Consider the following 49,679-nt stretch of genomic DNA (forward strand, 5'->3'; position numbering starts at 1 on the left):
ATTTGCCCCACCAACCGCGTGAACCCGGGCAGCTCGAGCAGATTCGCCGCGGTGGCTACGTATTGCGCGACGCCGGGCCTGAGCCGCAGGCAATCATCATCGCTACCGGGTCTGAGGTGGCGCTTGCCGTAGACGCCCAGGAACGCCTGGCCGCCGAGGGGTATCGTGTGCGAGTGGTTTCCATGCCCTCAGTGGATACGTTCCTTGCCCAAAATGTCGCTTATCGGGAGTCGGTCTTGCCGAGCGCCATCACAGCTCGGCTGGCTATAGAGGCCGCTGTGCCCGATTCCTGGTTGCGTTTCGTCGGCCCGCAAGGCCGTATCCTTGGATTATCTGCTTTCGGTGAATCGGCGCCGGGGCCGGATGTTTATCAACAGTTCGGTTTGACCGTCGATCAAGCGATCGAGACGGTCAGGAATTTGCTCTGAGCCCTGACGTATACCCAATCATTCTAGTCAGCTTGGGAGGTGACCATGGCCATAAAGGTTGGTATCAACGGTTACGGCCGTATCGGCCGCAATATTCTACGCGCTCTCTATGAGGCGGGTCGCACGGACGAGATTCAAGTCGCGGCAATCAACGATCTTGGCGATGCCGAGACGAACGCGCACTTGACACGCTATGATTCGGCACATGGCAAGTTTCCGGGCACCATCGAGGTCAGCGATGGCAATCTGGTGGTCAACGGTGATCCCATTCGTGTCCTCTCCGAGCGTGATCCCGGTAAACTTCCCTGGGGTGATCTTGGCGTGGATGCTGTGCTCGAGTGCACTGGTTTGTTCACTACCGGAGAGAAGGCGGCGGCGCATTTGGAGGGAGGCGCCAAAAAAGTCGTGATCTCGGCTCCGGCCAAAGGTGTGGATGCCACGGTGGTGTATGGCGTCAACGAGGACACGCTCGCCTCCAGTCACACCGTGATTTCCTGCGCCTCTTGCACGACGAATTGTTTGGCCCCGCTCGTCAAGGTTCTGCACAATGCCGTTGGGGTGGAGCATGGTCTGATGACCACGATCCACGCCTTTACCAACGATCAGGTCCTAAACGATGTGTACCACCAGGATCTGCGTCGGGCCCGTAGTGCCGTGATGTCGCAGATTCCGACCAAGACCGGAGCCGCGGCGGCCGTCGGCTTGGTGCTGCCGGAGCTCAACGGCAAGTTGGACGGCTTTGCCGTGCGCGTTCCGACCATCAATGTTTCGCTGGTCGATCTGACCTTTAGGGCGAGCCGTGACACCTCGGTCGAGGAGGTCAATGGCGTGCTCAAGCAAGCTGCGCAAGGTCCGCTGCGGGGCGTGTTGGCGTACAATGACGCGCCGTTGGTATCGATCGATTTCAACCATGACCCGCATTCGTCGATTTTCGAAGCGACCTTGACCAAGGTCACTGGCGATCGTCTGGTCAAAGTCTGTTCCTGGTACGACAATGAATGGGGATTCTCTAACCGCATGCTGGATGTCGCAATCGCCTTGATGAAAGCGAAGTAGGCTGGCATGCAGTGACGAGTATACGCATCGGATGCGTGCCGAAGGTGCGCGTCCGGTCGCGTTTTGGTATCGGATCGGGTACGGAGAGATTAAGGCTTATGGGCGTGCTGCGCATGACCGATTTGGATTTGGCCGGCAAGCGGGTTCTGATTCGGGAAGACCTCAATGTTCCGGTGAAAAATGGGGTGGTTACCGACGATACACGGATTCGGGCCTGCCTGCCCACCATTCGTGCTGCGCTCGCAGCATCGGCGAAGGTCATGCTCATGAGCCATTTTGGACGACCCGAGGAAGGCCGCTTCGACGAGCGCTACTCGCTCGCGCCGGTTGCCGAGCGCCTCTCCGAGTTGCTCGAGCGGCCGGTGCGGTTGGCTCGGGAATGGCTCGAGGGCGTGCTGCCCGCCGCCGGCGAGGTCGTTCTTTGCGAAAACGTGCGCTTCAATAAAGGCGAGCAGGCGGATGATGCCGCTCTGGCGCAGCAAATGGCCGCGTTGTGCGACATTTACGTTATGGATGCTTTCGGCACCGCCCATCGCGCCCAGGCTTCTACTCATGGAGTTGCCCGGTTCGCCCCGCAGGCCTGCGCGGGGCCGCTGCTGATTGCGGAGTTGGATGCGCTGAGCAACGCCTTTGAGCAGCCGGCCCGGCCCATGGTCGCTGTCGTGGGCGGCTCGAAGGTCTCTACTAAACTGACCGTGCTCGAGTCGTTGATCGATGTGGTCGATTCACTCATCGTTGGAGGCGGTATTGCCAACACCTTCATCGCGGCCGCCGGTCACCCGGTCGGCCGATCGTTGTATGAGCCGGATCTGGTGGATACCGCCAAGCGACTTACGGCGAGTGCCACGGCGAAAGGAGGCGCAATTCCGCTTCCTGTGGATGTTGCCTGTGCCAAGGCGTTCGACGAAAAGGCCACGGCGCTTATCAAGACCCTCGATCAAGTGGCAGAGGATGATCTCATTCTGGACATAGGGCCACGTACGGCCGAGCAGTATGCGCAAGTTCTCAAGGGAGCCGGCACGATCGTCTGGAATGGGCCGGTTGGTGTATTCGAGTTTGACCACTTCGGTGATGGCACCCGGGTACTGGCGGATGCCATCGCCGCTAGCGCCGCGTTTTCCCTTGCCGGTGGGGGTGATACGCTGGCGGCGATCTCCAAATACGGTGTCGGTGACAAAATCTCCTATATTTCTACGGGAGGCGGTGCGTTTCTGGAGTTTCTCGAGGGTAAGAAGCTGCCTGCTGTCGCGGCCCTCGAGGCGCGGGCCGGCTGATTTTCCCATTCGGCACGGGGTAGGCATTAGATGTGTTACTTGAAACCGGGCAGTGCCTTCGGTCAGCACCCTTTAAGTAAGGCTACGCGACGGCTGCGTGCTCGGCGTTGGAGTGCTGAATGCGTTGGAATATTGATTCGCAGCTCTCGCCCCTGGGTGGCGCACCGCTGCGATCCTCGAGAAATTCGATGAATTCCATTTCTTTTAAGGGAGGGCGTCGGCGCTGATTCTCTCACAGAGGAAAAGGTAGGCTATATGGTCCGTCAGACCAAGATTGTCGCAACTCTGGGGCCTGCAACCGATCGTGAGCCCGCTTTGAACAGCGTGCTGCGGGCGGGCGTCGATGTGGTCCGCTTGAATCTCTCCCATGGCAATCACGATGAGCATCGACAGCGTGCAGCTAAGCTTCGGCGCGCAGCTCAACACCACAACCGGGTGGTCGGATTGCTGTGTGATCTCCAAGGGCCCAAGATTCGTATCGAAAACTTTCGTGACGGCATGGTGGAGCTGGTCGAGGGGCAGCGATTTTTCCTTGATCCTTCGCTAGCGGAAAATGCCGGCACCCAAAGCGGTGTCGGTGTAGGCTACGCCGATCTGCCACAGGATGTCGTTGCCGGGGACGTGCTGCTACTCAACGATGGGCTCATTCGCCTGAGCGTCGATCGAGTGGAGGACTGCCGGATTTTTACCACCATAGAGATTGGCGGTACCTTGTCGGGCCACAAGGGCATCAATCGGCTCGGTGGTGGGCTCTCGGTTGGTGCCCTGACCGATAAAGATCGTCTGGACATCAAACTCGCAGCGGAGCTGCAAGCCGATTACCTGGCGGTTTCCTTCCCCAAGGGGGGCGACGACATCGAGGAGGCGCGCGAGTTACTGCGCGCCGCCGGTGGCGATGCCGCCATCGTTGCTAAAATTGAGCGCCGCGAAGCAGTAGATAACTTGGCCGAGGTCATAAAGGCGGCTGATGCGGTGATGATCGCGCGCGGCGATCTAGCCGTGGAAATCGGCGACGCCGAACTGCCGGGTGTGCAAAAGCGCATCATGCGGTTGTCCCGAGAACGTGATTGCGTTGTGATCACCGCAACTCAGATGATGCAATCCATGGTGGATCATCCGATGCCCACGCGTGCCGAGGTGTTGGATGTGGCCAATGCCGTTTTGGATGGAACGGATGCGGTGATGCTGTCAGAGGAATCCGCAGTAGGGCGTTACCCGGCCAAAGCCGTTGCAGCCATGGCGCGCGTGTGCGTTGGCGCAGAGCGCTATGCTGAGGAGGCACACCCCCCACTTTCGGGTCCGGAACCCCACTACACGCGTATTGACGAGACCATTGCCAAAACGGCAATCGCGGCGGCCAACCAGCTTAGCGTGCGGGCCATCGCTGCCATGACGGAATCCGGTGCTACTGCGCGGTGGATGTCGCGTATCAGCACGGACATCCCGATCTACGCACTCTCCGAGCAACCACGCACTCGCACCAAAGTGACGCTCTATCGGGGAGTGCACCCGATCAATTTCGATCCAGCTGGGCGCGATCACGTCGCGGCCAATCGCGGTGCAGTCGATGAACTTCTCAAAGCGGGCGCCATTCGCGAGGGTGATCTGGTACTGATTACCAAGGGGGATTTGGCTGGTGTTCAGGGCGGCACCAATACCATGAAAATCGTGCGGGTGGGCGATCCCATTCCAAGTGACTCAATGTAACGTTCCGGGGGCCGAGACCAGTAGCAGTTTCTTTTGTTAGCGTGCCTTTGCCGGCAGTAAACTGGCGTTCAGGGTTTCATCAGTCCGCCTCGACCAGTCGCCGCTGTGCCTCCCGGTATTTCTCTGCGGTCTGCGCAATGATCTTCGCCGGCAGACGTGGACCGGGAGTCGTCTGATCCCAGGCCAGTGACGCGAGGTAGTCGCGCACGAACTGCTTGTCGAAGCTTGGCGGCGAGCTTCCCGACCGATACTGATCCGCGGGCCAGAAGCGCGAGGAGTCCGGAGTCAAGATCTCGTCGATGAGCAGCAGTTGACCATCGTGATCGCGGGCGAATTCGAACTTGGTGTCCGCGATGATGATGCCGCATCGGCGTGCGTAGCTGGTGGCCTCATTGTAGATTTTCAGTGTCATGCGGCGCACCTGCTCAGCGGTATCGTGACCGAGTATCTGCACAGTTTGAGCGAAATCGATGTTTTGGTCGTGACTGCCCGCAGTGGCCTTCGTGGCGGGCGTGAAAATCGGTTCGGGAAGCTGATCGGCCTGTTGTAGGCCCGGAGGTAAGGGTATGCCGCAGACTTGGCCGCTGCGCCGATACTCGTTCCAGGCCGAACCGACGAGATAGCCGCGCGCTACGGCCTCGATCGGTAGGGGTTGCAGTCGTCTTACTACCATTGCCCGGGATTGCACCTGGCGAACTTCGCTGGCCCGGGTCAGTACTGACTCGAGGGGATCTGCCAGGAGATGGTTGCCGATGATAGGGCGCGTTCGCTCGAACCAGAAGCGGGACAAAGCCGTGAGTATGATGCCCTTTCCGGGTATCGGATCCGGTAGGATGACATCAAACGCCGAAAGACGATCGGTGGTGACGATGAGCAGACGCGCATCGTCAATCTCGTAGATATCCCGCACCTTGCCCCGTTGGACGAGCCGCAAGTCGGTAAGTTGGGATTTGAATAAGGTCTCGGGAACGGTTGCCATGAACGGTATCGCTGTGGGCCAATCTTTTAGTTGGTTAATGTATGCGAGCTTATTATATTCCGGGTGGCTGCGGCCGGAAATGACTCGCGGTGCTTAAATGCGGTGCTGTTTGCTTTTCTAATATAATGTGTTGTGGCCTAAAGGGTGCGTTCGGGCGAGGGGAGATGATGGTGCATAGAAGTGGAGCGGCTTTCCGCGCGCTGCGCATCGCGGTGCTCACGATATCCGATACCCGTGGGCTCGCCGAGGACCGCTCTGGTGATGCGCTTTGCCAGGGGATCGCCGAATCCGGCCATGAGCTTGTGCAACGCGAGCTCGTGCCTGACGATGTCTATCGAATTCGCGCCGCCGTGTCGGCTTGGATCGCCGATCCGCAGGTGCAAGTCGTACTTTGCACGGGCGGTACCGGCTTCGCAGCGCGAGACCGCACGCCCGAAGCCTTGATCGTATTATTTGATCAAGAGGTTCGGGGTTTTGGCGAGCTGTTTCGTCAACTCTCCTTCGAGGAGATTGGCAGCTCGACCCTTCAATCGAGAGCTTTGGCCGGGTTTGCCAATCGAACCCTCATCGCCTGCCTCCCGGGCTCGACGGGGGCTTGTCGAACCGCGTGGAATCGTATCCTGCGCGAACAGCTGGATGTGCGTCATCGTCCTTGCAATCTAGCCGAGCTGGTGCTACTGGAAGAACGAGATGAATTAGGGAAGCTTAATTGATCCGTTTGCCCAGAGCCCTTCGGCCAGCGCAGGAGAGCCCTGCCGAGGAGTATTACTTAAGATATTTGCTCTATAAAATTCTGTTCGTGCTTCGACAAACCTATTCTGAGCTTAGTCGAAGGGTTTAGCATCACAGGGATTTTCTCCAAGTTTTCTTAGCATGTGATGAGTTCGTCAGTTTGCAGCGTTTAGTGGGCTCGGAAGTGCGTGTCTTGAGTAGCAAAGCGGCGTTGTAGCCGCAGACAGCCGAGCCGAGCGTGGCTTATCGGAGGCGGTGGACAAAAGCGGCGCAATAAGTTTATCGTTTCCAGCCCGGCTAAGGTTTTAAATAAAAATTATTATTTGCTACGGTTGGCATTCTAGGGGGTGGTATGGGAAGCCGTACCCAAATCGACGGGTTTATCGATATGAGCCTGCATGCTGACGGAGTCGAGGGGGTCCAGCGACTCTGTGCGGCGCTCGGCGAGGCCTACGGTTTCGATCATTTTATCTATGGTGCCAGTTTCCCCACCTCTTTGATCAAGCCCGCCGTGCTGGTTATCAGTGGCCACCCCGAGGCTTGGCGAGACCATTATCAGGCGTGTGGCTACCTTGCGGTGGATCCAGCCGTCCAGCATTGCACACGCAGTATTCGACCGTTGATTTGGCAGGATCTAATGTTGGATCCGAAGATAGATGAAAAACCCTTTACGGTTATGCAAGAAGCACGCGAATTTGGTCTGGTCAGCGGTGTAAGTCTTTCCATTCGTGGTAGTCGTGGCGAACTCGGCGTGCTGAGTTTTTCCAGCGAGCGTACGGCACAGCAAACGCGCTCGGAGATCGATAGTGCAATTCCGGATTTATACCTGCTCTCCGCCTATGTTCATGAGGCGGTCGGTCGGTTGGTTACTCAGGGCTCGTTACCTTTCAACCGGCCAGAGCTCACCGCTCGTGAACATGAGTGCTTGCTTTGGGCTGCCGAAGGTAAGACGTCTTGGGAGATCGCTCGCATCTTGGGAATCAGTGAGCGTACTGCGATTTTCCATCTGCAGAATGCGGCTCGGCGGCTGAATGCTTCTAGCCGCCAACAGGCGGTGGCGCGTGCAGTTTCACAAGGTTTGATTAGTCTGCAGCTTGGTTAGTTTAAGGTTCTCTATGGAAACTCTTATCAAGCACGTTCTTGTCATTCCGGTGAAAGTTGCAACTCAATCAAATTACTAGCTATCTGGCTATTATAAAATCAATATGTTGCGAACTGGCTAGGCTAACCTCCGACAGACTGCCAACGTCACGGCTGCGCAGCGATTTCCGGCCAATCTTTCGATAATTTGTTGAAACATATGTATTTCGTGCTTCTAGCTTTGTAAAAAGCTCCAGAAAAATATGCTTCTAAATCAGTTTGTTAAGCGTTGACTGGGAATTGCTGACGGCTGTGTGTTGAAAAAGTTTTGCACTCGCGAGCGCGAATCAACTCGCTTTCCCAAGATATTTTTGCTCAGGGCGGGTTTTGGCAAGTAATTTGCTACTCCTAGTGAAGAAAAAATGCTGCGCAACTGTAATATCTTACAGTTATGGGCTTGTTGCTGTTCCCGTTTACTGGAGCTTAGCGGCAAAAAGCAATAGGCGCAAAACGGGGATGTAGATGCATAAAACATGTATTGGAAGAGCATCCGATAGTATCTTCTCCCATGAGTCACTGCGGCAGTTGTATCGGTTTCGCCATCAGATCTTCAAGGAACGACTGGGTTGGCAGATTCCGAGCCGAGGCTCTCTGGAATGGGATAGCTATGATGAGCTCGATCCCGTGTATGGCGCGTACTATCGTCGAGGGGCGATCATCGGTGCGTTTCGTCTGTTGCCGACCACCGGCCCCTATATGTTGCGGGATATTTTTGCCGAGCTGTTACGAGGGGAACCCCCACCTTGCGCCGCTGATGTATGGGAACTGTCGCGGTTTGCTGTGACGCCGGTGTGCGGCGACTCCAGGGCGCAATTGACCTGCTCGGAAGACATGTTCGAGGTGTTGCGCGCTTGCTACGATTTCTCTTGCTCCAACGGTATCCGGCAACTCGTATTGGTTACCAGTGTAGCCGTTGAGCGGATGTTGCGTGGCGTTCGTGTTCCGCTCGTGCGGTTGGGTGATGGTAGGCCGACGCAGCTTGATAAGGTGCTCTCCGTTGCGTGTCGGGTCGCGATTACCGATGAGTTGTACGAAGTGCTGCATCCGTTGTGTTATGAGAGCGCGCTCGAGGGAGCAGCATGAAGTACGGTGAGGTATTGGCTCAGCTGGGGGCTTACCATTGAAGGAAGGCGGGCCCTAGGCTCTCGATACGCTCTCCCCGGCGCATGAAGGCCTATGCGCAGGCCTCGAAGCACCGGCCAGTCGATTTGCGATGACGGTGCCTGCAGGCAGAGGGTGCCCTCACCGGTTGGCCGGCGCCGCATGGTAGCGTCGCGCCATCATGTCAATAGGGTGTATCTGGCTTGTTATGAGAACAGCAAGGTTTCTGACGGGCATGGGCAAGGGTGACGATCAATGGCTGTTCGAGTGCCACGCACCGGATCGCGAGCGTTTCGTTCACTGACACGATCTAGCGTCTCGGGAAATGTCCCACGGCGAGGTGGGGACCGTACCCCTTGTAGGCCCAGCGCTTTTATCGAATCGGATGGGCGGCTGACGCAGAGCAATACGGCGCTCGCGCAGTTGCTCGGCTATGGCACCGAAGAGATCGAGGGGCGGTCTGTAACCGAGCTGGTACAACCTGATTTTCTGGGGCGATTGCGGTATGCGCGCGAGCGCTTGTTGCAGCCCGATTATAAGTGCTGTGGTGAAACCCTGTTGCTGGACTGGTTCAATCGCCAAGGCCAGGTAGTATCTACCCAGGCGAGCTTGGAGCGGGTCAGTGGCGAGCATCGATTAATACGGTTGCAGCTTGAATCCGGGGCCAGTCCGGGCAAGTGCCAGGCCGATGCTTCCGCGGCGCCGGGATGGTTTCGAGGGATGGTAGAAGCGGCCACAGATGCCATGCTGTTGGTCGACAATTGGGGGGTCGTTCGGTTCATCAACAGCAGCGGCGAGCGGCTTTTTCGGCAGCCGCGCAGTAGCGCACTCGGCAATAGTGTGGAGCAACTCCTCAGTATGCCAATACCCGATATGAGCACGGCCGCACGCACTGTGACCGGGTTGATCACCGATACCCTTCGGTTGCGTTGCCAGGAGCAGTTGGCCCTCTGGGGGGTAGGTGGGGATGGCAGTGAGTTCTCGGCCGTGGTGAGCGTGATTCCGCTTGAAGGTCTCTCCGAGCCAATGGCGCTGCTGCAGGTGCATGATATTACCGAAGAGCAGCAGCGCGAAGCCCGATTGCGGCATCTGACCAATTTCGATCCGGTGACGGGATTGCCCAACCGAGCGCTTTTCACCGACCGGCTTAGAGTTGCTGCAACACGCTGTACCCGCGGAGAGAACAGTCTTGTATTGGGCTACATCGATATCGATCGGTTTAAGGATTTCAATGAGACGCTGGGCCATCGTACCGGCGATGATGTGCTACGCGAGATCGCGCGGCGCCTCAAACGGCATGTGTGTGATGAAAACACGCTGGCTCGTCTCAATGGGGACGAGTTTGCACTGTTGATCGAGGGAAGCTATACCGCCAACGAAATTAAAATCTTGGCACGAGGCATGTTGGATTCCCTCGCGCAGCCTTTTTTTATTGCCGGTCATGAGTTATTTGTCACGGCCAGCGCCGGTTTCGCCGTCTACGATTGTGTCGGTGACGAAGCCGGAGATTTGCTGCGTAAGGCCGAGATCGCGATGTATCGCGCGAAGTCGCAGGGTCGTAATAACTTTTGTTTCTACAGCGCCGCTTTGGAAGGTGGTGTCTCCGAGCGCCTGCGGTTGGAAGTTGAACTGCGTCATGCTTTGGAGCGTCAGGAGTTCATCCTCTATTACCAGCCTTTGGTCGAGGTGAGGGGCCATAGAGTCATCGGGCTCGAGGCACTGTTGCGCTGGCAGCATCCACAACGTGGGCTGATCGGGCCGAGCGAGTTCATTCCGGTGCTGGAGGAGACCAAGCTGATCGTGCCCGTTGGCGAATGGATAATGCATGAGGCTTGCCGATTTCTAGTCGCCTTGTCCAAGGATTTCGGGCGTTCGTTGCGTTTGGCCGTGAATGTTTCCGCCGAGCAGATCCGCCATCCTGGGTTTGCGCGGTCGGTTGAACGAGCACTGCTCGCTAGTGGTTTGCCAGCCTCGGTATTGGAACTCGAACTCACCGAAACCTTGCTCATGGACCACACTGCGACGGTGCATGAAAGCCTGGCGGCCCTAAAGCAACTCGGCGTTGCCATTTCTGTGGATGATTTCGGTACCGGTTACTCATCTTTGGCTTATTTGAAGCGCTTCCCGGTATCCGCGCTCAAGATCGACCGTAGCTTCATAACGGATGTCGCAGGTGGTAGCGATGATAGGGCCATCGCGGGTGCGATCATCGCTATGGCGCGCAGCCTTGGTTTGGGCGTGGTGGCGGAAGGGGTCGAGAGTGAGAGTCAAGCGCGTTTTTTGCGCCGGTGGCCGGAACTCATCGTACAAGGCTATTTTTTCGCACCCCCGTTGCCGCCCGCCGAGGCGCGTATTCGCTGGGCGGGCTTGTGGACCTACCGAAAATGAGCGATTTGCTCTGGGCTTGATCTGCGTGTCGCGCTAAGCTCCGGTTTGATCAGGGAAGGAGATCGGCTCTGCGGACGCTATCGGCCGGCGGTCACGGCTGAAAATTAGCTGCGATTAAGGTAGAGTACCCTACCCTTAATTAGAGCAGCGAGTTCGGGGTGAATACGTTATGCGGGATTTCAAGGTGGCACCATCTATCCTCTCCGCCAACTTCGCCCGCTTAGGCGATGAGGTCCGGCGGGTGCTGGACGCGGGTGCGGATATGGTGCACTTCGATGTAATGGACAATCATTACGTCCCTAACCTCACCATCGGTCCAGTCGTCTGCAAGGCCTTGCGGGATGAGGGCATCACCGCGGACATCGATGTTCACCTCATGGTGAAGCCAGTGGATAATATCGTGCCGGCCTTTGCTAAGGCCGGTGCCAGCTGGATTACCTTCCACCCCGAGGCGAGCGAGCATGTCGACCGTACGCTACAGCTCATTCGTGACAACGGTTGCCGCGCCGGTTTGGTATTCAATCCCGCAACACCCTTGGACTATTTACGCTACGTCCTGGACAAGGTGGATATGGTATTGATCATGTCGGTGAATCCGGGTTTTGGGGGGCAAGCGTTTATTCCCTCGGCTCTGGATAAGCTGCGTGAGGCCCGCTCGCTCATCGACGCTAGTCAGCGTCCGATACGGCTGGAAATTGACGGCGGCATCAAAACCGATAATATCCGCGCCGCGGCCGAGGCGGGTGCGGACACTTTCGTGGCCGGTTCGGCGATCTTTGGTGTGGAGGATTATCAACAGGTGATCAGCGAGATGCGCGCCGAGCTGGCAAAGGCGGCAGCTTGAGTAAGACTACTTTGAATAGAACAATGTTCTCAGACGTTCGTGTCGTATTGTTCGATCTCGACGGTACGCTAGTGGATACCGCCCCTGACTTGGCGGCGGCCACGGATCATATGCTCGAGAGCCTCAGCCTCCCGCCGGTCGGCGAGGCGAGGGTACGTACTTGGATCGGCCACGGCGTGAACCACCTCATCAAGCGCGCACTCGCCGCGACCAGCGGCAGCGAGCAGGAGGAGCTGTTCGAGTCGGGTTCACGGCTATTCCTGGATTATTACGCCGGCCATCTTGCCGATCGCACCTCGCCCTACCCAGGTGTGGTCGAGGCTCTCGATGAGTTGGTTGGGCGCGGCTTACACCTGGGAGTGGTGACCAATAAACCCGCGCGGTTCACGGAACCGCTTTTGGAATCACTCGGTCTGCGCGATGCGTTCCAGGCCGTGGTAACGGGGGATGCTGTCACCGAGCAGAAGCCTGCCCCAGAGCCGATGCTAAAGGCTGTCCGTTTGTGCGGGGGGATCCCCCAACAAGCGATCATGGTAGGTGATTCGATGACCGATGTCGAAGCCGCGCGACGGGCGGGGTTGGGCGTAATCGGTGTGCCGTACGGATATAATCATGGTGATAAGCTTTTTTGGACGGCGCCTGATTTGATGATTCAATCGCTGGCCGAGCTTCCGGCCTTACTCGAAAGTAACAAAGCAGACGAATGCGGCTGACGGTCACCACGTATGATAACAACGCACAACAGGCGCTGCACGAGCGATGGCGTCCTTGTAGGGTAAGGTCGCTACGCTTTTCGCAAAACCAGCCCTGTTGGTGGTGGCAATGGAGCAGAGACAATTCGATCGCCTGAAAGAGGCTGGATACAACCGCATCCCGCTTGTTCGCGAAATTCTGGCCGACTTCGATACTCCTCTGTCAACCTATTTGAAGCTTGCCGAAGGGGCCTATAGCTTCTTGCTGGAATCGGTTCAGGGTGGCGAGAAATGGGGACGTTACTCGATCATCGGCGGACCCTGTCGCACTTTTCTCCGCGTGTTCGGACAACGGGCGGAAATCGTTCGAGACGGTCAGGTCGTCGAGAGTCATACCGTCACCGACCCGTTGGCGTGGATTGAGCGTTTCCAGCATGGGGTCAAGGCGGCGCCGTCCCCGGATTTCCCCCACATGCCGCGTTTTTTGGGTGGGTTGGTCGGTTATTTTGGTTACGATACGGTCCGTTACATTGAACCTCGTCTTGGTCACTGCCCGAACCCCGATCCTTTGGGTGTTCCGGACATTCTGCTCATGGTTTCAGAGGAGGTTCTGGTATTCGACAACTTGGCCGGCAAGCTCTACCTCGTGGTCCATGTCGACCCCGCGCAGGGCGATGCTTTCAGCCGCGGGCAATCGAGGCTTGCCGAGCTGGCCGAGCGTCTGCGTGGCGGGGTAAACCGTTACCGCCTCGGCGAGTCGCGGCACCAGGTCGCCGAAGAAGATTTCGCCTCGAATTTCACCCAGCGGCAGTACGAATCGGTCGTGCAACGCATCAAGCGTTACATTGTCAACGGCGATTGCATGCAAGTCGTGCCCTCGCAGCGTATGACCGCGGCCTATCGCGGCCACCCGCTCGATCTTTACCGGGCGCTGCGCAGCACCAATCCTTCGCCTTATATGTTCTTTCTCGATCTTGAGACCTTCCAGATTGCCGGCTCTTCCCCGGAGATACTCTGCCGCCTCGAGGAGGGCGAGGTCACGGTGCGACCGATCGCCGGTACCCGGCGGCGGGGGAGCACGGAGTTGGAAGACCTGGCGCTGGAGCAGGAGCTGCTGGCCGATCCGAAAGAGCTCGCCGAGCATTTGATGTTGATCGATCTCGGGCGCAACGATGTGGGCCGGGTCAGTGCGATCGGCAGCGTACGGGTTACCGACCGGATGGCCATCGAGCGCTACTCCCATGTCATGCACATCGTCTCGCATGTGACCGGACAGTTGCGTGAGGCCCTGGGACCCATGGATGTGCTGCGGGCGACATTTCCTGCGGGGACCCTATCCGGGGCGCCTAAAATCCGGGCAATGGAAATCATCGATGAGGTCGAGACCGTCAAGCGCGGCGTCTACGCCGGCGCCGTGGGTTATCTGTCCTGGTCCGGCAATATGGATGTGGCGATCGCCATTCGTACCGCGGTGGTGAAAGACGGCCGTGTCCATATCCAGGCCGGTGGTGGCGTGGTGCACGACTCGGTGCCGCGTTTGGAATGGGAGGAAACCCTGAGCAAAGGGCGCGCGCTGTTCCGTGCCGTTACCATGGCAGAAGCCGGACTGGATAGTTGAAGGTGGCACCATGCTGCTGATGATCGATAATTACGATTCCTTTACCTACAACCTTGTGCAGTATTTGGGCGAGCTCGGCGCCGATGTGGGGGTCTACCGTAACGATGCAATCACGCTCGACGAGATCGAGCGGCTAGCGCCCCAGCGTATTGTCATCTCGCCCGGACCATGCACCCCCAACGAAGCAGGTATCTCGTTGGAGGTTGTTCGTTACTTCTCAGGGCGTATTCCTTTGCTCGGCGTTTGCTTGGGTCACCAAGCCATTGGCCAGGCCTGCGGCGCTCGAGTGGTGCACGCTACTCATGTGCTGCATGGCAAGGTCTCGGATGTCTACCATAATGGGCGCGGCGTGTTCAGCGGGTTGCCGAATCCATTGCAGGCGACCCGCTATCACTCGTTGGTGCTGGACCGCGATACTCTGCCGGATTGTCTGGAGGTGACGGCCTGGACGCAGGATGCCGATGGCACGCTGGAGGAGATTATGGGGATTCGGCATCGATCGTTGGAGGTGGAGGGGGTACAGTTTCACCCCGAATCGATCCTGACTCTGGCAGGGCACGATCTGCTACGCAATTTCCTTGCGCGGCCTCGTGAGGCGGCTTGATGCCATTGGGAGCCGTGTCCTGGCGAGGGGAGCGAGGTTGCTGAATAATGGATATTCAGACAGCGATCCGCACTGTAATGGGCCACCAGCACCTCAGCCGCCGCGAGATGGGGGCGGTGATGCGCACGATTATGATCGGGGAAGCCACGCCGGCGCAGATCGGTGGGTTCCTGGTCGGGTTGCACATGAAGGGCGAGACGGTGGAGGAGATTGCCGCGGCGGCAGAGGTCATGCGTGAGCTTGCTGCCCGTGTCGTGGCCGATCCAACTCACCTGGTCGATACTTGTGGTACCGGCGGGGACGCCAAGGGGACGTTCAATGTATCCACGGCCAGCGCCTTCGTGGTGGCCGCCGCCGGAGGCAAGGTGGCTAAACACGGCAACCGCTCGGTCTCCAGCGCTTGCGGAAGCGCGGACGTGCTCGAGGCGGCTGGGGCCAGCCTGAATCTCGATCCCAAGCAGGTCGCCGATTGCATCGACCGTATCGGGGTCGGCTTCCTGTTCGCGCCTAGGCACCATTCGGCCATGCGACACGCCATCGGCCCGCGGCGGGAAATGGGTGTGCGCACGTTGTTCAATCTGCTCGGACCCTTGACCAATCCGGCGGGGGCACCGCACCAGTTGCTCGGTGTATTCAGCGAACATTGGGTGCGCCCAATCGCCGAGGCGTTGCGTGCATTGGGTAGCCGGCGAGTCATGGTCGTACATGCGGCTGATGGCCTCGACGAAATCAGTATCAGTGCTACCACGCACGTTGCGGAGCTCGACGGCGGTGAGGTGCGGGAATATACCCTCGAGCCGGAGCAGTATGGCATCGGGCGAGCGCCTCTCGATGCCATCCGGATCGGCACCGCCGCGGAGAGCTTGGCCATCATTCGTCGGGTTTATGAGGGACACCCCGGGCCTGCGGCCGATATCCTTACCCTCAACGCCGGGGCGGCGATCTATGTGGCTCGGTTGACGCAGAGCCTTGCAAGCGGGGTCGAGCGAGCCCGAGAGATCCTGGCGAGCGGAGCCGCCTGGGATAAGCTGGGTGAGTTCGTCGAGTATACTAATCAGCTTGAAGAATCAGCACGCGGCTGACCAAACCCGCTGACCAGTTGAGTGCTTGCAGGTTATCGCCGCATATTGCCGCATCGGAATGGGTCATCGGCCCAGGGCGATGTGCAATATAGGCTGCGGCGCCACGACTGGAGCGTGGGGAGAGGACCGGTTATATGGGAATTCCGAGCGATACCCCGGATGTGCTCAGAAAAATTTTGCGGCGCAAAGCCGAGATCATAGCCGAGCGCAGTGAGCAACTCGGCCTCAAAGCGTTCAGCGAACGGGTGGAGCATGCGCCTGCGCCACGGGGTTTTCTAACCGCCTTACGCCGTGAGGTCGATGCTGGGCGCCCGGGCATAATAGCCGAGCTTAAAAAGGCATCACCCAGTAAAGGCGTGTTGCGTGCGCAGTTCGATGTGACAAGTATTGCCCGCAGTTATCACCGGGCCGGCGCAACCTGCTTGTCGGTGCTTACCGATGAGGATTTCTTCCAGGGTTGCGATGCTGACCTGCAGATCGCCCGCTCCGCTTCCACACTGCCTACGCTGCGCAAAGATTTTATTATCGACGCCTACCAGGTCTACGAATCGCGCGCCCTGGGTGCGGATTGCATCCTGCTGATCGTGGCGGCGCTGGGGGATGCGACTCTGCTGGAGCTCTATATTCTGGCTCGGGAATTGGGAATGGATGTGCTGGTTGAGGTTCATTCGGAGCAGGAGTTGGAACGGGCGCTTGCGCTCCATCCTCGGATGATCGGGATCAACAACCGGGACTTGCACAGCTTTGAGACGGATATCGAGACTACGCTCAGGCTGCGCGAGAAAGTGCCATCGGATGTGCTGCTCGTTACCGAGAGCGGCATTCTCACGGCCGAGGAAGTTGCACATATGCGCGCGCACGGTGTGCATTGCTTTCTCATCGGCGAGGCCTGTATGCGGATGCCCGACCCGGGGGAAAAACTGCAGGCGCTTTTTGGTACCGGATGATCTTGGCCGCATAGCAGTGGATGAAAAAACGTGCATTGCAAATGCCGGGTTAGGATTAAATGGATAATCAAGACGATAAAACTAAGGGGGGGCTCGTGAGCTTGCCGAAGACCGTGACTGATCGGTCAGTACCCATATACCTAGAAGCTGTGCCTCCGCTGCTTCGGGAAGGTGCGGCTGGCATCGATGCAGTCCTAGAGAAGATCGATGCGATCCACGGGGCTGTGGAGCTCGATGGGGTGAATATCCCCGAGATTCGACAGGAGAGTTCCAAGAGCAAGAAAGGCGAGCGGCTCAAGCCCTTTGAGTCGCGCCTCGAGCCGCGCGAACTCGCGAAACGTATTCAGGAGGATTTTGGCCTCGACTGTATTATCAACCGTGTCGTTGTCCATTTGGCGCGAGAGCGCCAAGCTGAATGGTTCCGGCAGGCGTGGGAAGAATACGGCATACGCCGATTCGTGCTGGTCGGTGGCGAGAAGTCGGGTGAATGTTATCCCGGCCCGTCGGTTCCCGAGAGCAATGAGCTGGTGCACCGTGTGATCGACGATTGTGAGCTGCGGGTTGGAAATATCTGTATTCCCACCCGTGCGCAAGAAGCCCAGCGTATGGCGCGGAAGCTGGCTACGGGTGCGGATTTCTTCACCACGCAAATCGTTTACCATGCCCGGGAGTTCACGCGTTTGCTCGACGATCTCCAAGCCTCCGCTCTGCCAAGTAGGGCGCCTCCCACTTTGCTGCTCACCTTGTGTCCAGTGCAGTCGCAGCGGAATATCCGCTTTCTCCATTGGTTGGGCGTGAGTCTCTCCGCGGAGCTGGAGGCGTGGCTGGCGCGTGATCCAGAGCGGGTCGCGGAGCGCTCATTGCAGCACCTCGAGCGGATGTGGATCGAAATCCATCGGCACTGGCGCGCTCACCATGACCGCTTCCCGATAGGTATCAGTCTCGCGCCGATCGGGCGGATTCCACCCATGACAACTGTGCAACTCGCACGCAACTTGATATCGATGACTGATCGGGCAATGATTCGTAGGGCGGGCACGGAGCGTACGCTTTAAGCGTTTCCGTTGGGGGTTTTTCCCCATGCGCACCCTTTAAATCAGGGGCTTACCTGGCGGCTGTTGTTCGCCTTTGCAGATGAGCATTCCGGAGTCATCGCGGGCGGTGGCATAGACGAGTCCATTGCCCAAGCTCGCCTTTTTCAAAATTACTGCTCCTTACTAAAAATGCCGCCTGTCGTGATGCGCTGGAGGCGCACTACGTTAATGGCGCTCATAGGCTTATGTGCCTGGCAACCAGGGCAGGGTATCGAGTCAGCGTGGCCTGGGCCGATGAGTCACATAAGTGGTTCATGTATTAAGGGGGATGGCATGACCAATCGCGGTTTGGCGGTGCTGGGTATAAGGCTGTTTGCACTTTTTATCGCCCTACAAGCGCTGCTCTCGTCGCTGCAACCCTACTCCAGATGGCGGCACGCACCGGCTTCAGAGCCGATAACCGGCACGAGCGCCCTGCTGGGGTTGTTGTTGTGTCTTATGGTGGCGGGTTTACTATGGGTTTGTGTGGGGCGTATTGCCGATTGGGTGCTGCCGGCGCGGCGCGGCCATTTGCTCGCACACGGTGATACCGTTACGGTGAGTGACGCGCAGATAATCGCCTATTCGGCCGTGGGCTTGTATCTGGTGGCGGATTCGTTGCCGGATATTCTTCTTACTTTTTGGCCGTTACTGTCGAGCTATGCGCAGATGGGTGGTTCGCCCGAGCAACTGAGCTTGGTGGCTGCCGGCATTCGTTTCGCGTTGGGCATTACGCTCTTTTTCGGTGGCCGCGGGCTGGCGGGCCTCGTACGACAACTGCGTCGTGCGCCGATGCGCTGATGAACGGCTGGACCGATTATTGGCGCGCGGTTTGGGTGTGTGATCGCCCAAGTACGTGCCAATTGCCAGGTGTTTTTATTCACGGGGAGGGATGATGACTCCGGGGTTGAGAATACCCGTGGGATCCAAAGCCGCTTTTAGCCGACGCATCAGATCGATCTCGACAACCGATTTATAGCGTGCGACCTCAGGCGGTTTGAGGCGGCCTACACCATGCTCGGCGGCAAACGAACCGCCCATATCGACGACGATGTCGTGCACAATGCGATTGAACTCATCCCAGTGGGCGAGAAATACCTCCGGGTCCATGGCAAGGGGTTGTGAAAGGTTGAAGTGAATGTTGCCATCACCGATATGGCCAAACGGACAGGGCCGAGTGCCGGGAAGGCGCTTGATGAGCACCGCGCTCGCGCGCTCGATGAACTCCGCGATTCGGGAGAGGGGTACTGATATATCGTGCTTGATGCTCCCTCCTTCGTATTTTTGCGCGGCTGGGATACTTTTGCGAATTCGCCACAATGCCTCGGCTTCCGAGTGGTCTTCGGCCACTCGCCACTCCGCGACGAGGCGGTTTTCGGCAGCCTGCTGCAACGTCTCGCGCAGTAGACCAGGGAGCTCATCTGTCCAGCGCGAACTGGTGAGTTCAAGCAGCAGATACCAAGGGTAAGGCGTCGCAAAGGGTTCTCGGCAGCCCTGTATGTGCCGCAGCGCGAATTCTACCGGGACGCGGCCCATAATTTCACAGGCGACCAAGGTTTCCCCGGCCGCCGTTTGCAGCCTATCGAGCAGTGCGATCGCGTGCTCAATCTCGAGAAGCCCGATTATGGCTGAGCTACGCTGTCGAGGCCGGGGATAAAGCTTTAGCACAGCGGCCGTAATAATACCGAGCGTGCCCTCGGACCCGATGAACAGATCCTTGAGGTCATAGCCGCTGTTATCCTTGCGCAATGGGGTCAGCCCATTCCATATGTGACCGTCAGATAGCACGACCTCGACACCCAGTACGAGTTCGCGGGTGTTGCCGTAGCGCAGCACGTTCATACCACCGGCGTTAGTGGCTAGGTTGCCGCCGATATGACAACGGTCCTCTGCCGCGTAGCTCAGCGGGAATAGCCGGTGCGCAGCCGCTGCAGCGGCCTGCACGTCAGCCAATACGCAGCCCGCCTCCGCCGTTAGCGTGAAGTTGCTGCGATCGACTTCACGTATGCGGTTCATGCGTTCCAGATTGAGCAGAATTTGTCGATCGGCATCCTGCGGGGCTGCGCCACCGCATAAGCCGGTATTGCCGGCCTGTGGGACGATTGTCGCACCGGCTTCAGCGCAGGCTCGTACTACGGCTGCCACTTCTGTGGTTTGTGCCGGCAGGACCACGGCTGCTGCGTGTGGTTTGAAGCGTCCGCGGCGCTCTTCCAGGTAGGGTGCCATGCGAGCCGAACCGCAGACGACTCCTTCCGGGCCTACGGTTTGCTGCAACCTCTGGAGCAGTCGTTCATGCGTTTGATGCTGAGGGTTCATAGTGGCGTCGCTGGTATGCTAGGCAAACGGGTATGGGAAGTTGGATCATGCCTCGTGTATTGCAGGTTTTGCTGACACATTGTAAATCCTATTCTAAGGATTTTGCGGGTAAGGTGTGCGAGACGGTTACGGGTGCGCGTAATGAACCGAGAATTTTGGTTACAGCGGTGGGCACAGGGTGAAATCGGCTTCCATCAACCCGAAGTGAATTTTTACTTGCAGCGCTATTGGCACGTACTCGGGGTGCCGGCCGGCGCGAGCGTATTGGTCACACTCTGCGGTAAGAGCCGGGATATGATGTGGCTGCGCGCTCAAGGCCATCCCGTGTTCGGCATAGAGATCAGTCGCTACGCCGCCGAGCAGTTCTTCGAGGAAAACGCTCTACAAGCCCACTGTGAGCATCGACCACCGTTCCTGCACTACTCTGCTGCGGGTGTGAGCCTGCTTGTAGGGGATATCTTCGATCTGCAACCAAGCGCTATAGGTGTTGTCGATGCCGTCTATGATCGGGCCTCTTTGGTTGCCTTGCCGCCGGCCATGCGGCTTTGTTATGCAGAGCGTTTAACTGCTTTGTTGCGCCCTGGCGGGTCGATGCTATTAATTACGTTCGAATATGACCAGCAGCAGATGCCGGGGCCTCCTTTTGCTGTGCCTGAATCCGAAGTAAACGCGCTTTACCGGGGGGCCTTTCAGCTCGAAATCTTGTGCACAGCCGATGTGCTAACTCTCTACCCGTGCCTTCATGCGCGAGGCTTAACTGGTCTCCAGGAGAGGGTCTATCGCCTGGTTCGGCGTGGCTAGACCCTCTCCGCTGTATGCTCGGCTTAGGAACTCGTTATGGAAAGTTCGGTATGTTGGGTTCGACGCCCTCGATATCGACGTCGTCGTGATGGTTGCGGATCAACTGCTCGATTTCATCGACGCGTCGTTTGGCTACGTCCACCATCATCAGGACTTCGCCTGCATCGACAGCCTTCTGGAACTTCTCCAGGCGGGAGTTGGCCATGCCGATGCCGATCATGCCGGATACCCAGGCACCGAAACCCGCTCCGGCGACCGTTAAGGCCAAGACCGCGCCACCGCCGATCACCAAGCCCGCAGGCGGGACCGTCACCGCCACCAACCCGGCCAACGCGCCGGTGAGCCCGCCAGCCGTCAAGCCTTTCTCCGCTGCGGGAATGAGGTCGGATTTCTGCCACTCAGTCGCCTTTGGCAGATCCTCTAGCGGTACCCCCTCGCGGGCTACAACATGTATATGTCGCTCCTCCACATGATTGAGCAAGAGTTCGTGGACAACGCTTCGGGTCGTTTCCACGTTAGGGAGCAAGAAATATAGCCTACGCATAACTTGACTTGCCTCCAAAATGCCCAGCGGTTAGCTGCTATGCAGCTGACTTTTTAAACCCTCAATCCTTACTGTTCACACTACAGAGAGTAGGAGGCGGTGGCAGGGCTTTCAAGCGCACCTCATAGCAATATTTCCCACTGCCTGCAGATACGGCATTTTAGGGAGCCGTGTGCGTTATCCTGGCTTGCTAACTAAACCGCAGGCGCTGAGTCGACTTTAAGCCATAATGCCGGCGCTGGGCCTTGTTCCAAGGCGGCTGGTTCGCTCCAGAATTAGTCTCTGCTTGGTTGGCTGACACCCGATTCGCTCTTACGCCAGGCAGTGCAGTAATCGGCGCTAAAGCTTGCTCGCCATTTAAAGCAAAGCAGGCCCGAGTAAAAAAGGAGTGATTAAATGTGGTTTCGCCTCATGGGCTTGTTGCTATTGCTAATGTTGTTTGCCACGCGCGCTGCGGCAACCTCCTTGGACGTGAACCTCAGCCGCCATGCCGTACGTGCTGGGTTGGCTCAGCAGCTGTCCAGCGCCAGCCTGGAGGTGGGCGGTAACTGGTTGCATCACATAGACGATGGGGATGTCCTCGACGCGGCTTTACACCTGGTCGATGTCCCGGAGCCCGGTCGCGGCGCGTTGGAGCTTGGCGTGGGTGGGAAGCTGCTCTTCATCAACGCGGACGATCCTGATGTCGAGGGGGCGGCCTTGGCATTGGGTGGCAAAGTCAGGTACACCTGGCCGACCTTCAACCGCTTCGGGATTGGTGCCCATATCTACTATGCTCCGGCGGTGAGTTCGCTTGGAGAGGTTAAACGTTATTTCGAGGGGGCGTTGCGGGCGGAGTATCTCATATTGCAGCATGCCAATGTCTATTTGGGAGTGCGTACCGTTCGCATCGGTGATGATCGGCGTAACGAAACCCGCACTTTCGATGCCGGCGTGCTGGGCGGGCTGCGACTTGATTTTTAATCGTGAGCCAAAGGCTTAGACTGATGGTTTGCCTGGTGAGTGGGGTTGGCAGCTCAGCCTGATCGCCCCCTCGATCAGTGCCGTTCAATGGGCATGCTCAGCACCGCGACAATTTTTGAATGCGCGCGCGCCGCCTGGCTTTTCGGTAAATGCTCATGTGGGGTGGCGTTTATAGGCTAGAGTGACCCCATCGGCGATGGGGACCAAGCACAGCTCGATCCGCTCGTCAGCGTGCAAATCGCGGTTGAACTCCCTAATCGCCAGTGTGTTCGGGTCCGTTTCTCCAGGCTCCGCGACTCGGCCCGCCCAGAGCGTGTTGTCGATGATCAGCAACCCACCGGGACGCACCAACTCCAAAGCGTGTTCGTAGTAATCGCGATAGGTTTTTTTGTCGGCATCGATGAATGCCATATCGAAATGGTTCGCCATGGATTCCATCTGCAAAGAGCGCAGGGTGTCGATTGCATGGCCCAGCCGGAGCTCGATCCGCTCATCTACACCGGCCTCGCGCCAGTAGCGGCGAGCAATATCGGTCCACTCGCGGTTGAGATCGCAGGTGAGAAGATGGCCTCCGGAGGGCAGCGCCAGCGCCATTGCCAAGGCGCTGTAGCCGGTAAAAGTGCCGATTTCAAGGATATTGCGTGCGTTGAGCACACGTACCAATAGCGCCAACAGCGCTCCTTCCTCCGGGGCGATCTGCATGTTGGCTTCACGCAGCCGTGCCGTCTCCTCCCGAAGACGGCGCTGAATGGGGGCCTCTCGCACCCCGACCGACAAAAGGTAGCTATGAAGCTCGCTGGAGAGTTGCAGGGTTCGATTGCTCATGGTCGGGAGTGTGCTGCATAGGTTGTGACGACCCTGACATTTTGCTGCTCAGGTGATTTCTATACTAGCGATTATCTACCCACAACGACAGGATACAACCAGGGGCATACATACGATGGCTGTGATGGAGGCTACCACAGCAGAGCGGCGCGCTGGCGGCATTGGGAGCCTAAGGGTACTGCAGATAACCGATACGCACCTGTTTGCTGATCTCTCGGGTCAGTTGGTCGGGGTCGATACGGAGCGCAGCTATGCTGAGGTCATGGAAAAGGTCTTGGGCGAATTTTGGCCTGTGGACCTGATTCTGGCAACGGGTGATTTGGTGCATGATGGCTCGGAGAGCGGCTATCGCCGCTTCAAGAGTCAGTTCGAGGACCTGGCGGTCCGCACATTGGTGATTCCGGGCAATCACGATGATGCAACCATCATGCGCCGTATCTTTAGCACCGGACGTGTGACCTGGTCGGGCAGCGCTTTGCTTGGGGCGTGGCAGTTCGTCATGTTGGACTCCTCCCAACTCGGAAGTGCGGCCGGGCATTTGGCTAGATCGCAGCTGCAGATGCTTGAACAGTGCCTGACTTCATATCCTGAGCACCATGCCCTGGTCTGTTTGCACCATCATCCGCTCGCCATTGGCTGCGATTGGATCGATCGCATCGCGGTGGACAATGGCCGTGAGTTGTTCGAGATCCTGGATCGCCATGAGCAGGTCCGTGGCGTTGTTTGGGGGCATGTGCATCAGGAGTTCGAGACCATCCGCCACGGTGTCCGCTTGCTCGCGAGTCCGTCGACCTGCGTACAGTTCAGGCCCGGTCAGCAGGAATTTACCATTGATGATGTGCCACCCGGATTCCGTTGGTTACAGCTTTATGCCGATGGACGTATTAAGACTTCGATTATTCGCGTCGATGCGGCTCAAGGCGGGGTGGATCTCGACTGCGAGGGTTATCGATAACGGCTCGGCTGCGCCAAGAGAGTGACGAAACGAGAGCAAATGGGGTCGACTGCAGTGCACAGCACGAGGGCGAGTGATGCGCTCGGAGCCGAGCGAGAGGCTCGAGAGGAAGCGTTTGCGCGTCTCTACAAGGAACTTGAGAAGGCCCAGCTGCGCGCCGAAGAGGTGGCTGATTACTACCGCGGCGAACTCGAAGCAGTGCGTCGGCGGGCTGAAGAAGAGACGATTCGCCTTCAGGCGGCGGAGGTCAGCCGACGCAAACGGGCAGAAGATCAAGTTGTTTACCTAAAAGCCGAGTATAAGGCGGCTCGAGCCGAGGCAGACCATGCGCTGCGGCGCTATCGCGAGTTGCAGCAGAGTTTGCATGAGTTGGAGCAGCAGAGCGCGGAGCAGGCTCGTGTCGAAGTCGATCGCCATCGCGAGGCCGCCAACATTGCCTGGAAAACCGCAGAAGAGGAAGCCGAACATCTCGAGTGGGAGCTCAATGATTTGCGCCGGCAGTTCGAGCGTGAACGTGAAGAGCGTCGCCAGCTCGAGCGCAGCTGGCGGCAACAGGAGGAAAACAATGACCGGGTTGAGCAGGAACATCGCCGACTGATTAGTCGGCTTAACCGTGCCCTCAAGCTCTCGGAGGACCGTCGGCGGCGGGCGGAGGCGGCGGGGCAACCCAGCCTACGCTCTGGGCGCTCAGCCAATCCGAGTTCGTTTGCTAAGCCTGCGAATGCTACCCATGAGGTGGACCCGGCGGCCGGCTGGGGTAATGTGCCGCTTGCGGTCTCTGCGGATATGGCCGACGAGTTTCTCAGCGTCGCGGAAGATTGCTCATTGGATACTTCTGACCTTGAGTGCAGCCCGCCAGGGTTGGCTGCGGAACCGGACTCGGTTAGCGATACCGAGGCCGAAGTATTGATTATGGAGCTCAATGTGACGGAGCAAGTAGAGCGGCGTCACGCGGCGGTCGCGGCTCGGCAGTCGGTTGTGGGACGAGTGTCTTCATCCGATTCGCCAGCCTTCTGGCTGACATGGAAATGGCTTGCGCTCACCGGGATCGTGGCCGCATTCGCGGTGGCCGCGATAATCCTCCAGTTTTAGCGGGGTAAAAAATCATCGTACGAATGGCTGGCTCAAGGTGCACGGCGGCAATCGAGTTGCCGGGCCGATAGCGCAGATCTCATGCTAATCGGTTCGGTTTATCCCGCGGTTCTTGGAAGAGAGCACCGATTCTCTTGAGGCTACCAGCGACTGGTGAGTGCGCGCCGGTCGAGCGTCCCATATTGGTCCCATACTGAGTGTATTTCAAACCTCGATCATCTCGAAGTCTTCTTTGGTGGCGCCACATTCTGGGCAGACAAAATCCTCTGGAATGTCATCCCAGTGGGTTCCAGGCTCGATCCCAGCCTCGGGGAGACCCTTTTCTTCCTCGTAAATCCAGCCACAAATGACACACATGTAGGCCTTATACTGTATCGCTTGTACCATCGTTTGCGTCGCTCGCTTGCTCGTTCCTAGTCGTGGAAGCGACGATACTCTACGCTATGGCCGTTGTAGCGAAAACCCTGTAAGCGCGTCATATGATGCAAACTATACGCGCTGAGCCCATGCCAGCGGGTGACCGATGAGTGCCGAGCGCCGCCGAGCGTTACATGGACTATACGCCCTCACCGATTCGGGACTGCAGCGACCGCAGGATTTGCCTACGCGGGTCGAGGCCGTACTGAGCGGCGGTGCTCATTTGTTGCAGTATCGGGATAAATCCGCCCGCCCGCAGCGCCGGCAAGAGGCGCTGCAGCTCGCTGCGCTGTGCCGAGCGTATGGTGCTGTGTTCATCGTCAACGACGACGTCGAGCTGGCGGTTACCGTTGCGGCAGACGGGGTTCACCTTGGACGCGATGATCTATCCTTGAGCGCTGCTCGAGCCCGGTTGGGACCTGCGGCGATCATCGGTATCTCTTGTTACAACGAACTCGGCCGGGCTCGAGCAGCAGCGGCCGGCGGAGCCGATTATGTCGCCTTCGGCAGCGTATTTCCCTCGCCCACCAAACCCCGTGCCGTGCATGCCCCGCTGGAGCTGTTGGCTGCGGCGCGGGAAGTCCTGAGCTTACCGATCGTGGCCATCGGAGGCATAACGCCAGACAACGCTCGGCGGGTGGTTGCTACGGGCGTTGATGCCGTGGCAGTTGTCAGGGGGGTGTTTGGTGTGCCGGATCCGGCTTCGGCTGCCCGGCGGGTGGCGTGCTTGTTTGATGATTGAGGCTTACGAGTTAAAGTGGCCGCATTCAAAGCGGTTCGAGCGCCTGCGAGGGCGCTACGATTCGCATCGCGGGGCGGACAACGCTTAAATCAGGAAGAGACTTGCCCATGAACCGTTCGCACGAACTTTTCGTCGAAGCGCAAAATCATCTGGTCGGTGGCGTCAACTCCGCTGTGCGAGCTTTTCGCGCGGTTGGGGGCGAGCCCGTATTCATCCACCGTGGCGAGGGTGCCTGGATCGAGGATGTCGATGGTCGGCGCTACGTGGACTATGTGTTGTCGTACGGTCCCTTGGCGGTCGGCCACGCTCACCCGGAAGTAGTGGCAGCCGTGTGCGATGCCGTAGCCCGCGGCTTGAGCTTCGGTGCGCCCTGCGAGCTTGAGACGCACCTTGCCCAACGGATTAAAGCGTTGTTTCCCTCGATCGATCGGCTGCGGATGGTCAGCTCCGGTACCGAAGCTACGATGAGCGCATTGCGCTTGGCCCGAGGTTTTACCGGGCGGGAGCGCATCGTCAAGTTCCAGGGCTGCTACCATGGCCATGTAGATAGTTTGTTGGTCCAAGCCGGCTCGGGGGTTCTGACGCTCGGTATCCCGGGATCGCCGGGCGTGCCCTCTGCCGTAGCCCAACAGACCATTACTGTGCCATACAATGATCTGGCTGCGACGAACGGGGTTTTCGACCAGCACGGTCCAGAGATCGCCGCAGTGATCGTCGAGCCGGTGGCGGGTAATATGAACTGTGTGCCTCCAGCCGAGGGCTTTCTTTCCGGCTTGCGCAGGCTCTGCGACCAAAGCGGCGCGTTGCTGATCTTCGACGAGGTGATGACCGGTTTTCGGGTTTCGTTAGGTGGCGCTCAAGCTCACTATTCGGTGACTCCCGATTTGACCTGTCTAGGGAAGGTGATCGGCGGAGGCATGCCGGTTGGTGCGCTTGGTGGGCGGAGCGAGATCATGGAATGCCTTGCCCCGCTCGGACCCGTGTATCAGGCGGGCACCCTATCGGGCAATCCGGTGGCTATGGCGGCGGGTCTTGCCACGCTGGATGCATTGACTCGTGCTCAGGCGTTCGATTCTGCTGTGGCTGCGACTCGGGCTCTCGTCGCGGGCTTGCATGAGCGAGCCCGCTGTGCTGGTGTGCCTTTCGCTACCAGCCAGGTCGGTACGATGTTTGGACTTTTCTTCACGGAGGCGGATGCAGTCACCGACTTTCAACGGGTTTCGGGGTGTGACGTGGAACGCTTCAGGCGGTTTTTCCATAGCTTGCTTGAGCAAGGCGTATACTTGGCACCCTCCGCGTTCGAAGCCGGTTTTCTCTCCACGGCGCACGATGAGCAGACGCTCGAGCATACTTTGGCAGCCGCGGAGCGAGCGTTTGCCAGCCTGTAATTTCGCTCGCTTTGGATTGCACGTAGGCCGATTTTGCTCGAATCGATGCACGGGTCGGGCTTGGAGTAGAGCTGGCTAGATGCTCGGGTCGAGTCTCTTTTAGCGATCGTGCTGCCGTTGGTTGCTCAAAGCGACAAGCAGCCGCTCGTGAATATTCTCGAAAGCGCCATTGCTCATCACCAGCACGGCATCACCTATTTGCGCTGCCGCTGTGATGTAATCGATCAAACACTCTATATCCTCGGTGATCAGGGCGCGCTCGCCGAGCAGCGGAGCAAACGCATCTTCCAGATTCCATTCTAGCGTGCGTGGCCGATAGACGAATACTCGATCGGCCTGCTGCAATGAAGCGGCGAGCGTGTTGCGATGCACGCCGAGCCGCATGGTATTGGAACGCGGCTCGAGCACTGCCAGGATGCGGCCTTGATGGCGCCCGCGCAGGGCGGCGATTGTAGCGGCGATCGCGGTCGGATGATGGGCGAAATCGTCGTATAACTCTACCCCCCCCACAATTCCGCGCCGCTCGAGTCGGCGGCGCACCCCGCGAAAGTGGCGCAGTGCCTCGATGCCCTGATCGAGCGTAACCCCGGTATGCTGGGCGGCGAGGAGGGCGGCCAGGATGTTACGGGCGTTGTGTTCACCCGGTAGCGGTAGGGTAATTGCTCGGTTTTGCCCCTTGCCGGTCAGGGTCGCCCTAGCGTTCGGACCATCGATCGCCTCCAGCCGCCAGTCGTTGTTGACTCCGGTGCCGAAGCGGATGACCGGCGTCCAGCAACCGAGCGCGAGTGTATCCGTGATGGTCTGATCATCGCCGTTGGCGATGATCAGACCGGTGCTGGGCACGGTTCGTATCAAGTAGTGAAATTGCCGCTGAATAGCCGCCAAGTCGGGGAAAATATCGGCGTGGTCGAATTCGAGGTTATTGATCACCACGGTGCGCGGTCGAAAATGGATGAATTTGGAGCGCTTATCAAAGAAGGCCGTATCGTACTCATCGCCCTCGATAACGAAGAGATCACCGCTGCCGAGCCGGGCGGAGTACCCAAAGTTGCCGGGCACGCCGCCGATGAGAAAACCTGGGGAGAGCCCTGCATACTCTAGTATCCAGGCGAGCAGGCTGCTGGTAGTCGTTTTGCCATGGGTGCCGGTGACCGCTAATACCCAGCGCTCGCGCATTACTTCCTCGGCGAGCCATTGCGGTCCCGATGTGTAGAGCAACCGTTGATCCAGCACCTGCTCCAGCGCGGGATTGCCCCGACTCAACGCATTACCCACCAAGACGCAGTCTGGGACGAGACTCGGTGGCCGGGGGGCATACCCTTCCCGGATAGCGATTCCTTGTTCGGCCAGCAGGGTGCTCATGGGCGGATATACGGCCGCATCAACGCCGCTCACAGTATACCCGGCCTCGCGGGCGAGTAGCGCGATACCGCCCATGAAGGTTCCGCCAATCCCGAGTATATCCAGGTGCATCAGCCGCTCTCCCTACGGAGTTACCTGGGTGTTAGCACGCACGGTAGTTAGCCGTGGATGAGCTGAGATATGAACAGGGAGCCGAAAATATAGCCGAGTGCAACCAGGAGGCCCCCAGGCAGCGGCAATGATAGGGCATGGCGGAGGATGTGGCCTATGACGAGGAGATTCCAGGTTCCAAGACCCGCCATGGCAAAGAGGAGATAGGCATCCTGCGCATTACCCGTGCCGGCGGCGCTGAGCACCGGCAAGCTGATCAGCGTGATGATGGCGTCCGTGCCGAAGATCGCACTCGCTGTCTGGACAAAGCGGATCCGAAGCCCTCGAAAAGCGAGGATGCCGTAGATGAAACCGAGCGTGAACAGCAATCCGACGAGCAGCGTCGGTAGAGCATCGGGCGTCGGCCCATATACCCACATCGCAGCATAGCCCAGGCCCAGACCTGCGGTTAACGTCAACCCCAGCACTTCCCAAGAGCAGGGTAGCTCCTGGGGTGCAGTTCGCAGCAGACAGATGTCGAATAGTTGACGTGCTGTGGTTGTAATTGGCGGCATATGTTTGCTCATGATTGCATGCAAGGAAACATTGATTTGAAAAATTCGTTCACAGCATCCAAAACTTAGCGTAGGGCTGCAGGCGCCGGGTTGGCCAGCATGGTACTCGTTCCGGGCATGAGGATCACCCGCCGCTGCGAGATATGTTGGGTATCCGTAGCAGAATAATCCGGCAAAGAGCTGCTTGGAGGTGGAGACAATGGTTCTGGACAGTATGCTGGAAGATCGGATCCGAATGGGTTCCCTCGTTGTTGATCTGCCCGACGGGTCCATACGGCATTACGGTAACAGTAGCCCGCAGGCCCACTGGTGTATCCATGACGCTTCCGCTCTCAACAAGGTGGCGGCTGACCCCGAGTTCATGCTCGGTCAGACTTACATGGATGGCGCCTGGAGCAGTCCCTCGTTGATCACCTTGCTCGAGGTGTTGATGCGCAACTTCCCCCGCGAGCCGATAAACTGGTTCCGACGAGCCATGATCAAGCTGGTCAAGCCGATTCAGCAGTGGAATCGGATCGCTGCTAGCCAGCGTAACGCGGCCCATCACTACGATTTGGACGTATCGCTGTTCCGCCGGTTTTTGGACGAGGACATGCAGTACTCCTGCGCTTATTGGTCAGGCAGCGGCATGACGCTTGAGCAGGCGCAGCGGGCAAAAAAGGAGCATATTCGTCGTAAGCTATTATTAGCTCCAGGCCAGCGGGTAATCGATATCGGTTGCGGTTGGGGCGGGTTGGCGATCTTTCTTGCCGAGACCTGCGATGTTCGGGTTACGGGGTTGACACTTTCTCGGGAGCAATATCGTGTGGCTCGGGAACGAGTCAAGCAGCGGGGATTGGAAGCGTTGGTGGAGATTCGTCTCGAGGATTATCGGGAGAACACCGAAACTTATGATCGCGTGGTCAGCGTCGGTATGTTCGAGCATGTGGGGGCGTGGAATTACAATGCCTATTTCCGGGCGGTGCGTGAGCGGCTTACCGAGGACGGCGTAGCGCTTATCCATACCATCGGATCGATAGGCCCGCCGGGGTTGACCAACCCTTGGATTCGTCATTATATCTTTCCAGGTGGTTATATCCCTGCCATGTCAGAGGTGATGGCGGCGGTAGAGCGGCAATATTTGGTGAGCACGGATGTGGAAGTGCTGCGGCTGCACTATGCTTTTACCCTGGCTCAATGGCAGCAGCGTTTCCAGCGTGTGCGTGCTGAGGTGGCGGCTGAAAAGAGCGAGCGTTTCTGTCGCATGTGGGAATTCTACCTCGCTCTCAGTGAAGCAGCCTTCCGTTGGCGTGATTTGGTGGTGTTTCAGTTCCAGTTGGCTCGGAATAACCAGGCCGTGCCGTTAACGCGGTTCTATTTACATAGGACGCCCGATGACGAGGTGGAGCGGAGTCGTGCGCTGCACGAGCGGACTGCGACAGAACGGCGCGCCTGACGTTGCGATCGGGCTGCGCGGTGTGTCAGCGTGCCTATGTGTCTTCGGTAAGGGATAAAGAAGGAGCGTCTCCATGACCAAGCGCAACGCCTTTTATGCACAGTCTGGAGGAGTTACGGCGGTTATCAATGCGACGGCCTGCGGCTTGATCGAGACCGCGCGGCATCGCGCCGGCCAGATCGATACGGTTTTTGCGGGCCACAACGGCATTCTCGGTGCGTTACATGAGGAGCTGATCGACACATCCCAAGAGAGCGCGAGAACGATTGCTGCTCTGCGCCATACGCCAGCGGGGGCTTTTGGCTCCGCACGCTATAAGCTCAAGGGACTGCAGGAGAATCGCGCCGAGTACGAGCGCTTGTTCAAGGTCTTTGACGCCCATAATATCGGCTATTTTTTTTACAATGGCGGAGGTGATTCGCAGGACACGACGCATAAGGTTGCACAACTCGGTGAGCAACTCGGTTATCCGATAACCTGCATCGGTATTCCCAAGACCGTGGATAACGACCTGCCGGGTACGGATAGCTGTCCGGGGTTCGGCTCGGTAGCCAAATACATCGCCGTCTCCACCCGCGAGGCCGGACTCGATGTCGCCTCCATGGCCAAGACTTCGACGAAAGTGTTCATCCTCGAGACCATGGGTCGTCACGCGGGCTGGATAGCGGCGGCTGCCGGATTGGCACAAGAGCTCCCTGGCGAGCCGCCGCACCTCATCCTGCTGCCCGAGATCCCGTTTGACCGAGAGCGGTTTCTCTCCCGCGTCGAACAAACGGTGCAAGAGCTTGGCTATTGTGTGGTGGTGGCTTCGGAGGGTACTCGGAATGCTGACGGTGCATTCCTCGCTGACCAGGGTAGTGGCAAGGATGCCTTCGGCCACACTCAGCTTGGCGGCGTGGCCCCCGTGATCGCGCGCCTGATTAACGATACTTTAGGCTACAAGTACCATTACGCCATCGCTGATTACCTCCAACGCGCGGCACGCCATATCGCCTCCCGTACGGACGTCGAGCAAGCCTACGCCGTTGGGCAAGCCGCAGTCGAGTTTGCTTTGGCCGGCAAGAACGCCATTATGTTGACCATCACGCGGCTAAGCGACGACCCCTATCGGTGGCAAGTGGGCGAGGCGCGACTCGCCGAGGTCGCTAACGTAGAGCGCAAGTTGCCTGCCGAGTACATCAGTGAGGACGGCTTGCATATCACTGCGCAGTGCCGACGCTATCTGAGTCCGCTCATTGCCGGCGAGGACTATCCGCCTTATGAAAACGGATTACCGAGCTACGCTCGATTGCGCCGATGCATGGTGGACAAAAAGCTCCCGCGATTCGAGGGAAATTGAGCAGTGGGGCTCTGTTTGGTCGTTGCCGGTTGGTCCGAAAAAAAGGCCGGCATGCGCCGGCCGGAATTGTAGGGGGTGTTCATGTTGTTGTTAGTTGGCAGCGGCTTTTATATACCGCCGCCAGCCTGGGTAATGGGGACCACGAGCTTGGTACACGGGCTCGCGGTAGAGCGGACGACTTGACGGGTGTTGCAGCAATCCTCCCAATCCCGGGCCTATGGATCTAGGATCCACGCCATACGTTGCAAAATGCGTGCAAAAATCACGAATTTGCATGCAAATTAAACGGATAACTTATTTTTGGGCGATTCCATAAAATTTGCTTCTGCATGAATGTCAAATAATTTAACAGTCAGTATCCGGTTCGGTATTTTCGTGACCCGCCGAAATCATCCGAACTGTCGGTTGTGTAATGTGGGCGAGTCGAGGCTGGCACAAACAAGACATCAAGCCAGCAAGGGTGCGATGACTAGACTTATGATGGCCATGACATTGATCAGAATATTCATGGAAGGACCCGAAGTATCCTTGAAAGGGTCGCCCACGGTGTCACCCACAACGGTGGCTCGGTGTACTTCGGAGCCCTTGCCGCCGTAGTTGCCTTTCTCCACGTATTTTTTGGCGTTGTCCCAGGCGCCTCCGGCGTTGGCCATGGTAAGCGCCAAGAGCACCGCTCCGAGCAGAGCCCCACCCAGCATGCCGCCAAGCGCCTCTGGCCCAATAAGAAAGCCAACCGCGGGCGGGGCGATTATGGCCAGAGCGCCGGGCAGTATCATTTTCTTTAAGGCCGCGGTCGTGGCGATGTCGACGCAGCGTGCTGTATCGGGTTCAGCCTTGCCCTCCAGCAGGCCGTGTATCTCGCGGAATTGGCGGCGGATCTCGTGAATCATGGCAAAGGCGGCGTCGCCCACCGCGGTCATCGTGATGGCAGCCACCAGAAACGGGAAGACGCCACCAAGGAACAATCCCACTAGTACCTCAGGGGCTCCTAGGAAGATGGTAAATTCCGGCATGTGATGCCGGATGGTTTGCACGTAGGCGGTAATGATCGCCAGAGCGGCAAGGGCCGCCGCGCTGATGGCGAATCCCTTGCCGATGGCGGCGGTTGTGTTGCCGAGCTCATCGAGCGAGTCGGTGATGCGCCGCGTCTGCGGGCCGAGCTCGGCCATTTCGGCAATACCGCCAGCGTTGTCGGCGACCGGCCCATAGGCGTCGATGGCCATGGTGATACCCACCGTCGCCAACATCCCTACCGCGGCGATGCCGACCCCATAAAGGCCGATTAAAGCGCTGGAGACGCCGATGATGGCGCAAATAGTGAGCATCGGTATCGCCACCGACTCCATGCCGACCGCCAGCCCTTTGATCATGACGGTCGCCGCGCCGGTCTCCCCGGACCGGGCGATGCTGAGCACCGGCCGTCCTGCCGTGTAGTACTCGGTGACGAGCCCGACGACAATGCCCCCGGCTGCGCCGAATAACACGGCCCACCAAGCGTGGTCAGTAATACCCAATGCGGTCACGATGAAATAAGCCACACCAATGAACAACACCGATGCGCCGATGGTTCCGGTTCGCAGCGCCCGTTCCGGCGTCTGAGTGGAAAACAGGCGCACCAGTATGATGCCAAGCAGCGAACAGATCAGCCCCGCTGAGGCCAGCGCCAGTGGCAGGAACATGAGCGTATCGCGCGCCCCCAGTCCCGAGACAACTGCAGCCGGCAAGGTGGCGGCCATGGCGATCGTGGCGATCATCGCCCCACAATAAGACTCGAAGATATCCGAGCCCATACCCGCCACATCGCCCACGTTGTCGCCCACATTATCGGCGATCACGCCGGGGTTGCGGGGGTCATCCTCAGGGATGCCGGCTTCAAGCTTGCCCACCAGGTCAGCGCCGACGTCTGCGCTTTTAGTAAAGATGCCGCCGCCGACACGTGAGAACAGGGCCACTGTTGACGCGCCCATTCCGAAGCCATGGATATTATGCGCCGTGGCGGGATCGCCGCCGTAGAAGAGAAACAGCAAGCCAAGGCCGAGCAGGCCCAATGAGGCCACCGCCAGTCCCATGATGGAACCACCGAAGAATGCAATGGTGAGGGCCGCGGCTGCACCTTGAGTATGCGCGGCCGTCGTCGTGCGATAATTAGCTTTGGTTGCCGTGTACATGCCGATCAGCCCGGCTCCCGCGGACGCTAAGGCACCAATGAGATACGCGGTGGCGGTCTGCCAGCCGAGGAAGATCCAGAGCAGCACAGTGAGCGCCAATGCGACGTAGCCGAGGATGGTGTACTCGCGTCGCATGAAAACCATCGCGCCGAGATGGATTTTCTCGCCGATGGCGACGACGCGCTCCGAGCCCGCTGGGTAGCGCAGGATTGCGCCGTAGATCAGCAGTGCCGCCGCAAGACCCAGTAGGCCTAACACAGGCGGCAAATAAACGATCGACATGGTGATACGCCTCCCATTTTTCGGCCAATCGCGCTATGCGATGGCGATGTTATTCTGCGTTGCGGCGCAATATGGCGCCTACTTTTGTTTTATAATCGCGGCGACTTTGCCAGAAAACAGGGGGCCATTGCACGTCTCGGCAAGGATGCGCTTCGCTAGGTGTCTGCTTGCCACAGGATTGGGGCGTCGATGGCAGTCGTTGTCCGCCTTTGCGGCACGCACCCCTTACTCCGAGCTGTAGCTTTTTTGTGAGGTAGTGAAAACCTATGATCTCCAATACGATCACTTCGGGCCGTAATGTGCCGGAGGAGATCAACGTTGCAATCGAGATTCCCTATCACGGGGATCCGGTAAAGTACGAAGTCGACAAAGAAACCGGTATGATGACGGTGGACCGCTTCATGGCCACCGCTATGTATTACCCTTGTAACTATGGCTATATTCCGCATACTTTGTGCGATGACGGTGACCCGGTCGATGTGCTGGTGGTAACCCCGGTTCCCCTGATAAGCGGTGTTGTGGTGCGTTGCCGGCCGGTCGGGGTATTGGTGATGACCGATGAGGCAGGGCTCGACAGCAAGTTGCTGGCCGTTCCGGCCCAAAAGCTGACCACGATGTACGATCGGGTCCGCGAGCCTTCGGATTTGCCACGAGAGTTGCTCGATCAGATCAGTCATTTCTTTGCGCACTATAAGGATCTCGAGTCCGGCAAGTGGGTGAAGATAGAGGGCTGGTATGATGCAGAGGCCGCTCGCAAGGAAATCCTGGATGCAGTTGCGCGCTATAAGGATGCTCGCGTCAAGCCCAATTTCTGAGTGGCTTAATTTTGTGTGCCGGCGTTGCGGTGCCAGACCGTTGTCAGTCGTCTTGGGCTGGCGTGCTCGGCGTGTTGGCGAGCGGGTACACCGGCAGCTATTTGGCCAGACTGGCGTTGGTGCGAGATATGATTGGAGCGCGTTTATCCAGCCAATGCTCCGGAGCAGATAGCGCTTATGGTCAAACTGACGAAGATCTATACGCGTACCGGGGATCGCGGTGAGACCGCGTTGGGTAACGGCCAGCGCGTGGCCAAGCATCAGCCTCGGGTGGTCGCTTACGGCAGCGTGGATGAGACCAATGCGGTCGTTGGGGTGGCTCGACTCTATGTCGCCGGCGAGTTGGAAGCCAGCTTGCTAAGGATACAAAACGACCTGTTTGATGTGGGGGCGGACCTATGTATGCCGGAGGCGGAACCGCCTAAGCGGCAAGCGCTTAGGGTGCGCGCGGAGCAGGTTGCTTGGCTGGAAAACGAGATCGATCGACTGAATGCTTCGCTGGAGGTTCTGCGCTCGTTCATTCTCCCCGGTGGCACGGTAGCCAGTGCCCACCTTCACCATGCACGCACAGTGGCACGGCGCGCCGAGCGGGATGTCGTGGCATTAATGGACGAGGAGGTGATCAACCCGGTGGTGTTGCGCTACCTCAACCGGCTCTCCGATTTCCTATTTGTGGCGGGGCGTACGGCGAACGCCGCCGCAGATGGCGACATATTGTGGGCTCCCGGTAAATACCGCAACGATGCTGGGTAATTCTCATATTGTCTTCGCGGCCGGCGGGCTCGGCGCCTCGGGACTCCCTTGCCGTTGACAATGAGTGTAAAATTTATATTGTAGTAAAGCTTTGCGGCTGCAATCTCCAAATTTTTGACGCCCAAGTGGGCAGAGTCAGTGGCAAGAGGCTTCCCGTGGTACGTGCTGTCACCCTAGAAGAGTTCGCCGAGCATAGTCAGGCTTTTCAGGACACCGCAGGAGTGAGTACCAACAACCGCTCGCTCGGCTTCGTGCCGGCCTTTCTGGATACCTGTACGGACATCGTATACATTTCTCGGAACGCGAATGGAACGCTCTCGCCTTGTCATTGCCTGGACGGTTTGCCGGATGCGCTCGTTACGCGCCGTGATAGCGCAGGTCATGCGCTGGCAGTAAAAGTATCCGTAATCGCAGGCTTCGAGCGCGGCGGTTGCTTTTTCACGCGTGAACAAGCGGCTCTTTTCGCTGCGACAGAAGAGCTCTGAAAGGCCAGTCTTACACTCCTTCCAGCTTGGCTTGTCTCTCGCATGCAGTAGTATACCCGTGGTATGGATTGGACGCAGATCGCCTTCGATTTGGAAGCCGACGCATGCCCTCGGGTCGAGAGCATGCTTGGGCGATCGGACGTGTTGGCCATCACTTACTTGGACCCTGGCGGACGGCCGGTGCTGGAGCCAGAGGCCGGGGATCCCGTATTATGGCCACAAGTCCGCATCGTGGCCTTGTTGGAAGGGCCGGCGGCTATTGGACCCATCTGGGCTCAGCTCTGCGCCCATTTGGGCCGTGAACCACCAGGATGGTCCGTAGAGACCGTCGAAGACCGGCCTTGGGAGCGGGTGTGGTTGGACGAGTGTGTGCCGCTGCGCTTCGGTGACTGGCTCTGGGTGGTCCCAGCTGGGCTGGAAGCTCCCGTTCCTGAAGCAGTGAACGTCAGGCTCGATCCAGGTTTGGCATTCGGCAGCGGTACTCATCCGAGCACCGCGCTGTGTCTGGAGTGGTTGGCCGAATTTCGGCCGTGCGGCCGCTCGATTGTAGACTATGGTTGTGGCTCCGGTATTCTGGCGGTGGCTGCGTTGTGTCTGGGTGCCCGTATCGCCTATGGGGTGGACACCGATGCCCAGGCGTTGCTGGCGAGTCGTGACAATGCTGAGCGCAACGGTGTCTCAAGCCGACTGCGGCTACTCGCTGCGGACGGTGCGGCACCGCCCGCTGTGGATTTGGTGATGGCCAATATACTGGCGCGGATACTTTGTAGCCTTGCCTCTGAACTAGCTCGGCTCACGCGTCCCGGTGGCACCCTGGTTCTTGCGGGAATCTTGCAGGATCAGGTCGATACGGTAGCGGAAGCCTTCGGCGGTGCTTTCAGGTTTGAGTCCCCTCGAATTCGAGACGGCTGGGTTTGTCTGATCGGGCGGCGCCAAGGCGGGCTCGGCTGTGAGTCACCGTCTGGTGTCGGGTTCGATGCGCTTTAACCCCAAAGGAATTGTGTTTATCATCGATCCTCCTTAGCGGGAGCATAAACCGCCTGCGGCACGTATGGCCGGATATCGGCCAGGCTTCATTTTTTCGCCTTGGTCCATAAACCCATCAACAATAAACCGGTTGTAGTTTGCGGGATGGTGAAGCAAGCCACAGTTGCTGGCGCCCGAGAGGAGCGTCAACCTGAAGGGGGCGTTGGGCTCGAAGGAGCGTGGCCTATCCGAGCCTGCGTTCGTGAGGCGCTGGAGGGTTATTTTCGCCGGCTCGAGGATTGTGAATGCAGTGGCCTCTACAAGATGGTGCTTACCGAGGTCGAGATCCCGCTTCTTCAAGCAGTGATGCGGGTTTGCTCAGGCAATCTGACGAAGGCTGCACAAATGTTGGGCATCAATCGCAGCACATTGCGCAAAAAACTCCAATACTACGGGCTTGAGCATTAACCCTATGCAGCGCTCAGCGCGACGCCCCATCATTGCATGACTATACGACTACCAGAGTTCAGCTAGCAAAATCAGCGAGCTAGCAGTCAGCCAGGAATTCACGAATATGACAGTAGTTCCTCCGCTCCGCTCGGTGCGACGAGCGCTTATCAGCGTTTCCGACAAGACCGGCGTGGTCGATTTCGCGAACGCGCTGGTCGAGCGTGGGGTAGAGATACTTTCCACAGGCGGTACGGCCCGATTGTTGAGTGAATCGGAGTTGCCGGTCGTAGAGGTCTCCGCCTACACCGGTTTTCCCGAAATCATGGATGGGCGGGTGAAGACGCTGCATCCGAAGGTGCATGCGGCTTTGCTTAGGCGTCCCGGGGTGGATGATGCGCTCATGGAGGCGCATGAAATCCGGCCGATCGATCTGTTGGTGGTTAATTTATACCCGTTTGAGGCGGTGGTAGCCCAAACCGATTGTTCTATGGAAGAGGCTCTTGCGAACATCGATATCGGTGGGGTTGCTATGCTGCGTGCCGCAGCGAAGAATTACGCCGCCGTAGCTGCGGTGACGGCTGCCGCCGATTATCCCCAAGTGCTCAAGGAGCTGGACGAGCAGGGCGGGCTGACTCAAGTTACCCGCAGGAGACTGGCGGCATCGGCTTTTGCGCAGACCGCGCACTACGATACCGCCATAGCCCAGTATTTCATGGCCCGTATTGCGGATGACGGGTCAGACGAGCTCCCGCAGACGCTTAGCCTACAGCTCAATAGAACTCATACCTTGCGCTATGGGGAGAATCCTCATCAGAGAGCCGCTTTTTTTCAGTCGCCGGGGGTACGTGAGCGCTCAGTGGCAAGCGCTGCACAGCTGCAGGGCAAGAGACTTTCCTTCAACAATATCGTAGATACGGACACTGCGCTGACCTGTGCCCGTGAGTTCGAACAACCGGCCTGTGTCATCGTTAAACACGCCAATCCCTGTGGGGTGGCCGTAGCGGGCTCACTGCTCGAGGCGTATGGTCAGGCCTATCAGACGGACCCTACCTCGGCGTTTGGCGGGATCATCGCTGTCAACCGCCCGTTGGATGCCGCGACCGCCGCCGCGATCGTCGGGTGTCAGTTTGTAGAAGTAATTATCGCGCCGAGTGTCTTAGATGAGGCCTTGGTTCACACCGCGGTCCGGAAAAACATACGGGTGTTGGCTTATGGACCGTGGAATGACGAATCGGAACTTGGCTATGATTTCAAGCGTGTGCGTGGCGGATTTTTGGTTCAGGAGTGTGACAGCGTGCTTCTCCCGCCCGGTGACGGACTGCGCCCGGTTGGTCGGCGTCACCCCAGCACGAGCGAACTCGAGGATTTATTGTTTGCCTGGAAGGTCGCCAAGTTCGTTAAATCCAACGCCATCGTCTATGCTCGGGATGGTCGAACGCTGGGTATCGGCGCTGGGCAGATGAGCCGTATTGACAGCGCCCGAATCGGCGCTCGCAAGGCGGCGGATGTTGGCCTCGGCCTTGCTGGCAGTGTGCTCGCCTCGGATGCGTTCTTTCCCTTTCGAGACGCTGTTGACCACGCAGCGACAGCCGGGGTCAAAGCTATCATCCAGCCTGGGGGTTCGGTGCGTGACGAAGAAGTCATCGCCGCAGCGGACGAACATGGAATGGCTATGGTATTTGCCGGCATGCGGCATTTTCGGCACTGACCATCCAGCGCCCCTAACATACGGATGCAGTGGCCCGGATAGGCGTTTTCGTATTCCACCCGTACAGTGGGAGCAAAGCCATGAAGGCTCTGGTCATAGGCAGTGGCGGGCGTGAGCATGCGCTCGCGTGGGCGGCGGCGCGCTCGGCCAATGTCGAGATCGTCTATGTCGCTCCAGGTAACGCCGGGACTCAGCGTGAGCCGAAAGTGCAAAATGTCGGTCTCGGGGCCGACGATGTGCCGGCGTTGGTGGATTTCGCGCGCCAATATGAAATCGATCTGACCATAGTCGGCCCCGAAGTACCGTTGATGATGGGGATGGTCGATGCCTTCGACGAGGCGGGCTTGCGCTGCTTCGGCCCCAGCCGGCGCGCGGCCGAGCTTGAGGGTTCAAAGGCCTTTTGTAAGGATTTTCTTATCCGCCATGGCATACCGACCGCCGAACATCGGGTCTTTACGGACCCGGATGCAGCTCGTGATTACATACGCGAGCGGGGCGCACCGATCGTGGTGAAAGTGGACGGCCTGGCCGCCGGCAAAGGTGTGACGGTCGCCATGAATTTGGATGAGGCCCTGCGGGCCGTGGAAGCAGCGCTTGTCGACAAGGCTTTTGGTGCTGCTGGTGAGCGCATCGTAGTGGAAGAGTACTTGGAGGGGGAGGAGGCAAGCTTCATGGTCCTGGTCGACGGCGAGCAGGCGTTGCCGTTGGCTTCGAGCCAGGACCATAAAGCCCGTGACGATGGGGAAAAGGGACCCAACACCGGCGGTATGGGGGCCTATTCGCCGGCTTCAGTGGTAACTGCGTCGTGCCATGAGCGGATCATGGATGAAGTCATTCGACCCACGATCACCGGCTTGGCCAAGGAGGGGCGGCGGTATGTCGGTTTTCTTTACGCAGGTCTTATGATCGCACCGGGGGGCTCACTCAAAGTGCTCGAGTTCAATGTGCGCTTGGGCGACCCTGAGGCTCAAACTGTTCTGATGCGGCTTAAATCCGACTTGATCCAACTGTGTGATGCCGCGCTCGCCGGTCGGTTGAGCACATTGGCGGCCGATTGGGATCCGCGCGCCGGCCTTGCTGTGGTGATGGCATCCGGCGGTTATCCGGATGGCTACAGCAAAGGACACATTCTCACCGGGTTACCCGTTATCGAGCAGGCGAACTGCAAGGTCTTCCATGCCGGCACGGCCTTCGATGAGTACGACAACATCATCAATGTGGGTGGTCGGGTGCTCACGGTGTGCGCGCTCGGGGAGACGGTGGCGCTAGCCCAGGCCAAGGCTTACGAATTAGTGCGAAATATCCATTGGGATGGCGTTTATTATCGCAACGATATCGGCTATCGGGCGGTGGCGCGGGAGCGGGGAGAAGTATCCTAGCCGCAGTGCCCAGTTCGAAGCGATGGTATGTTAGAGCAACGTCATCGTTGGCGGGCAGGGATCCAGATTCGTACCGTAATTCGTGATGGGCGATTTTCCGGCCTGCCGGGGCGGGCATTTTGCACATTTTCCGGTAATCCTAGTTGCTCACTCCTCCCGTTTAGGACATCTTAATTCAAGCTCAAGCTCAAGCTCAAGCTCAAGCTCAAGCTCAAGCTCAAGCTCAAGCTCAAGGACAATCGGCTCAAGGAGGGGCAGTCGAATGAATCTTACCATGCTCGTAGTGCTGGGCGTCATTGCGGCCACAAGCGTCGGGATGATCGTTTTGTATAACCGCTTGGTTCGGTTGCGCAATCAGGTTAAAAACGCCTGGCGCCAAATTGATGTGCAGCTCAAACGCCGCCATGACCTGATTCCCAATCTGGTTGAGGTGGTAAAAGATTACATGAGCTACGAGCAGGAGACACTGCGGCAAGTCATAGCGGCACGCAATCGGGCCGTTGCTGTGGAGGGGCAGGGTTTTGAGGCGGCAATGGCTGCGGAGCAAGGACTCAGCGGCGCATTAGGCCGTCTATTTGCGTTGATGGAGAATTACCCGGACCTCAAGGCCAACAATAATGTGACCGATCTGATGGAGGAACTCTCCAGCACGGAAAATCGAATCGCATTTGCCCGTCAATTTTATAACGACAGTGTGATGACAAAGAACAATGCGATCGAAAGCTTTCCTTCCAATATGATCGCTAATTTATTTAATTTTCGTCATGGACGCTACTTTGAAATCGACACCGCCGCGCGGGAAACACCCCGGGTCGATCTGCGCTGAAGCGGCATGCCACGCAAATGGGTTAACTGTCCTGAGTGCGGGGTGCTCAACCGCTCAGGGGCGGCGACTTGCCGCATGTGCGGGGCAGCGGCCCGTGAATCGCGCATTCGCCCGGGAAGACGAGGCAAGCGGTTGCACCGCACGGACTTCGTGGCGGCTGCCGCGGCCAATCGCCGCAACACCAACCGCTTGGTCCTGCTGCTGTTGCTGATCGGGGCTATTCTTGGTTACTTGCTTGGCTGGAGTTTGGAGCTCTACACCACTGCGGCTATGCGGCAGCATGGCGTAACCGTCTGGTATCTGAGTCCTTGGGGGGTGCGAGGAGCGTTGCTGCTAACGGGTTTTGGCGTGCTCTGGATCGTGCTTGCTTTTCTCGTAGGTGATCGAATTGTGCTCGGCTTGGTTGGTGCGCGTGAGGTGGGTCGGGAGGAATTGCCTCAGCTTCATAATGTGGTGGAGGAGATGGCCATCGCCGCCGGCGTCCCCAAGCCTAGGGTCTATCTCATCGATACACCTGCTCTGAACGCGTTGGCTACAGGGTTGGATACACGGCGCTCGGCCATCGGTGTTACGCGCGGATTGCTCGATAAACTCGATCGTGACGAATTGCAGGGTGTTATCGGCCATGAGATGGGGCATATCGTTAATCTGGACATGCGCTATGCCACGGCTGTAGGGATATTGGTTGGGTTGATCGCGCTGGTTGCCGATTTCGCCTTCCGGGCGCTTTATCTGCGTGGTGCCGGCCGACGTTTTGGTCGCGAGCGCTCAGGCGGCAGTGGCACCGTGATTGCGCTGCTTATGGTCTTGATTTTTGCAGCACTCGCCCCGGTATTTGCCAAGCTGGTGCAGATGGCGGTCTCAAGACAACGGGAATTTCTGGCCGATGCCACGAGCGTTCGCCTGACGCGTAATCCGCATGGCCTGATATCAGCTCTCGAGAAGCTTGCCGTGAGCGCGGAGCCCTTTCGGGGCGCCAACCGGGCTACCCAACACATGTTTATCGTCAACCCCTTGCGCAATTTCTCCGAGCAGGCCAGTCGTCTTTTTGCTACGCACCCGCCGATACCGGCACGGGTTCGGCGGTTGATGAACTTGAATGGCGATTGATGTAAGTCCAGTGTGGGGGATGTTGGGGGGAAGCGAATCATAGGGAGGTGAACCAGGACGATGTCTAGAGATGATCGACAGCTGGCATTGAGTGAGTTGCTGGCTCACTGCGAGGCTACGGTGCGGCGCTATCGTCACGCCGCTGACATTCTTGCAGGAAAGGATGGCGAAGCGGTGTTGCGGCGATTTGCCATTGAACGGGAGAGTTTGACCCAGCGCTTGCGCTACCAAGTGCGTCAACTCGGGGGGCTGCCTGACACTGTCGATGCCGAGTGCGATACCTTCCAGATTCTGGACGAGCGTGTCATGGCCCGTCTGGCGGCGCGGGGCGCGAGCGCCTTATTGCGCAGCCGTATCGACGACGAGCAGCGTGTAATGGCGTTGACCAATGCGGCTCTCACTGGATTACTGCCCGAGTCGGTTCGCCATATCCTCGAAGCCGCCCGCGAGGACGTTCGGCGCACGATCGATCTGCTCGCGCAGGAATCCGACCGTGCGGCTCAGCGTAACTGACGCGGGCCTGTGCTATCGAAGAATAGGATAACTTTCCATAGCGACGCGCAGTCCGACTCCCTCGTGCGCCCGGAGAAAGTTTGGCCTAGCTGCAGTTCGTTTGATGTACGGGGTGAAAGCGTGTCGCAGCGGATACCAACACAGAGTGTCTTTCCGAAAAGGAGCTGCCCAGACGCCGTAATGTGGTGTCAATCGAGTCGACCGCCTTGCAGGAACTGAATAATGCTGGAGAAATCGCGCCGGTCATTGCCGTTGGCGCAGTGCATGGCGTAGAGACTGGACGCCACCGATCCGAGGGGTGTCGATGTTCCCGAGGCAAGGGCGGCGTTCATAGCCAAAGCAAGATCCTTTGCCATGAGGTGGCTGAGGAAACCACCCTCATAACCTCGGGTGGCTGGGGTGTTCTCCATCAGTCCCGGCAATGGATTGTAGGCCTGCAACACCCAATTGTTGCCGGAACTTGAGCGCATGATCTCGGAGATTATGGCTGGGTTCAGTTCGTGAGCCACGGCCAAATTTAGCGCTTCGCAAGTGCCAAGCATTAAAATTCCGAGCAGCATGTTATTACATATTTTGCCGAGCTGCCCGGCACCATGTCCACCGGCGTGAAAGACATTCCTCCCCATCACCTCAAGAATTGGTCGGGCCGCCTCCAATGGCTGTGCCTCGCCTCCGACGATAAACGTTAGGGTGCCGGCCTGCGCGCCGGCGATGCCACCGGAGACAGGCGCATCCAGAAAGGCCAGCCCGCGCGAGTTGGCGGCTGCGGCGACGGCTCGGGCGTCCTCGGCGGCGATCGTGCTGCAGTCGATTAGCAGGGTGCCAGTGCTCACGCTGGCCAGAACTCGGCCGGTGCCTAGATAAAGGTCGCGAACCTGCTTGCCGGCCGGGAGCATGGAAATGACTACCGCAGCGTGCGCCACTGCTTGCGCCGCGGAACGTGCTGGGGTGGCGCCTTTGTCAGCAAGCTGTTGCATAGCCTCGGGAACGAGATCGAAGGCCACCAACCCATGCCCGGCCTTGAGCAGATTGACAGCCATCGGCGCACCCATATTGCCGAGACCGATGAACGCGATCTTTGCCATGACGGCACCTCCTAGAACAACCTCGGTTGCTTCTTGCTAACACCCTCGGATTCGGTGCCCACACCTTGTGTAGTAGGGTTAAGCGTTGTTCAAAGTCCCTTGTATGGCAAGAGCTGTTGATCAGACGGCTCGCTACCCGGTTCAAACGTTGCGTGAGATTGGTTTTGGTGAGAATCCAGCGATCGGTAGGCGCTGGGGCAGAGTTATACGAGCCTTCTCGCGCCGCGCATGTTCGTAATTGTGCACCTAAAAGACGAATCGTGCTTGCGCGTTGGGCTGTCAGGCGATCGATATGACATAGAGTCGGGTGTTGCGGGCCGAAAAAACTGGGGAAGCATTGCTGCCTCCCCAAATACGGTTCCCTGCTAAATAATAGCGCAGCCCGTTTACGCGCAGAATTACGAGCATCCTGGAGCGACGCTTGTGGAGGTTAAGCTGCCCGCAACGGACTTCCCTGTGGCGGATCGGGTCGTTGCGGGTTGTGTTTGATCCAACCGTTGCGGACTTGCATTACCAGGACGCCGCTATCCACGCTGATTAACTTACCGATATTGTATATAGACTCACTGACTGTGCCGTGGGTTCCGCGATCCAGCGGCTTTCCATATTTCGAGGGAAGACTGCGCTACACAATGTTTTTGGGGGGTGGCTTTTACCGCAGGCTGATAATGGGCCAGCCGCGCTGTGCGGCTTGTTGGCGTAGCTCTGGGTCCGGATCGACTGCAACCGGATAAGCGACGCGTTCCAACAGCGGGATATCATTGTGCGAATCACTGTAGAAGTAGCTGTCGGTGAGCTGATGTCCAGTATGTTTCGACCAAGCCTCGAGAGCCTTGATTTTGCCCTCACGGAAAGTCGGGATTCCTTGAATCGCCCCAGTGTAGCGTTCACCGGCCATTTCCGGGTCGGTGGCCAGCAGATGATCGATTCCAAACAAAGCCGCAATCGGCTCGGTCAAGAATCGATTGGTAGCGGTTATGATGAGTAATGTATCTCCTCGGTCGCGGTGTAATTCCACCAGTTCACGGCCTTGATCTAAAACGATTGGACGGATGTGCTCGTCGATGAACTGTGCCCGCCATGCTCGTAGTTGTCTTAGCTCATGCTGAGCCAGTGGTCTCAGCGCGAAGCGTAAATAGCCATGGATGTCTAAAGTGCCTGCCTGGTAGGCCTGGTAAAAACGTTCGTTCTCGGCAGTGTACTCGTTGCCGTCAACAATCTCTTTGTCTACCAAGAAACGGCCCCAGAGGTAATCGCTATCGCCGGCAAGCAGCGTATTATCCAGATCGAAGATAGCTAGAGCCACGTAGAATCTCCGCATGAGGGGTGAGGTGACCATAACCATTTAATAATATACGAAGTAAGCAAATGCAGCGGATGGAGATTTGGTACTATTCGTGCGCTTGTGAAAGAATAGAGTCAATATTCTCGGTTAACAGCCATATTTTTAAGTGATTGATTCTGAAGGGTTCAGACTTAATGTGGGAATTATCCTGAGCAATGCTTCGGGAGGGGTTTTTTGGGCTCGTCGGATTGGGCAGGATGCTTGGCAGTTTCCCCAGGGCGGCATCAATAAGCATGAGACGCCTATTGACGCGCTCTATCGCGAGCTTGACGAGGAGATCGGTCTTGAGCCCAGGCATGTGGAGGTGCTTGGCCGGACTGAAGGCTGGCTGCGCTATCGATTGCCACGCTATTTAATCCACCGCCGCCGCCGTCCGGTCTGCGTCGGTCAGAAGCAGGTATGGTATATGCTACGGCTGACAGGCTCGGATGAGGTCGTCCGGTTAGATGCTTGTGCGCAGCCGGAATTCGACGATTGGTGCTGGGTTCAATATTGGCGACCGGTCGATGAGGTGGTTTTCTTTAAACGACGCGTCTACGATCAAGCATTGACGCAACTGGCACCTTTATTGTTTCCCCAAGGGCCACCACCGCGGCGACGGGAGCCGCGCGCACGCTTGCGGCATCCCTACAGCCGGCGTTACCGAGTACGGTAATCTGGCCCGCGCATAGGGCGAAGCTGAATGCTTGAGATCCTCTACCGTATTGTCCAGGAGGTGAACGCTGCCAGAGATCTGGATCAGGCGCTCAATATCATTGTTGAGCGAGTGGCCACAGCAACGGTCTCGGATGTGTGTTCGGTCTATCTGGCGGCGGAGGATCTCGCCACTTTGATTCTCATGGCCACGCGTGGGCTCAATCCGGGCGTCGCCGGGCAGGTGCGGCTGCGGCTGCATGAGGGCTTGGTCGGTTTGGTTGCCGAGCGTGAGGAGCCGATCAATTTAGGCGACGCCGAGCTGCATCCTCGGTTTCGCTACATCCCGGAGACAGGCGAGGAGCGCTTCCATGCTTTTCTCGGCGTCCCCATCATCCATTACCGCCAGTTGCTGGGTGTCTTAGTCGTTCAGCGCCAGGAGCGGCGCCGCTTTGATGACGACGAGGTCGCTTTCATGGTGACCATGGCGGCGCAGCTTGCCGGTGTGATCGCCTACGCTCAGGCAGTGGGCAGCATCGATGCTCCGCATTCGGGACGCCGCGCCGGGCCTATCCGGCCTTTGACCGGAGTAGCCGGCGCTGCGGGGGTTGCCATCGGTATCGGGCGGGTGATCTATGCTCCGATGGATTTTACGGTGGCTCTAGATCGAGCCCCGGAAAGCGTTGAACTGGAGGAGGAGACATTTCTCAGCGCCGTGTGCTCAGTGCGCAAAGAGTTTTCGGAGCTCGGGGAGTGGCTCGCTGGCAGTGTGCCGGACAACGAGCAAATGCTCTTCGAAGTCTATTTGCACATTTTGGACGGCAACACTTTGGTAGAGGAGGTCCGGCGGCGGATCCGGGCCGGCCAATCGGCGGTGAACGCGGTCCGCGATGCCATTGCCGAACAGGTGCGACTGTTCGATGAAATGGAGGATCCCTACCTTCGCGAGCGCGCCAGCGACATCAGGGATATCGGTCGGCGATTGCTGATACAGCTGTCGGCCGTGGACAAGGACACGCGAAGCATACCGGAGCGAACCATTCTCGTCGGTCATGAAATCAATGCCACCCAGCTTGCCGAGATCCCGCGCGACAAGCTGGCTGGTGTGGTTGCTGCAACCGGTTCGGTAAACTCGCACGTGGCGATCCTGGCGCGTGCTTTGGGTATTCCTGCCGTTATGGGCGTAGTCGATCTCAAGGCAGCTCAGTTGGAGGGACGCGAGCTGATCGTCGATGGCTACACGGGACGAATCTACGCTCAGCCCAGCCGGGCGGTGCGGCGGGAATATCGGCGTTTGATGCGTGAAGATGCCCAAATTTCGGAGCGCCTCAAAGAGCTCCAATCTTTGCCGGCGATGACTTTGGATGGCGTGAACATTGGCCTTTATGTCAACACCGGCTTGGTCGCGGACGTCAACTCCTCACTGGAAATCGGTTGCGATGGAGTGGGACTTCACCGCACCGAATTGCCCTTCATGATTCGCGATCGCTTCCCGGGCGAAGAGGAGCAGGTGCGGCTCTATCGCGAGCTGCTGCAAGCCTATGCGCCGCGGGTGGTTACCTTGCGTACCCTCGATATAGGGGGGGATAAGATGTTGTCTTACTTCCCCATTGCCGATGAGTATCCGTTACTGGGTTGGCGTGGCATACGAGTGATGTTGGACCATCCCGAAATTTTTATGACCCAACTACGCGCCATGCTCAGAGCCGATCTCGGGTTGGGCAACCTGCAGATCATGTTCCCTATGATCAGCCGCTTGGAAGAGGCGGAAGAAGCGGTACAGCTGGTGCAGCGTGCCCGCAAGCAGCTGCGCGAGGATGGGATGACGGTCAATAATCCGAAGCTCGGCGCTATGATCGAGGTGCCAGCGGCTGTTTATCAGGCCGAGAGCCTGGCTAATCGACTCGATTTTCTCTCTATCGGCAGCAATGATTTGGCGCAATATCTCCTGGCCGTCGACCGCAACAACCCGCGGGTCGCGGCGCTCTATGATGAGTTGCACCCTGCCGTATTACGGGCGGTGAATTCGGTAGCCGAGGTCGGCTGTCAGGCCAACGTGCCGGTTTGCGTGTGCGGTGAAATGGCCGCGAATCCAGGTATTGCACCCTTGCTGCTTGCCATGCGGGTAAATGCTCTGAGTATGAGCCGCGCCAGTTTGCTGCGTGTAAAATGGGTGATACGCAGCTTCAGTTTCAGTGAGGCGAAGGAACTGCTAGGGCAGGCGCTTAGCATGGAGTATCCGGAAGAGGTGCGTGCTTTGGTTCGCAATGCACTGGAGGGTAAGGGCTTAGGTGGATTGATGCGAGCGGGAAAATAGATGCTCGGCAAAACTGTGAACAGTAATGATTGTTATTTGACATCGTGTTCATGGAGGATTACATTCTGCGTGTCGAGGATGGAGATCAAGAGCATGTACATTTGCATTTGCCGTGCCGTTACCGATAAGGATATCCGCGCTGCCCTCGAAGAGGGCGCTTGTACGATGCGTGAGCTGCGTCAACGCCTTGGTGTATGCAGCGATTGTGGCAAATGCGGTCCACATGCGCGTAAGTTGCTTGTCGAGCACCGCGAGTTGCAACCCTCCTCAATGGACCTGGTCGTTCAACCGGCCTGAAGCGCGTTGAGTCCGTGTCCCGTACTAGGGCCTGTTGA

47 protein-coding genes (1 of these 47 running past the window's edge) are annotated in these 49,679 nt (G+C 58.2%); 37 read left to right on the forward strand and 10 right to left on the reverse strand.

From position 1 onward, the window contains the following. The 4 genes from tkt to pyk form a co-directional block, all read left to right on the forward strand. A protein-coding gene (gene tkt, locus NB231_RS12580; RefSeq protein WP_005003438.1) for a transketolase crosses the window boundary here: on the forward strand, positions 1-428 show its 3' portion. Its footprint begins 1,567 nt before the window's first position; only the last 428 of its 1,995 coding nucleotides appear in the window; its start codon lies off the left edge, out of view; it ends in the stop codon at positions 426-428. 45 nt (positions 429-473) lie between these two features. After that, complete coding sequence (gene gap / locus NB231_RS12585; RefSeq protein WP_040662366.1) at positions 474-1,484, forward strand: type I glyceraldehyde-3-phosphate dehydrogenase; 1,011 nt, start codon at positions 474-476, stop codon at positions 1,482-1,484. 98 nt (positions 1,485-1,582) lie between these two features. Further along, positions 1,583-2,758: a phosphoglycerate kinase gene (locus NB231_RS12590; RefSeq protein WP_005003440.1), complete on the forward strand. Its 1,176-nt coding sequence runs from the start codon at positions 1,583-1,585 to the stop codon at positions 2,756-2,758. A gap of 255 nt (positions 2,759-3,013) precedes the next feature. Beyond that, positions 3,014-4,465: a pyruvate kinase gene (pyk, locus tag NB231_RS12595; RefSeq protein WP_005003444.1), complete on the forward strand. Its 1,452-nt coding sequence runs from the start codon at positions 3,014-3,016 to the stop codon at positions 4,463-4,465. Positions 4,466-4,544: 79 nt separating this feature from the next. Here pyk and NB231_RS12600 read toward each other — a convergent pair whose 3' ends face one another. Beyond that, entirely contained in the window at positions 4,545-5,444 is a 900-nt protein-coding gene (locus NB231_RS12600) for a phosphoribosylaminoimidazolesuccinocarboxamide synthase (RefSeq protein WP_005003445.1), read from the reverse strand. A gap of 164 nt (positions 5,445-5,608) precedes the next feature. Here NB231_RS12600 and moaB point away from each other — a divergent pair, with 164 nt between their 5' ends. The 12 genes from moaB to NB231_RS12660 all read left to right on the forward strand — a co-directional run bounded on the left by moaB (position 5,609) and on the right by NB231_RS12660 (position 18,466). After that, positions 5,609-6,157, forward strand: coding sequence for a molybdenum cofactor biosynthesis protein B (moaB, locus tag NB231_RS12605; RefSeq protein ID WP_005003448.1), 549 nt, complete (start codon positions 5,609-5,611; stop codon positions 6,155-6,157). Positions 6,158-6,528: 371 nt separating this feature from the next. After that, positions 6,529-7,278, forward strand: coding sequence for a LuxR family transcriptional regulator (locus NB231_RS12610; RefSeq protein ID WP_005003450.1), 750 nt, complete (start codon positions 6,529-6,531; stop codon positions 7,276-7,278). A 500-nt stretch (positions 7,279-7,778) separates the two neighbouring features. Next, entirely contained in the window at positions 7,779-8,399 is a 621-nt protein-coding gene (locus NB231_RS12615; protein ID WP_084766330.1) for an acyl-homoserine-lactone synthase, read from the forward strand. A gap of 273 nt (positions 8,400-8,672) precedes the next feature. Further along, a complete protein-coding gene (locus tag NB231_RS12620) occupies positions 8,673-10,805 on the forward strand; it encodes a sensor domain-containing protein (RefSeq protein ID WP_084766331.1) in 2,133 nt (710 codons plus the stop codon). Positions 10,806-10,974: 169 nt separating this feature from the next. Next, positions 10,975-11,649: a ribulose-phosphate 3-epimerase gene (rpe, locus tag NB231_RS12625; protein WP_005003456.1), complete on the forward strand. Its 675-nt coding sequence runs from the start codon at positions 10,975-10,977 to the stop codon at positions 11,647-11,649. A 23-nt stretch (positions 11,650-11,672) separates the two neighbouring features. After that, positions 11,673-12,362: a phosphoglycolate phosphatase gene (locus NB231_RS12630; protein ID WP_005003458.1), complete on the forward strand. Its 690-nt coding sequence runs from the start codon at positions 11,673-11,675 to the stop codon at positions 12,360-12,362. Positions 12,363-12,471: 109 nt separating this feature from the next. Beyond that, positions 12,472-13,959 carry an anthranilate synthase component I gene (gene trpE, locus NB231_RS12635; protein ID WP_005003459.1) on the forward strand — a complete coding sequence of 496 codons (1,488 nt, stop codon included), beginning with the start codon at positions 12,472-12,474 and terminating at the stop codon, positions 13,957-13,959. A 10-nt stretch (positions 13,960-13,969) separates the two neighbouring features. Then, positions 13,970-14,563 carry an anthranilate synthase component II gene (locus NB231_RS12640; RefSeq protein WP_005003460.1) on the forward strand — a complete coding sequence of 198 codons (594 nt, stop codon included), beginning with the start codon at positions 13,970-13,972 and terminating at the stop codon, positions 14,561-14,563. 47 nt (positions 14,564-14,610) lie between these two features. Beyond that, the gene (gene trpD, locus NB231_RS12645) at positions 14,611-15,645 is read left to right on the forward strand and encodes an anthranilate phosphoribosyltransferase (protein ID WP_040662370.1); all 1,035 of its coding nucleotides are present in this window, start codon (positions 14,611-14,613) and stop codon (positions 15,643-15,645) included. 134 nt (positions 15,646-15,779) lie between these two features. Further along, positions 15,780-16,592: an indole-3-glycerol phosphate synthase TrpC gene (gene trpC / locus NB231_RS12650; RefSeq protein WP_005003465.1), complete on the forward strand. Its 813-nt coding sequence runs from the start codon at positions 15,780-15,782 to the stop codon at positions 16,590-16,592. Positions 16,593-16,687: 95 nt separating this feature from the next. Then, on the forward strand, positions 16,688-17,647 hold the full coding sequence (locus NB231_RS12655; protein WP_232210469.1) for a methylenetetrahydrofolate reductase: 960 nt from the start codon (positions 16,688-16,690) through the stop codon (positions 17,645-17,647). 312 nt (positions 17,648-17,959) lie between these two features. Beyond that, positions 17,960-18,466 (forward strand): hypothetical protein, encoded by a 507-nt coding sequence (locus tag NB231_RS12660; RefSeq protein WP_005003469.1) that lies wholly within the window; start codon positions 17,960-17,962, stop codon positions 18,464-18,466. Between the two features lie 75 nt (positions 18,467-18,541). On the opposite strand, the gene NB231_RS12665 is transcribed toward NB231_RS12660, so the two are convergent. Further along, positions 18,542-19,981: an FAD-binding oxidoreductase gene (locus NB231_RS12665; protein WP_005003474.1), complete on the reverse strand. Its 1,440-nt coding sequence runs from the start codon at positions 19,979-19,981 to the stop codon at positions 18,542-18,544. A 141-nt stretch (positions 19,982-20,122) separates the two neighbouring features. Between NB231_RS12665 and NB231_RS12670 the strand changes: the two genes are divergently transcribed. Further along, positions 20,123-20,782, forward strand: a complete 660-nt coding sequence (locus tag NB231_RS12670; RefSeq protein WP_005003475.1) for a thiopurine S-methyltransferase — start codon at positions 20,123-20,125, stop codon at positions 20,780-20,782. Positions 20,783-20,816: 34 nt separating this feature from the next. Here NB231_RS12670 and NB231_RS12675 read toward each other — a convergent pair whose 3' ends face one another. After that, complete coding sequence (locus NB231_RS12675; RefSeq protein WP_040662374.1) at positions 20,817-21,326, reverse strand: membrane protein; 510 nt, start codon at positions 21,324-21,326, stop codon at positions 20,817-20,819. A 396-nt stretch (positions 21,327-21,722) separates the two neighbouring features. Here NB231_RS12675 and NB231_RS17000 point away from each other — a divergent pair, with 396 nt between their 5' ends. Then, positions 21,723-22,289, forward strand: a complete 567-nt coding sequence (locus NB231_RS17000) for a YfaZ family outer membrane protein (protein WP_005003478.1) — start codon at positions 21,723-21,725, stop codon at positions 22,287-22,289. A 153-nt stretch (positions 22,290-22,442) separates the two neighbouring features. Here the strand turns inward: NB231_RS17000 and NB231_RS12685 are convergent, their stop codons facing one another. Further along, on the reverse strand, positions 22,443-23,114 hold the full coding sequence (locus NB231_RS12685; protein ID WP_005003479.1) for an O-methyltransferase: 672 nt from the start codon (positions 23,112-23,114) through the stop codon (positions 22,443-22,445). A gap of 124 nt (positions 23,115-23,238) precedes the next feature. Between NB231_RS12685 and cpdA the strand changes: the two genes are divergently transcribed. Together cpdA and NB231_RS12695 are read left to right on the forward strand one after the other, a co-directional pair. Beyond that, complete coding sequence (gene cpdA / locus NB231_RS12690; RefSeq protein ID WP_050756107.1) at positions 23,239-24,069, forward strand: 3',5'-cyclic-AMP phosphodiesterase; 831 nt, start codon at positions 23,239-23,241, stop codon at positions 24,067-24,069. A 39-nt stretch (positions 24,070-24,108) separates the two neighbouring features. Beyond that, the gene (locus NB231_RS12695) at positions 24,109-25,161 is read left to right on the forward strand and encodes a coiled-coil domain-containing protein (protein ID WP_005003481.1); all 1,053 of its coding nucleotides are present in this window, start codon (positions 24,109-24,111) and stop codon (positions 25,159-25,161) included. A gap of 204 nt (positions 25,162-25,365) precedes the next feature. Here NB231_RS12695 and NB231_RS12700 read toward each other — a convergent pair whose 3' ends face one another. Next, positions 25,366-25,518, reverse strand: a complete 153-nt coding sequence (locus NB231_RS12700; RefSeq protein WP_408634381.1) for a rubredoxin — start codon at positions 25,516-25,518, stop codon at positions 25,366-25,368. 166 nt (positions 25,519-25,684) lie between these two features. Here NB231_RS12700 and thiE point away from each other — a divergent pair, with 166 nt between their 5' ends. Both thiE and hemL read left to right on the forward strand, forming a co-directional pair. Continuing rightward, the gene (gene thiE, locus NB231_RS12705) at positions 25,685-26,320 is read left to right on the forward strand and encodes a thiamine phosphate synthase (protein WP_005003485.1); all 636 of its coding nucleotides are present in this window, start codon (positions 25,685-25,687) and stop codon (positions 26,318-26,320) included. Between the two features lie 107 nt (positions 26,321-26,427). Further along, positions 26,428-27,708, forward strand: a complete 1,281-nt coding sequence (gene hemL, locus NB231_RS12710; RefSeq protein WP_005003487.1) for a glutamate-1-semialdehyde 2,1-aminomutase — start codon at positions 26,428-26,430, stop codon at positions 27,706-27,708. 99 nt (positions 27,709-27,807) lie between these two features. Here hemL and mpl read toward each other — a convergent pair whose 3' ends face one another. After that, positions 27,808-29,181, reverse strand: a complete 1,374-nt coding sequence (mpl, locus tag NB231_RS12715; RefSeq protein ID WP_005003491.1) for a UDP-N-acetylmuramate:L-alanyl-gamma-D-glutamyl-meso-diaminopimelate ligase — start codon at positions 29,179-29,181, stop codon at positions 27,808-27,810. Between the two features lie 47 nt (positions 29,182-29,228). Next, a complete protein-coding gene (locus NB231_RS12720) occupies positions 29,229-29,747 on the reverse strand; it encodes a hypothetical protein (protein ID WP_005003493.1) in 519 nt (172 codons plus the stop codon). A gap of 187 nt (positions 29,748-29,934) precedes the next feature. Between NB231_RS12720 and NB231_RS12725 the strand changes: the two genes are divergently transcribed. Both NB231_RS12725 and NB231_RS12730 read left to right on the forward strand, forming a co-directional pair. Beyond that, positions 29,935-31,170: an SAM-dependent methyltransferase gene (locus NB231_RS12725; protein WP_005003497.1), complete on the forward strand. Its 1,236-nt coding sequence runs from the start codon at positions 29,935-29,937 to the stop codon at positions 31,168-31,170. 73 nt (positions 31,171-31,243) lie between these two features. Continuing rightward, entirely contained in the window at positions 31,244-32,509 is a 1,266-nt protein-coding gene (locus tag NB231_RS12730; protein ID WP_005003498.1) for a 6-phosphofructokinase, read from the forward strand. Positions 32,510-32,955: 446 nt separating this feature from the next. Here NB231_RS12730 and NB231_RS12735 read toward each other — a convergent pair whose 3' ends face one another. Next, the gene (locus tag NB231_RS12735; protein ID WP_005003500.1) at positions 32,956-34,959 is read right to left on the reverse strand and encodes a sodium-translocating pyrophosphatase; all 2,004 of its coding nucleotides are present in this window, start codon (positions 34,957-34,959) and stop codon (positions 32,956-32,958) included. A gap of 266 nt (positions 34,960-35,225) precedes the next feature. On the opposite strand from NB231_RS12735, the gene ppa reads away from it, so the two are divergent. The 10 genes from ppa (at position 35,226) to NB231_RS12785 (ending at position 43,964) form a co-directional block, all read left to right on the forward strand. After that, on the forward strand, positions 35,226-35,774 hold the full coding sequence (gene ppa, locus NB231_RS12740; RefSeq protein WP_005003502.1) for an inorganic diphosphatase: 549 nt from the start codon (positions 35,226-35,228) through the stop codon (positions 35,772-35,774). A 177-nt stretch (positions 35,775-35,951) separates the two neighbouring features. Then, positions 35,952-36,527 carry a cob(I)yrinic acid a,c-diamide adenosyltransferase gene (locus NB231_RS12745; protein WP_005003504.1) on the forward strand — a complete coding sequence of 192 codons (576 nt, stop codon included), beginning with the start codon at positions 35,952-35,954 and terminating at the stop codon, positions 36,525-36,527. Between the two features lie 155 nt (positions 36,528-36,682). After that, a complete protein-coding gene (locus NB231_RS12750; RefSeq protein WP_005003505.1) occupies positions 36,683-37,012 on the forward strand; it encodes a hypothetical protein in 330 nt (109 codons plus the stop codon). Between the two features lie 63 nt (positions 37,013-37,075). Continuing rightward, positions 37,076-37,999 (forward strand): 50S ribosomal protein L11 methyltransferase, encoded by a 924-nt coding sequence (prmA, locus tag NB231_RS12755; protein ID WP_005003507.1) that lies wholly within the window; start codon positions 37,076-37,078, stop codon positions 37,997-37,999. Positions 38,000-38,143: 144 nt separating this feature from the next. Next, the gene (locus tag NB231_RS12760; RefSeq protein ID WP_005003508.1) at positions 38,144-38,446 is read left to right on the forward strand and encodes a helix-turn-helix domain-containing protein; all 303 of its coding nucleotides are present in this window, start codon (positions 38,144-38,146) and stop codon (positions 38,444-38,446) included. A 106-nt stretch (positions 38,447-38,552) separates the two neighbouring features. After that, complete coding sequence (gene purH / locus NB231_RS12765) at positions 38,553-40,136, forward strand: bifunctional phosphoribosylaminoimidazolecarboxamide formyltransferase/IMP cyclohydrolase (protein WP_040662380.1); 1,584 nt, start codon at positions 38,553-38,555, stop codon at positions 40,134-40,136. 80 nt (positions 40,137-40,216) lie between these two features. Next, entirely contained in the window at positions 40,217-41,515 is a 1,299-nt protein-coding gene (purD, locus tag NB231_RS12770) for a phosphoribosylamine--glycine ligase (RefSeq protein ID WP_005003512.1), read from the forward strand. A gap of 262 nt (positions 41,516-41,777) precedes the next feature. Next, positions 41,778-42,341 carry a LemA family protein gene (locus NB231_RS12775; protein ID WP_156777010.1) on the forward strand — a complete coding sequence of 188 codons (564 nt, stop codon included), beginning with the start codon at positions 41,778-41,780 and terminating at the stop codon, positions 42,339-42,341. 132 nt (positions 42,342-42,473) lie between these two features. Continuing rightward, positions 42,474-43,451 carry a M48 family metallopeptidase gene (locus tag NB231_RS12780; RefSeq protein ID WP_198007298.1) on the forward strand — a complete coding sequence of 326 codons (978 nt, stop codon included), beginning with the start codon at positions 42,474-42,476 and terminating at the stop codon, positions 43,449-43,451. A gap of 60 nt (positions 43,452-43,511) precedes the next feature. After that, positions 43,512-43,964 carry a hypothetical protein gene (locus NB231_RS12785; RefSeq protein ID WP_005003520.1) on the forward strand — a complete coding sequence of 151 codons (453 nt, stop codon included), beginning with the start codon at positions 43,512-43,514 and terminating at the stop codon, positions 43,962-43,964. Positions 43,965-44,152: 188 nt separating this feature from the next. On the opposite strand, the gene mmsB is transcribed toward NB231_RS12785, so the two are convergent. Together mmsB and NB231_RS12795 are read right to left on the reverse strand one after the other, a co-directional pair. Continuing rightward, positions 44,153-45,049 carry a 3-hydroxyisobutyrate dehydrogenase gene (mmsB, locus tag NB231_RS12790; protein WP_005003521.1) on the reverse strand — a complete coding sequence of 299 codons (897 nt, stop codon included), beginning with the start codon at positions 45,047-45,049 and terminating at the stop codon, positions 44,153-44,155. Positions 45,050-45,701: 652 nt separating this feature from the next. Continuing rightward, a complete protein-coding gene (locus NB231_RS12795; protein ID WP_040662383.1) occupies positions 45,702-46,355 on the reverse strand; it encodes a histidinol-phosphatase in 654 nt (217 codons plus the stop codon). Positions 46,356-46,500: 145 nt separating this feature from the next. Here NB231_RS12795 and NB231_RS12800 point away from each other — a divergent pair, with 145 nt between their 5' ends. The 3 genes from NB231_RS12800 (at position 46,501) to NB231_RS12810 (ending at position 49,641) form a co-directional block, all read left to right on the forward strand. Continuing rightward, positions 46,501-47,049, forward strand: a complete 549-nt coding sequence (locus NB231_RS12800) for an RNA pyrophosphohydrolase (RefSeq protein ID WP_050756108.1) — start codon at positions 46,501-46,503, stop codon at positions 47,047-47,049. Positions 47,050-47,076: 27 nt separating this feature from the next. Beyond that, positions 47,077-49,344: a phosphoenolpyruvate--protein phosphotransferase gene (gene ptsP, locus NB231_RS12805; protein WP_005003526.1), complete on the forward strand. Its 2,268-nt coding sequence runs from the start codon at positions 47,077-47,079 to the stop codon at positions 49,342-49,344. Between the two features lie 93 nt (positions 49,345-49,437). After that, positions 49,438-49,641 (forward strand): bacterioferritin-associated ferredoxin, encoded by a 204-nt coding sequence (locus tag NB231_RS12810; RefSeq protein ID WP_040664019.1) that lies wholly within the window; start codon positions 49,438-49,440, stop codon positions 49,639-49,641. The last annotated feature ends 38 nt before the right edge of the window (positions 49,642-49,679 follow it).

Origin of the sequence: Nitrococcus mobilis Nb-231 (assembly GCF_000153205.1) — a bacterium.
In the GTDB taxonomy this organism is placed as follows: Bacteria; Pseudomonadota; Gammaproteobacteria; order Nitrococcales; family Nitrococcaceae; genus Nitrococcus; species Nitrococcus mobilis.

Bases quoted from the DNA above. Each gene is read 5' to 3' on its own strand.
- NB231_RS12735 (WP_005003500.1), bottom strand. From the start codon at position 34,959: ATGTCGATCGTTTATTTGCCGCCTGTGTTAGGCCTACTGGGTCTTGCG.
- NB231_RS12685 (WP_005003479.1), bottom strand. From the start codon at position 23,114: ATGAGCAATCGAACCCTGCAACTCTCCAGCGAGCTTCATAGCTACCTT.
- NB231_RS12720 (WP_005003493.1), bottom strand. From the start codon at position 29,747: ATGAGCAAACATATGCCGCCAATTACAACCACAGCACGTCAACTATTC.
- NB231_RS12785 (WP_005003520.1), top strand. From the start codon at position 43,512: ATGTCTAGAGATGATCGACAGCTGGCATTGAGTGAGTTGCTGGCTCAC.
- pyk (WP_005003444.1), top strand. From the start codon at position 3,014: ATGGTCCGTCAGACCAAGATTGTCGCAACTCTGGGGCCTGCAACCGAT.
- NB231_RS12600 (WP_005003445.1), bottom strand. From the start codon at position 5,444: ATGGCAACCGTTCCCGAGACCTTATTCAAATCCCAACTTACCGACTTG.
- NB231_RS12660 (WP_005003469.1), top strand. From the start codon at position 17,960: ATGACCAATCGCGGTTTGGCGGTGCTGGGTATAAGGCTGTTTGCACTT.
- purH (WP_040662380.1), top strand. From the start codon at position 38,553: ATGACAGTAGTTCCTCCGCTCCGCTCGGTGCGACGAGCGCTTATCAGC.
- ptsP (WP_005003526.1), top strand. From the start codon at position 47,077: ATGCTTGAGATCCTCTACCGTATTGTCCAGGAGGTGAACGCTGCCAGA.
- NB231_RS12695 (WP_005003481.1), top strand. From the start codon at position 24,109: ATGGGGTCGACTGCAGTGCACAGCACGAGGGCGAGTGATGCGCTCGGA.
- hemL (WP_005003487.1), top strand. From the start codon at position 26,428: ATGAACCGTTCGCACGAACTTTTCGTCGAAGCGCAAAATCATCTGGTC.
- NB231_RS12725 (WP_005003497.1), top strand. From the start codon at position 29,935: ATGGTTCTGGACAGTATGCTGGAAGATCGGATCCGAATGGGTTCCCTC.
- NB231_RS12665 (WP_005003474.1), bottom strand. From the start codon at position 19,981: ATGAACCCTCAGCATCAAACGCATGAACGACTGCTCCAGAGGTTGCAG.
- trpD (WP_040662370.1), top strand. From the start codon at position 14,611: ATGGATATTCAGACAGCGATCCGCACTGTAATGGGCCACCAGCACCTC.
- purD (WP_005003512.1), top strand. From the start codon at position 40,217: ATGAAGGCTCTGGTCATAGGCAGTGGCGGGCGTGAGCATGCGCTCGCG.
- NB231_RS12730 (WP_005003498.1), top strand. From the start codon at position 31,244: ATGACCAAGCGCAACGCCTTTTATGCACAGTCTGGAGGAGTTACGGCG.
- ppa (WP_005003502.1), top strand. From the start codon at position 35,226: ATGATCTCCAATACGATCACTTCGGGCCGTAATGTGCCGGAGGAGATC.
- cpdA (WP_050756107.1), top strand. From the start codon at position 23,239: ATGGAGGCTACCACAGCAGAGCGGCGCGCTGGCGGCATTGGGAGCCTA.
- NB231_RS12810 (WP_040664019.1), top strand. From the start codon at position 49,438: ATGTACATTTGCATTTGCCGTGCCGTTACCGATAAGGATATCCGCGCT.
- NB231_RS12590 (WP_005003440.1), top strand. From the start codon at position 1,583: ATGGGCGTGCTGCGCATGACCGATTTGGATTTGGCCGGCAAGCGGGTT.
- mpl (WP_005003491.1), bottom strand. From the start codon at position 29,181: ATGCACCTGGATATACTCGGGATTGGCGGAACCTTCATGGGCGGTATC.
- NB231_RS17000 (WP_005003478.1), top strand. From the start codon at position 21,723: ATGTGGTTTCGCCTCATGGGCTTGTTGCTATTGCTAATGTTGTTTGCC.
- mmsB (WP_005003521.1), bottom strand. From the start codon at position 45,049: ATGGCAAAGATCGCGTTCATCGGTCTCGGCAATATGGGTGCGCCGATG.
- rpe (WP_005003456.1), top strand. From the start codon at position 10,975: ATGCGGGATTTCAAGGTGGCACCATCTATCCTCTCCGCCAACTTCGCC.
- thiE (WP_005003485.1), top strand. From the start codon at position 25,685: ATGAGTGCCGAGCGCCGCCGAGCGTTACATGGACTATACGCCCTCACC.
- trpC (WP_005003465.1), top strand. From the start codon at position 15,780: ATGGGAATTCCGAGCGATACCCCGGATGTGCTCAGAAAAATTTTGCGG.
- gap (WP_040662366.1), top strand. From the start codon at position 474: ATGGCCATAAAGGTTGGTATCAACGGTTACGGCCGTATCGGCCGCAAT.
- NB231_RS12745 (WP_005003504.1), top strand. From the start codon at position 35,952: ATGGTCAAACTGACGAAGATCTATACGCGTACCGGGGATCGCGGTGAG.
- NB231_RS12670 (WP_005003475.1), top strand. From the start codon at position 20,123: ATGAACCGAGAATTTTGGTTACAGCGGTGGGCACAGGGTGAAATCGGC.
- NB231_RS12775 (WP_156777010.1), top strand. From the start codon at position 41,778: ATGAATCTTACCATGCTCGTAGTGCTGGGCGTCATTGCGGCCACAAGC.
- NB231_RS12620 (WP_084766331.1), top strand. From the start codon at position 8,673: ATGGCTGTTCGAGTGCCACGCACCGGATCGCGAGCGTTTCGTTCACTG.
- NB231_RS12640 (WP_005003460.1), top strand. From the start codon at position 13,970: ATGCTGCTGATGATCGATAATTACGATTCCTTTACCTACAACCTTGTG.
- NB231_RS12615 (WP_084766330.1), top strand. From the start codon at position 7,779: ATGCATAAAACATGTATTGGAAGAGCATCCGATAGTATCTTCTCCCAT.
- NB231_RS12610 (WP_005003450.1), top strand. From the start codon at position 6,529: ATGGGAAGCCGTACCCAAATCGACGGGTTTATCGATATGAGCCTGCAT.
- NB231_RS12630 (WP_005003458.1), top strand. From the start codon at position 11,673: ATGTTCTCAGACGTTCGTGTCGTATTGTTCGATCTCGACGGTACGCTA.
- NB231_RS12760 (WP_005003508.1), top strand. From the start codon at position 38,144: ATGGTGAAGCAAGCCACAGTTGCTGGCGCCCGAGAGGAGCGTCAACCT.
- NB231_RS12675 (WP_040662374.1), bottom strand. From the start codon at position 21,326: ATGCGTAGGCTATATTTCTTGCTCCCTAACGTGGAAACGACCCGAAGC.
- trpE (WP_005003459.1), top strand. From the start codon at position 12,472: ATGGAGCAGAGACAATTCGATCGCCTGAAAGAGGCTGGATACAACCGC.
- prmA (WP_005003507.1), top strand. From the start codon at position 37,076: ATGGATTGGACGCAGATCGCCTTCGATTTGGAAGCCGACGCATGCCCT.
- moaB (WP_005003448.1), top strand. From the start codon at position 5,609: ATGATGGTGCATAGAAGTGGAGCGGCTTTCCGCGCGCTGCGCATCGCG.
- NB231_RS12700 (WP_408634381.1), bottom strand. From the start codon at position 25,518: ATGTGTGTCATTTGTGGCTGGATTTACGAGGAAGAAAAGGGTCTCCCC.